Annotated in this window: 58 protein-coding genes, 10 pseudogenes and 2 other annotated features; of the genes and pseudogenes, 11 read left to right on the top strand and 57 right to left on the bottom strand. The window is 36.4% G+C overall.

The features are described 5' to 3' along the window. Positions 1–61: 61 nt before the first annotated feature. The 39 genes and pseudogenes from RBL01_RS13870 to RBL01_RS13680 all read right to left on the bottom strand — a co-directional run bounded on the left by RBL01_RS13870 (position 62) and on the right by RBL01_RS13680 (position 36,026). Entirely contained in the window at positions 62–1,354 is a 1,293-nt protein-coding gene (locus tag RBL01_RS13870) for a 5-methylcytosine restriction system specificity protein McrC (protein ID WP_002299142.1), read from the bottom strand. Next, entirely contained in the window at positions 1,329–3,101 is a 1,773-nt protein-coding gene (locus RBL01_RS13865) for an McrB family protein (protein ID WP_002334628.1), read from the bottom strand. The genes RBL01_RS13870 and RBL01_RS13865 overlap by 26 nt, the downstream gene beginning before the upstream one ends. Before the next feature lie 114 nt (positions 3,102–3,215). Then, positions 3,216–6,365 (bottom strand): type I restriction endonuclease subunit R, encoded by a 3,150-nt coding sequence (locus tag RBL01_RS13860; RefSeq protein ID WP_073460951.1) that lies wholly within the window; start codon positions 6,363–6,365, stop codon positions 3,216–3,218. 12 nt (positions 6,366–6,377) lie between these two features. Further along, on the bottom strand, positions 6,378–7,550 hold the full coding sequence (locus RBL01_RS13855) for a restriction endonuclease subunit S (RefSeq protein WP_200770348.1): 1,173 nt from the start codon (positions 7,548–7,550) through the stop codon (positions 6,378–6,380). Then, positions 7,540–9,135 (bottom strand): type I restriction-modification system subunit M, encoded by a 1,596-nt coding sequence (locus RBL01_RS13850; protein WP_061344013.1) that lies wholly within the window; start codon positions 9,133–9,135, stop codon positions 7,540–7,542. Before RBL01_RS13850 ends, RBL01_RS13855 begins: the two co-directional genes overlap by 11 nt. A 179-nt stretch (positions 9,136–9,314) precedes the next feature. Then, positions 9,315–9,644: pseudogene (locus tag RBL01_RS13845) on the bottom strand (recombinase family protein); the annotation flags it as partial. A gap of 106 nt (positions 9,645–9,750) precedes the next feature. Then, positions 9,751–10,683, bottom strand: coding sequence for a hypothetical protein (locus tag RBL01_RS13840; protein WP_200770350.1), 933 nt, complete (start codon positions 10,681–10,683; stop codon positions 9,751–9,753). 233 nt (positions 10,684–10,916) lie between these two features. Next, positions 10,917–12,078 (bottom strand): annotated as a pseudogene (locus RBL01_RS13835) (IS3 family transposase). Positions 12,079–12,534: 456 nt separating this feature from the next. Next, entirely contained in the window at positions 12,535–13,077 is a 543-nt protein-coding gene (locus RBL01_RS13830) for a PBECR4 domain-containing protein (protein WP_058128862.1), read from the bottom strand. A gap of 312 nt (positions 13,078–13,389) precedes the next feature. Further along, positions 13,390–13,941 (bottom strand): tyrosine-type recombinase/integrase, encoded by a 552-nt coding sequence (locus tag RBL01_RS13825; RefSeq protein WP_058128861.1) that lies wholly within the window; start codon positions 13,939–13,941, stop codon positions 13,390–13,392. 169 nt (positions 13,942–14,110) lie between these two features. Further along, positions 14,111–14,533 carry a hypothetical protein gene (locus RBL01_RS13820; protein ID WP_200771342.1) on the bottom strand — a complete coding sequence of 141 codons (423 nt, stop codon included), beginning with the start codon at positions 14,531–14,533 and terminating at the stop codon, positions 14,111–14,113. Next, positions 14,530–14,739, bottom strand: coding sequence for a helix-turn-helix transcriptional regulator (locus tag RBL01_RS13815; protein ID WP_034536275.1), 210 nt, complete (start codon positions 14,737–14,739; stop codon positions 14,530–14,532). The genes RBL01_RS13820 and RBL01_RS13815 overlap by 4 nt, the downstream gene beginning before the upstream one ends. 146 nt (positions 14,740–14,885) lie before the next feature. Then, positions 14,886–15,182, bottom strand: coding sequence for a hypothetical protein (locus RBL01_RS13810; protein ID WP_058128859.1), 297 nt, complete (start codon positions 15,180–15,182; stop codon positions 14,886–14,888). A gap of 2 nt (positions 15,183–15,184) precedes the next feature. Then, positions 15,185–15,466: a DUF2089 family protein gene (locus tag RBL01_RS13805; protein WP_058128858.1), complete on the bottom strand. Its 282-nt coding sequence runs from the start codon at positions 15,464–15,466 to the stop codon at positions 15,185–15,187. 186 nt (positions 15,467–15,652) lie between these two features. Further along, the gene (locus tag RBL01_RS13800) at positions 15,653–16,123 is read right to left on the bottom strand and encodes a helix-turn-helix transcriptional regulator (RefSeq protein ID WP_058128857.1); all 471 of its coding nucleotides are present in this window, start codon (positions 16,121–16,123) and stop codon (positions 15,653–15,655) included. 379 nt (positions 16,124–16,502) lie between these two features. Next, positions 16,503–18,407: a heavy metal translocating P-type ATPase gene (locus tag RBL01_RS13795; RefSeq protein WP_086275824.1), complete on the bottom strand. Its 1,905-nt coding sequence runs from the start codon at positions 18,405–18,407 to the stop codon at positions 16,503–16,505. Between the two features lie 197 nt (positions 18,408–18,604). Further along, on the bottom strand, positions 18,605–18,838 hold the full coding sequence (locus tag RBL01_RS13790) for a heavy-metal-associated domain-containing protein (RefSeq protein WP_002292161.1): 234 nt from the start codon (positions 18,836–18,838) through the stop codon (positions 18,605–18,607). A 143-nt stretch (positions 18,839–18,981) separates the two neighbouring features. Then, positions 18,982–19,836: pseudogene (lgt, locus tag RBL01_RS13785) on the bottom strand (prolipoprotein diacylglyceryl transferase). Next, on the bottom strand, positions 19,827–20,159 hold the full coding sequence (locus RBL01_RS13780) for a hypothetical protein (RefSeq protein ID WP_010829800.1): 333 nt from the start codon (positions 20,157–20,159) through the stop codon (positions 19,827–19,829). Before RBL01_RS13780 ends, lgt begins: the two are co-directional and overlap by 10 nt. 228 nt (positions 20,160–20,387) lie before the next feature. Next, positions 20,388–21,092, bottom strand: coding sequence for a Crp/Fnr family transcriptional regulator (locus RBL01_RS13775; RefSeq protein WP_002292156.1), 705 nt, complete (start codon positions 21,090–21,092; stop codon positions 20,388–20,390). A 143-nt stretch (positions 21,093–21,235) separates the two neighbouring features. Then, on the bottom strand, positions 21,236–21,808 hold the full coding sequence (locus tag RBL01_RS13770) for a Dps family protein (protein WP_010829801.1): 573 nt from the start codon (positions 21,806–21,808) through the stop codon (positions 21,236–21,238). 236 nt (positions 21,809–22,044) lie between these two features. Then, entirely contained in the window at positions 22,045–22,611 is a 567-nt protein-coding gene (locus RBL01_RS13765; RefSeq protein WP_038809140.1) for a recombinase family protein, read from the bottom strand. 435 nt (positions 22,612–23,046) lie between these two features. Next, positions 23,047–23,415 carry a plasmid mobilization protein gene (locus RBL01_RS13760; protein ID WP_306703146.1) on the bottom strand — a complete coding sequence of 123 codons (369 nt, stop codon included), beginning with the start codon at positions 23,413–23,415 and terminating at the stop codon, positions 23,047–23,049. Positions 23,416–23,932: 517 nt separating this feature from the next. Beyond that, positions 23,933–24,523 carry a recombinase family protein gene (locus RBL01_RS13755; RefSeq protein ID WP_002395662.1) on the bottom strand — a complete coding sequence of 197 codons (591 nt, stop codon included), beginning with the start codon at positions 24,521–24,523 and terminating at the stop codon, positions 23,933–23,935. 105 nt (positions 24,524–24,628) lie between these two features. Further along, positions 24,629–25,450, bottom strand: a complete 822-nt coding sequence (locus RBL01_RS13750; protein WP_115236521.1) for a hypothetical protein — start codon at positions 25,448–25,450, stop codon at positions 24,629–24,631. Further along, complete coding sequence (locus RBL01_RS13745; protein WP_002375364.1) at positions 25,440–25,784, bottom strand: PadR family transcriptional regulator; 345 nt, start codon at positions 25,782–25,784, stop codon at positions 25,440–25,442. The genes RBL01_RS13750 and RBL01_RS13745 overlap by 11 nt, the downstream gene beginning before the upstream one ends. A 143-nt stretch (positions 25,785–25,927) precedes the next feature. After that, positions 25,928–26,128 carry a hypothetical protein gene (locus RBL01_RS13740; RefSeq protein WP_167841691.1) on the bottom strand — a complete coding sequence of 67 codons (201 nt, stop codon included), beginning with the start codon at positions 26,126–26,128 and terminating at the stop codon, positions 25,928–25,930. Beyond that, positions 26,122–26,670, bottom strand: coding sequence for a hypothetical protein (locus tag RBL01_RS13735; protein WP_306703138.1), 549 nt, complete (start codon positions 26,668–26,670; stop codon positions 26,122–26,124). The genes RBL01_RS13740 and RBL01_RS13735 overlap by 7 nt, the downstream gene beginning before the upstream one ends. Further along, positions 26,667–26,876, bottom strand: a pseudogene (locus RBL01_RS13730) (RepB protein); the annotation flags it as partial. The pseudogene RBL01_RS13730 and the gene RBL01_RS13735, both read right to left, overlap by 4 nt. Positions 26,877–26,927: 51 nt before the next feature. Then, positions 26,928–27,611: an IS6-like element IS1216 family transposase gene (locus RBL01_RS13725; RefSeq protein ID WP_307780974.1), complete on the bottom strand. Its 684-nt coding sequence runs from the start codon at positions 27,609–27,611 to the stop codon at positions 26,928–26,930. A gap of 172 nt (positions 27,612–27,783) precedes the next feature. Beyond that, positions 27,784–28,112 (bottom strand): annotated as a pseudogene (tnpA, locus tag RBL01_RS13720) (IS200/IS605 family transposase); the annotation flags it as partial. Between the two features lie 233 nt (positions 28,113–28,345). After that, positions 28,346–29,209, bottom strand: coding sequence for a triphosphoribosyl-dephospho-CoA synthase CitG (gene citG, locus RBL01_RS13715; protein WP_002303163.1), 864 nt, complete (start codon positions 29,207–29,209; stop codon positions 28,346–28,348). Beyond that, positions 29,202–29,759, bottom strand: a complete 558-nt coding sequence (gene citX / locus RBL01_RS13710) for a citrate lyase holo-[acyl-carrier protein] synthase (protein WP_002305953.1) — start codon at positions 29,757–29,759, stop codon at positions 29,202–29,204. Before citX ends, citG begins: the two co-directional genes overlap by 8 nt. Next, a complete protein-coding gene (gene citF / locus RBL01_RS13705; protein WP_058128741.1) occupies positions 29,756–31,315 on the bottom strand; it encodes a citrate lyase subunit alpha in 1,560 nt (519 codons plus the stop codon). The genes citX and citF overlap by 4 nt, the downstream gene beginning before the upstream one ends. After that, positions 31,308–32,213 (bottom strand): citrate (pro-3S)-lyase subunit beta, encoded by a 906-nt coding sequence (gene citE, locus RBL01_RS13700; protein ID WP_002303160.1) that lies wholly within the window; start codon positions 32,211–32,213, stop codon positions 31,308–31,310. Before citE ends, citF begins: the two co-directional genes overlap by 8 nt. A 4-nt stretch (positions 32,214–32,217) precedes the next feature. Then, positions 32,218–32,511 carry a citrate lyase acyl carrier protein gene (gene citD / locus RBL01_RS13695; RefSeq protein ID WP_002303159.1) on the bottom strand — a complete coding sequence of 98 codons (294 nt, stop codon included), beginning with the start codon at positions 32,509–32,511 and terminating at the stop codon, positions 32,218–32,220. 3 nt (positions 32,512–32,514) lie between these two features. Then, positions 32,515–33,528: a [citrate (pro-3S)-lyase] ligase gene (gene citC, locus RBL01_RS13690; protein ID WP_002303158.1), complete on the bottom strand. Its 1,014-nt coding sequence runs from the start codon at positions 33,526–33,528 to the stop codon at positions 32,515–32,517. A gap of 25 nt (positions 33,529–33,553) precedes the next feature. Then, the gene (locus tag RBL01_RS13685) at positions 33,554–34,858 is read right to left on the bottom strand and encodes a 2-hydroxycarboxylate transporter family protein (protein WP_002303157.1); all 1,305 of its coding nucleotides are present in this window, start codon (positions 34,856–34,858) and stop codon (positions 33,554–33,556) included. After that, positions 34,839–36,026, bottom strand: coding sequence for an NADP-dependent malic enzyme (locus RBL01_RS13680; protein ID WP_058128740.1), 1,188 nt, complete (start codon positions 36,024–36,026; stop codon positions 34,839–34,841). Before RBL01_RS13680 ends, RBL01_RS13685 begins: the two co-directional genes overlap by 20 nt. Positions 36,027–36,213: 187 nt before the next feature. Between RBL01_RS13680 and RBL01_RS13675 the strand changes: the two genes are divergently transcribed. Then, entirely contained in the window at positions 36,214–37,161 is a 948-nt protein-coding gene (locus RBL01_RS13675; RefSeq protein ID WP_021109149.1) for a sugar-binding transcriptional regulator, read from the top strand. 296 nt (positions 37,162–37,457) lie between these two features. On the opposite strand, the gene RBL01_RS13670 is transcribed toward RBL01_RS13675, so the two are convergent. The 7 genes and pseudogenes from RBL01_RS13670 to RBL01_RS13640 form a co-directional block, all read right to left on the bottom strand. Further along, a complete protein-coding gene (locus RBL01_RS13670) occupies positions 37,458–38,006 on the bottom strand; it encodes a hypothetical protein (protein ID WP_002292681.1) in 549 nt (182 codons plus the stop codon). Continuing rightward, positions 38,007–38,864 (bottom strand): ParA family protein, encoded by an 858-nt coding sequence (locus tag RBL01_RS13665; RefSeq protein WP_002292680.1) that lies wholly within the window; start codon positions 38,862–38,864, stop codon positions 38,007–38,009. 285 nt (positions 38,865–39,149) lie between these two features. Next, positions 39,150–39,437, bottom strand: a complete 288-nt coding sequence (locus RBL01_RS13660) for a type II toxin-antitoxin system RelE/ParE family toxin (RefSeq protein ID WP_002345819.1) — start codon at positions 39,435–39,437, stop codon at positions 39,150–39,152. Further along, complete coding sequence (locus RBL01_RS13655) at positions 39,427–39,756, bottom strand: AbrB family transcriptional regulator (protein ID WP_002292678.1); 330 nt, start codon at positions 39,754–39,756, stop codon at positions 39,427–39,429. The genes RBL01_RS13660 and RBL01_RS13655 overlap by 11 nt, the downstream gene beginning before the upstream one ends. A gap of 76 nt (positions 39,757–39,832) precedes the next feature. Then, positions 39,833–39,946: pseudogene (locus RBL01_RS13650) on the bottom strand (Txe/YoeB family addiction module toxin); the annotation flags it as partial. Positions 39,947–39,999: 53 nt separating this feature from the next. Further along, positions 40,000–40,680: an IS6-like element IS1216 family transposase gene (locus RBL01_RS13645; protein ID WP_410779653.1), complete on the bottom strand. Its 681-nt coding sequence runs from the start codon at positions 40,678–40,680 to the stop codon at positions 40,000–40,002. 196 nt (positions 40,681–40,876) lie between these two features. Further along, the gene (locus RBL01_RS13640; protein WP_005876749.1) at positions 40,877–41,077 is read right to left on the bottom strand and encodes a hypothetical protein; all 201 of its coding nucleotides are present in this window, start codon (positions 41,075–41,077) and stop codon (positions 40,877–40,879) included. Between the two features lie 644 nt (positions 41,078–41,721). Here RBL01_RS13640 and RBL01_RS13635 point away from each other — a divergent pair. Beyond that, positions 41,722–42,102: a PH domain-containing protein gene (locus RBL01_RS13635; RefSeq protein WP_005876746.1), complete on the top strand. Its 381-nt coding sequence runs from the start codon at positions 41,722–41,724 to the stop codon at positions 42,100–42,102. Positions 42,103–42,294: 192 nt separating this feature from the next. Here the strand turns inward: RBL01_RS13635 and RBL01_RS13630 are convergent, their stop codons facing one another. The 4 genes from RBL01_RS13630 to RBL01_RS13615 form a co-directional block, all read right to left on the bottom strand. Then, a complete protein-coding gene (locus tag RBL01_RS13630) occupies positions 42,295–43,128 on the bottom strand; it encodes an energy-coupling factor transporter transmembrane component T family protein (protein WP_005876744.1) in 834 nt (277 codons plus the stop codon). Continuing rightward, entirely contained in the window at positions 43,115–44,806 is a 1,692-nt protein-coding gene (locus RBL01_RS13625; protein WP_021109053.1) for an ABC transporter ATP-binding protein, read from the bottom strand. Before RBL01_RS13625 ends, RBL01_RS13630 begins: the two co-directional genes overlap by 14 nt. Before the next feature lie 16 nt (positions 44,807–44,822). Then, complete coding sequence (locus tag RBL01_RS13620) at positions 44,823–45,374, bottom strand: ECF-type riboflavin transporter substrate-binding protein (protein ID WP_005876741.1); 552 nt, start codon at positions 45,372–45,374, stop codon at positions 44,823–44,825. 70 nt (positions 45,375–45,444) lie between these two features. Continuing rightward, a complete protein-coding gene (locus RBL01_RS13615) occupies positions 45,445–46,284 on the bottom strand; it encodes an S-adenosyl-l-methionine hydroxide adenosyltransferase family protein (RefSeq protein WP_058128738.1) in 840 nt (279 codons plus the stop codon). A 101-nt stretch (positions 46,285–46,385) separates the two neighbouring features. After that, positions 46,386–46,634: a binding site (T-box leader), on the bottom strand. 223 nt (positions 46,635–46,857) lie between these two features. Here RBL01_RS13615 and RBL01_RS13610 point away from each other — a divergent pair. Next, positions 46,858–47,061 carry a hypothetical protein gene (locus RBL01_RS13610; protein WP_058128901.1) on the top strand — a complete coding sequence of 68 codons (204 nt, stop codon included), beginning with the start codon at positions 46,858–46,860 and terminating at the stop codon, positions 47,059–47,061. 10 nt (positions 47,062–47,071) lie between these two features. Here the strand turns inward: RBL01_RS13610 and RBL01_RS13605 are convergent, their stop codons facing one another. Further along, positions 47,072–48,031 (bottom strand): IS30-like element IS1252 family transposase, encoded by a 960-nt coding sequence (locus RBL01_RS13605; RefSeq protein WP_000222577.1) that lies wholly within the window; start codon positions 48,029–48,031, stop codon positions 47,072–47,074. 126 nt (positions 48,032–48,157) lie between these two features. Beyond that, complete coding sequence (locus tag RBL01_RS13600; protein WP_002287920.1) at positions 48,158–48,838, bottom strand: IS6-like element IS1216 family transposase; 681 nt, start codon at positions 48,836–48,838, stop codon at positions 48,158–48,160. Positions 48,839–48,914: 76 nt separating this feature from the next. On the opposite strand from RBL01_RS13600, the pseudogene RBL01_RS13595 reads away from it, so the two are divergent. From RBL01_RS13595 to RBL01_RS13570, 6 genes and pseudogenes are all read left to right on the top strand, one after another. After that, a pseudogene (locus tag RBL01_RS13595) lies at positions 48,915–49,346 on the top strand (HAD-IC family P-type ATPase); the annotation flags it as partial. A 239-nt stretch (positions 49,347–49,585) separates the two neighbouring features. Next, the gene (locus RBL01_RS13590) at positions 49,586–50,020 is read left to right on the top strand and encodes a helix-turn-helix domain-containing protein (protein WP_038809353.1); all 435 of its coding nucleotides are present in this window, start codon (positions 49,586–49,588) and stop codon (positions 50,018–50,020) included. A 312-nt stretch (positions 50,021–50,332) separates the two neighbouring features. After that, positions 50,333–50,560 (top strand) — a binding site (T-box leader). A 52-nt stretch (positions 50,561–50,612) separates the two neighbouring features. Then, complete coding sequence (locus RBL01_RS13585; RefSeq protein ID WP_038809352.1) at positions 50,613–52,022, top strand: amino acid permease; 1,410 nt, start codon at positions 50,613–50,615, stop codon at positions 52,020–52,022. Beyond that, positions 52,012–52,932: a homocysteine S-methyltransferase gene (gene mmuM / locus RBL01_RS13580; protein ID WP_058128747.1), complete on the top strand. Its 921-nt coding sequence runs from the start codon at positions 52,012–52,014 to the stop codon at positions 52,930–52,932. Before RBL01_RS13585 ends, mmuM begins: the two co-directional genes overlap by 11 nt. Positions 52,933–52,947: 15 nt before the next feature. Continuing rightward, positions 52,948–53,115, top strand: a pseudogene (locus RBL01_RS13575) (methionine ABC transporter permease); the annotation flags it as partial. Between the two features lie 14 nt (positions 53,116–53,129). After that, positions 53,130–53,306, top strand: a complete 177-nt coding sequence (locus tag RBL01_RS13570; protein ID WP_002330366.1) for a hypothetical protein — start codon at positions 53,130–53,132, stop codon at positions 53,304–53,306. A 22-nt stretch (positions 53,307–53,328) separates the two neighbouring features. On the opposite strand, the gene RBL01_RS13565 is transcribed toward RBL01_RS13570, so the two are convergent. The 3 genes from RBL01_RS13565 to RBL01_RS13555 all read right to left on the bottom strand — a co-directional run bounded on the left by RBL01_RS13565 (position 53,329) and on the right by RBL01_RS13555 (position 54,975). Then, positions 53,329–54,012, bottom strand: coding sequence for an IS6 family transposase (locus tag RBL01_RS13565; RefSeq protein WP_410779652.1), 684 nt, complete (start codon positions 54,010–54,012; stop codon positions 53,329–53,331). 361 nt (positions 54,013–54,373) lie between these two features. Then, entirely contained in the window at positions 54,374–54,718 is a 345-nt protein-coding gene (locus RBL01_RS13560) for a type II toxin-antitoxin system PemK/MazF family toxin (protein WP_002330364.1), read from the bottom strand. After that, positions 54,712–54,975, bottom strand: coding sequence for an AbrB/MazE/SpoVT family DNA-binding domain-containing protein (locus RBL01_RS13555; protein WP_002318881.1), 264 nt, complete (start codon positions 54,973–54,975; stop codon positions 54,712–54,714). The genes RBL01_RS13560 and RBL01_RS13555 overlap by 7 nt, the downstream gene beginning before the upstream one ends. A 186-nt stretch (positions 54,976–55,161) precedes the next feature. On the opposite strand from RBL01_RS13555, the pseudogene RBL01_RS13550 reads away from it, so the two are divergent. Further along, positions 55,162–55,701, top strand: a pseudogene (locus RBL01_RS13550) (IS30 family transposase); the annotation flags it as partial. A gap of 286 nt (positions 55,702–55,987) precedes the next feature. Here the strand turns inward: RBL01_RS13550 and RBL01_RS13545 are convergent. Both RBL01_RS13545 and RBL01_RS13540 read right to left on the bottom strand, forming a co-directional pair. Further along, positions 55,988–56,163 (bottom strand): annotated as a pseudogene (locus RBL01_RS13545) (histidine kinase dimerization/phospho-acceptor domain-containing protein); the annotation flags it as partial. Continuing rightward, on the bottom strand, positions 56,123–56,272 hold the full coding sequence (locus tag RBL01_RS13540) for a hypothetical protein (RefSeq protein WP_233274229.1): 150 nt from the start codon (positions 56,270–56,272) through the stop codon (positions 56,123–56,125). The pseudogene RBL01_RS13545 and the gene RBL01_RS13540, both read right to left, overlap by 41 nt. Positions 56,273–56,469: 197 nt before the next feature. Between RBL01_RS13540 and RBL01_RS13535 the strand changes: the two genes are divergently transcribed. Beyond that, positions 56,470–57,149 (top strand): IS6-like element IS1216 family transposase gene (locus RBL01_RS13535; RefSeq protein ID WP_410779651.1). Its coding sequence is split into 2 segments (ribosomal slippage): positions 56,470–56,872 and positions 56,872–57,149, totalling 681 coding nucleotides; the frame shifts between segments, so codons are not numbered across the junction. The last annotated feature ends 522 nt before the right edge of the window (positions 57,150–57,671 follow it).

Raw genomic sequence — 57,671 nt, 5'->3', positions numbered from 1 at the left:
CAACTTATTTAGTCAGATTTTTTAATGAAGATTTTTTGAGTAAAATTTCTATAATTCCTACTTATTGAAAAGTAGTTTGTAGTGCTGCTTCTACCTCTCTCATCTGTTCTACAAATTCCAAATAACTTGACGCAGCTTGCGGAATGAAAAAATGATATGTGAATATTTCTCCTCCTAGCCCGCTTAATATGCCTATTTTTTTATACCCATGATTTGCAGGAAGGGGATCGGAAGTAGGTTGCAGAAAGCCGCCTTTCATTGTATCTGCTTGGTCTAAATTCATTATATGAATATATGTGACTAACTGATTATAGTCATTTCTAGTATCAAGATGTTTTTTGTATTTTGTATCAATTGGTATATTATTAAATGTAAAATCTGGATATCGTGGGGACCGGTTGGGCTCTTGAAATAAATGCATTGTTGCTAACCCTTTATCTCTGCCATAATGTTTCCAACCAGTGACTTTCCCAATGTATTCTTCCCATAGCCAAGACACATCGATAATGATTCCATGTATTTGATTTTTATCACTTCCAAATCCTGATTTTTCTTCCGATAAAATTTGGATACAGATTTGTTGAAGAGCCGAATACTCCTCGTAATAACTATGTTTGACTGGATGAAGGATATTCTCTTGAAGGATATTAAATTGATTTAATCTAGCATAACCAGGTGTTGTTTGTTTGATTAGAACCACGTTTTCTTTCGTATCCTCATCTCCACTAAGTAAGAAATCGTACTCATTTTGGATTTTTTCAATAGTATGACGAATAAGCTGGGTTAGGTGATTATTATAGCTAAACTCTCGTGTTCGATAAGCAACTTTTCCAACGAAAGGAACATTCGAACGGATGTGTTTTGCAACATCAACAGCTCCCTTGATATTGGCATTATTGTATTCTCGTTTGACATATTCTTTGTATATCCCTTTACGCATTGCTTCATTCAGATAATAAGGAAAGAGAAATACCAACAAATCGTAGTATGTCATCTTTTTAGATGCACTAAAATGATCATTAATCACGTTGTAATTCAAAACACGCTGAAGCATATAACGTAAAAAGAAATCTTCATGCTTCATTTGATTAGCGAATCTAGAATGAATTCTTAATTCATCTGTTGAATCGCTAAGGATACCTACGACATTACAAGTCCAAATTTTTCCATTTCTTGATTGAAATATCAAGTTATCTTCACTTAGATCCTTGGATTGATTTAACTGTTGCGGAAAGATAATAAAATTTTCTTTCTCTAAACTACTTAAGTCACGATTAACTAAGTTCGTAATGATTGGATGTTGCACAACTGAGTCATTGATTTCTTGATTATCGTGTAGAGGTTTCAGCTTCATCTAAATCACCGTCATTAGAGTATACCTTTTCTAGTATTTCTAATTTTTCTTTCGCCTTATGTTCACCACGAAAATAGTCTTTCAATAATGGATATAACTTAGTATCCCATAATTGTTCCATTGTCTCCTCACCATTATCGATACTTAAAAAGTAACTAGCACCAATTTGGTAATCAGTTGACAATCCACCTTTTTCTTTGGCAACGATCGCCTCATTTAAACGCGTCATAAGTTCTTTTGTTTTCTCTTGAGTCAGCATATTTTGTGCTGAATCTTCTGCCTTTATTTCTAAGAAAGTAAATCGCCGGCGCATAGCAAAATCAAAAGTGTCAACAGAACGGTCAATGTCGTTCATCGTCCCAATAATATAAACATTATTAGGAATATAGAATTTTTCTTCTGGATTTTCATGGAGGTTTGCATACTGAGTGTAAACACCTTCTTTATGCCCACGATATCCTGGATCAATTGAGAAAAATAATTCGCCAAAAATTTTGGAAATTTCGCCCCGATTAATTTCATCAATGATAAACACATAGTTTTGGTTATTCGTAGAATCTACCGTTGACGCCGTGTAGTTTTTTAAGCCAAATTCTTCTTTTAAATGTTTTACAATCGCTTTTCGATAAGCATCAAATCCACCTTTTGGCGTACCTGGCAATCCACGATAGACATTATAAATTTGGTCATGGTTTAGATAAGTATTGGTTTTAGCAGGATAAACACCTTGAATTTCATTTCTTTCATAGGCTAGAAGATTGCGTACTGGTTTACCTGTCAATGTTTTAAGTTTATTGTAGCCTTCTCCCTCTATACTAGCTTCCGTTACCGCATCGAAAAATTTAGCCCAAGCTTCTTCAAAATTATCTTGTCCATTTACTTTCTTTGTTTTCTTTGCTTTTTCAACAAAGCTCTTAAAGCTTCCATCTTTCAAGGTGAAACTAACAACGCCATCATCGGATGTAGTTGGACGTAAACCTTCGACAAAATCAGTATAATCATAGCTAGGATGAAACTGGACAAATCCAATTCGGCTCTTTTCATCTTCGCTCAATTCATTGATTTGTGTAGTTCTGCCATTTGAAACGACATCAGCTGCCATTTCATTTGCAAGGAATGTTTTCCCTGTTCCAGGAGCGCCACGTAGAATAAGGTTTTTAGATTTGAGTAAATGTGAAACATATGATTTCAGCAAATGATTGGTCATAGTCTGAGTCTCTCCTACTCGTATTTCCTTTTTCTCTTTCCCTTTATAAACAAGAATAAATTCATCCCCAGATGTTCCAAAACGTTTCAAACATTCTTGTACAAATAATAAAGTTGAAAAAATACTCCAACAATAGATGACTATCTGCTTGTCTTCATTATATTTATAAATCAAAAATTCAATGGACTTCCTTTTTTTTTTGAAACTGTCAACATCTGGAAAAATCCCTCGTATTATCTCATCTCCTGAGTGATATCGACACACAGGAAATGTTGCTCTTTCGCTTTCTGGTAGAGAAACAATCGATTGTTCAAACATTTGAATAGCTAATCGCGGTAATGTTTGATTTGAAATTTTCCGTTCATTTTTACCGTAGTTTCTTCTAGTTATTTCGCCTTCTGCCGTACGGAAGTAAGCATCTTTTGGTTGATAATTATCCCCTAAGCTTAGATTCTTCATAGTAAATGTTGGGTCTGTTGATTTAATCTCATCAGCAGTTATTCTTAGTTCATATGTTTTTTTTGTTTCATTGTTGTTCATATTTTCTTCTACTTTCAAATTTTATTTACCGTATCAATGTAAAAATAAAACCAAATTTTATTTCGAGCATCATTTATTAACATGTTTATCATACAATTTCTTCAATTTTCTCGTTTACCTCAATTCATTCTCAAGTGGAATCAACTCATCATCTAACATTTTACGCCAGGCTCGCTTCATTTCTTGTGGGTATTTAAATGGCTTGGCTTCTGGATGGTTGGCTTTATATCCTTCGTAATCCTTACTGTTGATAATTGCTTTCATATTAGGAATTGGATCTTCACCTGGCATATATTGCAGATTAGAAGCATGTAATTCTTTCTCAGAGACAAACCACTCATTGGAAAAGGCATGAATCAAATCATCACTTGCTTGTGTAAAATAGCGACGTTTAATGACAAAGATATCTTCATTACTATCTAAAGTCCCCACATCAAATGCATTTAAAATTTGTCGGTAAACTTCTTTGACTCCTTCTGTTTTATTCAATTTAGCCAAAGCTTTTTCAATTTCTTCTCGTGCATCTGAACTATTCGCAGCATAAGTTCCTAGTAATTGATCAATATAAGTAGAATCAATATCATACAACTTAGTGGTATTTTCACTATAAAATTCGATCGTTGAAAAATCTTCTCCCTCTTTTTCTAGTTCTTCCTCTATTAATGAACCCTTTACGGTCTCGTACACGCCAATTTGTTCTTCCAAAAGTTGAATTTGATTGTTCAAAGTTGGAGATTTCACCATGTCATCATTGTAATCGTCATAAGTCACTAACGATTCATACGCACGATTCAATTCTTGAAATGCTTTGACGTACTCGATACGGATTTCAAGTGGCGTATGTTCATCAATGGATTCCATGGATGAAACCTCTTTTAACTTACCATATGCCTGCTTGAATCTTTTTTTGGATTCCTGATAACTTGGATAAATCAAACCCGATTCTTCTTTTGCTTCTGAATAAAGTTTTGTCGCATCCTCGACATTCTTCTCCATTGTCGCTGGCTTACGAAACGTCACAATCAATCCTTTTTTCTTTTCAGGATACGTACGGTTCGTACGTGAAAAAGCTTGAATCAATCCTGCATACTCTAGATTACGATCCACAAATAGGGTTTGAATCGTAGGTGCGTCAAAACCTGTCAATAGACGATCCACTACAATCACTAAATCGATTTGTTTCCCAAATTGTTTGAATTCCGCTCTTTTTCGTGCCAAACGATTATTGATGTCTCCGTTATAACGCTCAATGTCTGCTAAAGACCAGGAAGTATCATAATACTGATTATATTCCTCAATAATTTTTTGCATTTCTTCTTGTTGGACACTTGAATCTCGGCTGTTTTCTTCTAATGAATAGGTAATAGCGATTCGTGGAAAATCAGGATCCTCCATCGTTCGTCCTTCACGAATGGGCTGATTGGGAAACTCTTTTGTTAACCATTCAGGTTCTTTTGTCATTTCTTTGATGGCCCGATAATACTTTTTGGCCATGTCAATGGAACTCGTGGTTAAGATCGCAGACTTCGTTGGACGGCCATTTCGAAAATCAAATTTTGTATAGGCATTATCTGGACGGAACATTTTATGAATGACTTTTTGGATATGTTCATCTGCTTCAAAAACAGCAGGGTCCAAATAACTTTCTTTTTTGATTGTCTCCATTTGATCGATCATACGATTGATCTGTTCTGATGAATACTCTGAATATGTTTCTACTTCTTTTAATTTCCGATAGATTTTATTCTCTAATGAAGTCGGCTCAACGGTGTTTTCATGCTCTACTTGAAATCCTAAAACAGAGCCATCTTCTAGCGCATTCTTGATGGTATAGGTATGCAAGACCTCTCCATACTGATCATGGGTCGTACGTGCCAATTGCCCTTTGGCTTGTTTCCGATTCTCAGGGAAAATTGGTGTACCTGTAAAGCCAAACCAAGTGGATTTCGGAAACATTTTTTTGATTTCTTCCATATTTTCAGCACTTAACGCTCGATGACACTCATCGACTATAAACACGATATGTTGTCCCATTAATTTTTGGAAGCGATTGGTTCCTTTTTTCTCTTCTTGTTTCTTTGCATATTTCAACGCCGCATCTAGTTTTTGACGGGTTGTAATGATTACAACATTTGCATTGGCATCTGCCAACAGAGTTTCACTTAACTCTTTGGCACTTCCTGTTCCAACAATCAAGCTATTCGCTTTGGCGTTCCCGGAAGAAATCCCAGTATTAAATTCCGAAGCAAATTTCGTAAACTCTGTGGTGGTCTGATTATCTAAATCTTTGCGGTCCACTAACATGATCGTTCGATCGATCCCCGATTTTCGTGCTAAAAGCTTAGTAGATACAAAACTAGTCAACGTCTTTCCTGAACCAGTCGCATGCCACACATACCCTGATTGATGTTTATTTGCGGCAATAAACAAGGCTTGAATCGCATGAACTTGATAAGGATGTAACACCATGAGGGTTTTATTGTCTTGATCTTCACTGACAATCGTATAATCCGCAATCAAGCGATGGGCATCCGGGATATTTAGCACTTGTTTGCAAAACTCATATAAGTTTTCTACCTTTTTATTATCTTTCGTTCGCCAACTAAATAAAAACTTAGGATGCAAATCCTTTGGTAAGGCATTTGCAAAATACCGAGTGGTTTGTTCATTGGAAACCACAAACAACTGTAAGGTCGAAAAGATATTGTTCCGAAACATACCTTCTTCTGCATATTTTTTGATTTGGTTAAACGCCTGATAAACACCATCTTTTGCGGTTACTTGTTTCAGCTCGATTTGGACAATCGGTAATCCATTGATCAATAAGGTGACATCAAAACGTCGATCCCGTGCTTCTATGTTACTTCCACGTTTTGCAATTTGATGGACCACTTCATAAGTAGAGATTCCTCCACCAATGTCTTGATTGGAATAAAGGATAAGTGAGACAGAACCCAATTGTGGATCTTCCCGTTCAATCGTGATCCGAGCCATCCCATTTTCACCTTTTAACCATTTCGCAGCATCAAATGGGGTTTTCGTTCGCAGCAGTAATTCCGTTTTGATCGTTTCAAATTCTTTATCGGTCAAAGGAGAATCATTCAGTTCTGCTTGATTATTTGAGATGATTTTTTGACGTAAATTGACCCAAAGATCTTCTTCTGATTTTAGATCCGGACGATACGTCCACTGATTATGCCCTTCCCCCAGTACACGAATCAACTGTTCTTCGACTTCCGCTTCCTCACGATGACTAATTTTCATTTATCTTCCCTCCTAAACAAACATCTTTTGCAAGAAGCCTTTTTTCGTTTCTTTTAGTAAATCCAACTTACGTTGATGAAGAGCGATCGTGTCGTCGAGTTGTTTGAAAAAAGCGCCGATTTTATTTTGTTCTTCAGAGCTTGGCATACTAACCATAAATTCATCGGTAAAGGTTTTTACTACATGTGGAATGTTTGGGGTACGGTAACGATCATAAATAATCTGTTGGTTTCGTTTTAATTGTTGATATAAAAAAGCACCTGATTCTTTGGCTCGGTATGCCTTTAAAGTTGAACCTAAAGCTCCAGAAAATCCGTAATAAACCGTTCCTGCTTGCGATCCATCCCACAAAATTAAAACATCGTCATTTTCCACATCCCTTGGAGAATCTACATAAGTGACAACTCCGCCATTTAAATAATTAGTATCAAGATATAGTGATTTTGTTCCAGACATTTCAGCTTTTGCTTTACCTTTAATACCTGAATTGATAACCTCCTTAAACTTCTTCTCCTCCCAATTTTCCGTAAATCCTGGGAAACGGATTTCTGGCACTTTTGCTCCGTTTTTAGGGAACATTTTTTGTAAGAAGCCTTTTTTCGTTTCCTTCAGCAAATCTAACTTACGTTGATGAAGAGCGATAGTGTCATCTAGTTGTTTGAAGAAGGTGCCGATTTTTTGTTGTTCATCCATTTTAGGGATAAATAGCGGTAATTTTTTCAACGAGTCAATGCCAATATTCTTTTGAGAATTCGGATTAATTTCAAATTCGATTTTCTGTTGCATCTTTTGTGTTTTCAATGTTGGATATAGAAATTGTCCATCAATATCCGAAAAAGGTTTTATGATCGCGCACGAATATGAAATTAAAAACTTTCTATGTGTTGATACATAGCGAACGGCACCCACAGATGCGTATCGAGCAAATAAAATATCTCCATATTCAGGCCTTATTTTTTTTGAAAGTTGAAGATAATCATCTTCACTGACTAACTTTGTATTTTCAAAATTTAATTCATTTTCCTCAATGAAGTCTCCAGTCATAAGATATGGGATACCATCATCTACTGATGGTGGCATTCGATGGTCAATGTCACCTATCTTAGATACTTCCCCCAACTTACGCTGTTTCCAAGCTTCCGTAAATCCTGGGAAACGAATTTCTGGTTGTGTATCATTGCTCATGTTTGAACACCTCCAGCGCACCTTGTAACCACGCTTCATTTTCAGGTGTTGTTTGCAGGGAAGAGATAGCTTCTAAAAGTTCTTTTTCTAGCACTTGCTGTTCTTGTCGTATCTTCTTGATGTCATTTCCGACATGAACCATATCAATTGGTTCTTCTTCTTCGAAAGTATCTACATAGCGTGGGATATTTAAGTTATAGTCATTTTCTTTGATTTCATCAAAGGTTGCCAAATGAGCGTATTTCTCGACATCTTTTCTTTCAGCGTAGGTTTCGAGGATTTTTTGAATGTTTTCTTCCGATAGTTTATTTTGATTTTTCCCTTTAACAAATTCACGACTAGCATCAATGAATAATACATCTCGAGTTTGACGATTCTTCTTCAACACAATCACCGTCGTTGGAATCGATGTACCAAAGAACAAGTTCGCAGGCATACCGATTACAGCATAAATACTGCCATCTTCTAGTAATTTTTGACGGATGACCCCTTCTGCAGCGCCACGGAATAAAACTCCGTGTGGTAAGACGATGGCCATGGTACCTGTTTCCTTCAAATGATAGAACCCATGAAGAAGAAACGCAAAATCTGCTTTGGATTTTGGCGCTAATTTCCCATAACGATTAAACCGAGAATCATCTAAGAAAGTCGTATCTGCTGACCAGTTAGCCGAATAGGGTGGATTCATCACTACTGCATCAAATGTGTAAGGTTCATCTGTTGGCCAGTCCTTATTCAACGTATCCCCATTGCGGAGATTCATTTCTTCGGCATCTACTCCATGTAAAATCAAGTTCATTTTTGCTAGATTGTATGTCGTTGTATTTAATTCTTGCCCATGATATTTAACGTTAGCTGGGTGAGTTAAGTAGTTACGTACGTTTAACATCAATGAACCTGAACCCATCGTTGGATCAAAAACACTAAAGAATCGTCGTTCTTTTTGATCCAACGTCACGATTTGTGCCATCATATCAGAAACCATATGAGGCGTGTAAAATTCTCCGGCTTTCTTCCCTGCTTCTGAAGCAAATTGACTGATCAAAAATTCATACGCATCCCCGATCACGTCTCCATCATGTCCTAAAACATCTACGTCGTTTAATTTCTTGATAACTTCGGTAATCGTGACATTTCGTTGTTGCTCATCTGTCCCAAGTTTTTTCGATTGGAGATCCACATCATCAAATAACCCATTGAATTGGTCATAGGTCGTTGAAAGTTGTACAAATGCTTTATTTAAATCATTCAATTGAAAAATTGCTTGTTTTGCTTGATCTGCTAACACATTGAAAAGATACTCTGGTGAGATCGAATACCCCAAAATATCAACGATTGTGGCAATCAGGTCTTCTTTTGATTCTTCATCTGAAAGTAATTCACGATATAAAATCGTTTGTTTGCTTACTGTGTCATATTCCTCTAAGGATTCATCTGCTAAAAGAACCACTTGTTCCAACAAACGGTCGGATAAATATTTATAGAAAATCAGCCCCAATAAATAATTTTTATATTCTGACGCATCCATTTTGCTACGGAGATTATCTGCCGCACTAAATAATTTTTGATTTAATTCTGCACCCAAAAAGATACACTCCTATCTCTTATTTAAAGTTGCTATATACCCTCTTATTTTAGCATACTCCCTTTTAGAAAAAGCAAAAAAAAAGAAAGAATCTTATTCTTGATAACAAGCTACGTGACGTATATCCCTAACACAAAAATAGCCATATCCTTTGGTTTGGATACGGCTATTTGATATTACTCATTCAATTATCAAATCACAGTAGGTGTGAATCTCATCGGGATCGGCAATATCTACTTCTGATTAGGATCAAAGGTGATTTTCTCAATAAAGGTGTGATACAAAGCTTTAACTTGCTTCTTCTCACTCTGGATAAGAAAGCAATCCAAACTAGTCAATATCTGTTGGACATCTTTGACTTGAATCGGTTCCCCTTGTTGTTGAAAGATCCCTAAGATTTCATTCTCTCGAATTTGTAACTGTCTTCGTTTTTCAGTCAATTCATTTAAACGATCTTTTAACATCGGAAACAATTCGGGACTATCTTCCAAAGCAGCTTCCTGTTTTTGCTCTAATAGTTAGATTTTGCGTACCATTTTCTTCGTTTATTTTCCTTCGATTGCTGATTTTAATATAGTCTAAAGGAAATTTATATTTATTGTATTCTTTATAACTTCAAGAGAACTTCGTTTGAGTATTACTGTATTTTTTTAATTCCATAAGAAAATTAGTTATTACCTGCCACCTAATCAGCAAATCTGAACCTGAGTCAATATAATTAATATTATTTTCCATCTCCAACATTGTAAGTACTGTTGGTGTTAATATAGGAACTTTGTACAATTGTATTTTTTTGATTTTGTCATCTGTACAAAGGAGATTTTTTAAATCTAATCCTTCTTTTATTTCAAAAGTTGAATTTTTTAAATCTATAAGAGTAAAACCAATTCCTTCATACTGAATTTCTGAAAATCGAATTTTTCTCCCAGTTGATAGATCAAGGGGCATAAAACCTTTTATTACATTGTGAGTGTCACCATCATTTACAATGTCATTAGGAAATTTGATTTTAGAATTCTGTGGAGCACCTATTGGACGGTAATAATTCATTATAATTTTGTAGTCTTCATGAGGAAATAAAGTACTTTTAGGATTGCTAAGATATTCTCGTACCGAATCTAAGAATGGCTTATCCATTGAATCTTCATCCCCATCTAAACTAAAAAACATTGCTACAATTGCTTTTGCAACTCTAAGTGAATTCATTTTCTTTATTGAATGTGTTAAATCAGACTTCCCATTCTTTAAACTTGTATTGTTATAAAGGAAATTTTTATTGTCTTCTGCAAATCTAATATATTCCTCAACATACTCACTACCAAAAAAACTATTACATTTACTACATAACGTATAATAAACATTTCCTTGAGGTTTCCTTTTAATCCCCTTCGGAAAATCACCTTTTGTAAAATCGCTCTTAAGGAAATCATCTAAATTACCAGTTCTGGTCTTTTTACCTCCAGTATTCCCTGATTTTTTAGGTGGTACATGTTCTTTAGTAAGTTCAGTGTATTTTTCACATAAAATACACTTACCCATCTTTTTCATATCTATCCCCACTCTTTTTAATTCTTATATACAATTATATTTCAAATATTCATTAATAAATATCCCTATTTATGATAAGGACCTCCCTAACTACTTCTCTAACGATGGAATGGCAACAGTTTTTTTGACAAATTTTATAAGGTGCAGAACTTCTTTCCGTATGCTATTCCGATTGTCCTTGACAATGAGCCTCCTCGGATGTGACGATCTTCGGCAGGAGCTAACAGTTAAAGTTAGACTGCCTCGCTAGCGTTAGCACATCCGAGCTCATTATCAAGGATTCGCTGCGCCAATCTCTGGTTACGGTAACCAACCGGTGTCTCGTAGCCAAGTGTACCGTGCAACCGAAGGTGGTTCCACCAATTGACATAGTCAAATAACTCCAAATCCAATTGTTGTAAGGTTTCAAATGTGTATTGATAGACAAATTCTACTTTCAACGACTTATAAGTTGATTCAGCTACGGCATTATCAAAAGGACAGCCTTTATGACTCAATGATCGATTGATGTCAAAAGTTGTTAATAATTCATCAATAGCTTGGTTATCAAACTCTTTTCCACGATCAGTATGAAAAATCTCAACCTCTGTCAGAGGTTGTTTGATACGGCTAAATGCTTTTTTTACTAGAACGGCATCTTTATGTTCTCCACAAGAATAGCCGAGAATTTCTCGATTGAACAGATCCAAAATGAAACAGACATAATTCCATTTTTCCCGACTCGTACATAAGTCAAGTCTGTTACGATCGCTTCTAATGGGTTGTCTCTTAAGAATTTACGATTCAATACGTTTGTCGTTTTGGCTTCATTGCAAGTAGAATGATGTACTTTAAAATAAGCAACAGTATAGCTCGATTTTAATCCTCTATTTTTCATGATTCTACTAATTTTTCGTCGGCTGATCTGAATGCCTCGTTTTGATAAGGCTTTTTTTATTTTTCTTGAGCCGTAGGCCTTTCGGCTGCGGATAAATTCTTCAGCGACTACTTCTTCAAGTTCTGATTCGTCTTTCTTTGGTTTTGATTGATAATAATAGGACTGACGTGATAGACCTAATATTCTGCACATCGCTGATATAGGGTAAAGATGCTTATTCGCATCGATTACTTGTCTCTTCGTCCGAATATCAGCGCTGCTTGCTTTAAAATATCATTCTCCATTTCTAATTGCTGGTTTCTTTTACGTAGTTCTAACAATTCTTTTTGTTCAGGCGTAAGATTATCTTTTTCTTTGAATGAACCACTCGTTTTAGATTGCTTTACCCATTTGTCAAATGCTGAAGCCGTTAGTTCATATTCTCGAATGATTTCTACACGTGGCTTTCCAGCTAAGTAAAGATTGACGATTTGTTGCTTGAATTCTTGTGAAAAAGTTCTTCGTGTTCTCTTAGACATAAAAATTCCTCCTGGTATGTTTTCTTCTAGTCTACACACCTTAATTTTTCTGTCTAGTTAATTGTAGCCTATCCAGACTATATCTTATATCCATAAGTCAACTCAGCCGGACTAAAAGGGCTAATCTTACTAGAACACAAGCTGCACTTGATATGCAAATTAACCCTGAATCGGAAGGGTGCTTAAATTGGATATTAACGGAGGGATAAAGTAAAATTTATCTCTAGGGAATGTTTAGAAAGGATCCAAGTTCCTTAACAAGTGACAATTAGTAATGTAGTAACAACGATAGATTGTATGCCGAACATTTCAATTTGATACGTATAAAAGACGATTTCAAGCTCATCCGTGATAAATAACCCACATGAATGATTTGAAATCGTCTTAAAATGCTTTATTTTATAACCCAAAATAGAATAATTACTTCAAAATAACGTCGCATATCACTATTAATGATTAATCGATGACTTCCATAATCATTTTAAGTTCCCCGGATGTTAAATCCTCGCTAAAAATGCCAGTAACTTTTTGTCCAGGTCCAATTTCCTTTGATGATAGGTTTAACAAAGAGATAGGGATATAAATTAATCCGTTTTGTTTCAAAGACAGAGCCAATATTTTTTTCCTTGTTCGAATAGCTGCATCATAGCGAAGAGAAGAGTAAACACCTCTGCCAACAATAGAAATATGCTTCCCCAATAATAAATCAAGGCTACCTATTACTTGTAATTTCTGAAAGGTCGTCCCATCCGTTTTGATTTGAATATCCTGTAAATTTATTTTCCTGTCTAAGGCATCTTGAAAAAACAAGTGTGTGCCTCTGCGATAATCAATGCCACAGAGGTGCATAAAATTAGTTGTCGAAAAAATAATCGCTACCGTTGAGACTTCTCCGACAAAGGATACTTTTTTATCTACAAAATGTTCTTGTAAGAGATGGGCAGCCTTATAAATCGCGTTTAACTTTCTGGTAATTTGGGTTGTCTCTTTTATAGACATGCGTTTGTATTCTTTTTTTGCCACGTGCGAAGAATGCTCCTTTTTCCCAATAAAAAAAGCTGCTCAAAAGAGCAGCCTTTTATACAGGTTTAGTTTTGGTGCTTGCCACCCGCCGGACCCTTACGTTCCGGATTTGTATCGAGTTTAGTTTTGGTGCTCGCCACCCGCCGGACCCTTATGTTCCGGATTTATATCAAGTTGACTATGAGCCTGCTCTCATTTGTATATATAATATACCAAAAAAAGGTTGATTTGTCCAATACTGTGGGTGATTATAACCGTCTTACTGTGCTTATCTATTATATAATACAATCAAAAACCTAACCGAAAATTTAATAACGTTTCACTGATTTCATCTTCATTAATTCCGATGTAGCGTTTGGTAATCTTCTCGCTGCTGTGACCAAAGATTTCCATTAAGGTGGCCACGTCTTTGGTTTTCTTGTAATAGTGGTAACCAAAGGTTTTTCGTAGGGTGTGGGTGCCGATATCGTCCCTTCCTAACAGCTTCGCGACCTTTTGAAACATATGGTAGACCGTATTGACTTCTAAATGGCCGCCCTTAGTACTGGGAAACAAGTAAACCTCCGGATCTAAGGGTGCGGTATAGCCGTGAATCAAGTCCTGTAAGCTGCTTAAGTATAAAATGCGTGTTTTCCCTGTCTTTTGCTCCACGATGCGCGGGTTTTTTGAGGTAATCACGTCTTTTTTCTTGAGTTTGACGATGTCGGACATGCGCAGACCGCTGTTAATTCCAATTAGAAACAAGAAAACGTCACGTTCCGCATTTTTATTCCGTCGCAGGCAAAATAAAAAATCATTAATCTCCTGTTGCGACCGTAGTGGCTGAATATTATAGCCCATGACAATCCCTCCTTTTTAATCTGTTCGAATACATGATTATAGTTATTATAACACGAAATCGTGTGTTTAGGGGGAGTAAAAAAAAGAACCCTATAGGGATAGGATTCTTGATACATGATTTTATACAATTTCATGTATCAATGAAAATTAATTATTATTTTAAACTCGACTACTTTCTTTTAATAATGAGTGCTCCTATTCCTGAAATCCAGATATAAGAGAAGAAAAGAATCCATAAATAAAAGATTGAAATAGACTCTTTACCTAAAAGTGTAAAAACACCTAGGGATATAAATAAAATACCTAAAAAAATATGTGACGCATATGCAAAAAAACGAGAAATATTTTTAATAACACGTTCGTCTGCTTCAGGGACATTATTTTTCTTTTTCTTTTGCTTTATTACTTCAATGACTGTCAAAAAGAGAGTTGCTACTAGGCCAGCAGTAAGAACTTCATATGGAAACTCACCTTGAAAGTAGTAAATAAGAAATGAACCCAAAACTGCACCTAGAAACGTACAGGTAATAAAATAATATGGTACCCATTTTGTTAATTGTTGCACACTTACTTCTCTGTCTTTTATGCTCATTTATTATCCTCCTCTAAAATAAATATTTCATCGATTGGCATATCAAAATATGCTATTAATTTTAGTGCTAACTCTAAACTAGGATTATACTTATTCTTTTCAATTGCATTTATAGTTTGCCGAGTAACTTGTAGATCCTCAGCCATTTTCATTTGAGTTATTCCTTTCTTTTGACGGATATCTCGTATATGGTTAATCACATTCATTAATTGAACCTCCTAATTTAAGTAAAGATATCTTTACATATATAATAACAAAACACCAAACGAGTGTAAAGATATCTTTACAATCGTTTGGTGTTTTTTACTATTCTCGATATATGAATCTATCTAATTTCATGTATTAGCACTGATTAAATTCTTTGTTGGTCTTTTGCTTTCATTTTATCTAGTTCTCTACGTAGTTCTTTTTGCTTTTTCTCATAACCCTTTTTCCAAAAAGAACTAAGAACCGCTAAACCGATAAAAGGCATAAATATATCGCTTATAGAAAATTCTAACGTTCCGTTCATTAGAAACCATATATTAAAACCAATAAAAACTATTGGGAAAATCCATCCTAAAGCTTTATATTCGTTATATCCAAAATAAGATTGTGTGATTCCTATAATTACTACAAAAATTAATCCAATGATATATATCCAATACATACTTACACCGCTTTCTTATAGTTGTTTATAATTTCATTAGCGCTATCTAAACTAATTTTATCCTCGATAACCATTTGCATAATTGAACTTACAAACGGATTATTTTGTTGCTCAGAATACAATTTAACCTTATTAATTACTCTGTCCAGTCTTAGTCTTACAGTTGGGTAGCTGACATCATATACTTTCGCTAGTTCTTTTAATGAACCCGAAGCTAATATAAGCTGTCTAATAAACTCTTTTTCTTCATTTTCTAAGTAATCAAACCAAGGATTACTTTCCATATAAAAACCTCCTTTTCAACTTTATTAATTATAAGTTTAACATAATAATAAGTAAAGTTAAAGTAGATATTAACTTTATTGATTATTTTAATTTAAAAAGAAGCAATCCTAATTTAGAATTGCTTCTTTTATGGATACACGACTTTATCTAATTTCATGTATCTTAAATAATTTTTTTAAACCTGGTTAATCTTCTGAATAATAAATAGTCATAAGATAATAGAAAAATAGTGTAACTGCTATAACAACAACAAGCGCTTTTAAGTTTAAAGTTCCAACGTATAGTAAAAACAGTAAAAGTAGAGCAGGTTTTACTAGGTATTTTAACACCTTAGAACCTTTATGCTGTTGATTTAACGTATATAGGAATCGAACGGGTAAAAATAATACTCCAAATAGTAGTGTGAAAAGAACATCTTTCAATGTCAATTTTTGATTCATTTCAAAAACTCCTTTCGAATGGTTTGTTCCTTTATCTTCAAGGTCAGATAAGTTGAATAGGTTATCTAAAAGTTTTAGGCTGATCAAATCAGGTTGGCTTTTTCCTAATTCCCATTTAGAAATAGTTTGCCTTGTAACAAATACTTTATCTGCGACTTGTTGTTGTGTAAGATTTAATTCTTTTCTTTTTAGTTTCAGTTTATTAGAAATATCCATAATGACCTCCTCAGATATAACGTATCATTTCTTTTCTTTTAAACAAAGCAACGATAACGCAACGTTCGTACTGTTGCTTTAAATGCTCCTATTAACGTAACCATTGCGTCTGATTAATAAAAAAAGAACCCTGTTTTAACAAGGTTCTAAACACACGACTTTATGTAATTTCATGTGTTACAACTTAATAGGAATTTAAATTTTATTATTAGATTTTTTAATCATTTACACGAAAATTAATTTTATAAAGAGCATACTTTATACTCTTATTTTTTTTTCAAGAACTCAAAAAAGCGGAAAATCCCAGATTTAAAAATCTGAGTTTCCGCTTTTGTCATTTCAAGGATGGACTATTGTCTCAGCCTCTTCTAATTTATTCTTAAGATATTTTTACTTTCTCTGCAGGTGCTGATACTTCTTTTTGTTCTTTCCGACCTTTCAACTTATACTTCATTAATCTCATGCCATTGAAAATTACCACCAAGATACTACCTTCATGAACCAACATTCCGATAGACATATTCATCCATTCGCTGAAGAAGACGCTGGTCAACAAGACCAACACTACTCCAATTGAAATCACGATATTTTGTTTCATATTATTTGCGGTGGCTTTTACTAATCCTAATGCGTGAGGCAAGTTGCTGAAGTTCGAGTTCATTAAAACGACATCGGATGTTTCAATCGCTACGTCCGTTCCGCTTCCCATTGCGATTCCAATGTCTGCTAAAGCTAAGGACGGACTATCGTTAACGCCATCTCCAACAAAGGCTACAATTTGACCACGTTGTTGAAGTTTTCCGATATAAGCCGATTTGTCTTCCGGCAACATGTGGCCGTGAGCTTCGGTCAAACCAAGTTCGCCGGCGACCACATCAACGGTTCCTTGGTTATCTCCTGAAAGAACGACTAGATTTTTCACGCCCAAGTCTTTTAATTCCTGCAAATTAGCTTTCACACCCGGACGGACTTGATCGCGAATGCCCATCAGTACTTTTAATTCACCGTCGACCGCTGTCAAAACGAGAGAGTTCCCTTGTTGTTCAAACCGTTTGACATCTTTTTGCACTTTTTTGCTGAGAGTGACATTTTCTTTTTCCATCAAGGCCACATTCCCAACAGCCACTCTATGTCCAGCTACACTTGAAACGATTCCGCCGCCTTTCACGACTTCAGTTCCTTCAACAGGATAAAAGTTTGTTTCTCCAATTTGATTTAAGACCGCTTTTGCTAATGGATGATCTGATTCCCGTTCCACACTGGCCAGATAGCCAAGCGTTTCAGCAGGATCTTTTTCATACAGTTCAGTCGCTGCAACGGTTGGGTTTCCGACAGTTAAAGTACCTGTCTTATCAAATACAATTGTATCCACATTGCTGAAGTCTTGAATGACTTCACTCCCTTTTAAAAGAACACCGTTACGAGCACCATTCCCAATACCGGCAACGTTTGAGACAGGCACTCCGATAACTAATGCGCCTGGGCAACCTAGAACCAAGATGGTGATTGCTAACTCAATATTTTGACTGAACGCCCATACAACAATTGCCAGAACCAAGACAGCTGGTGTGTAGTATTTAGAAAAGCGATCAATGAACCGTTCCGCTTCGGATTTAGAATCTTGTGCTTCTTCCACGAGTTCAATAATTTTTCCAAACGTGGTGTCCTCACCAACTCGGTCAGCTCTGATTTGAATCGTTCCGTTTTCTAAAATGGTTCCTGCAAAAACTTCTGCATCAGCTAGCTTGTTGACTGGAACAGCTTCACCTGTAATGCTAGCTTCATTGATATGCCCTTCACCCGTAAGGACTATGCCATCTACTGGAACTTTCGCACCCGTTTTAACGAGCAAGATATCCCCTTCATCTATATCATCCACTTCTACTTCTTCAAATTCGCCATTATCCATTTGTTTCAAGGCGCTTTCGGGTGCCATTTCAGTCAATTCTTTGATAGCAGATCGCGTTTGGTTCAATGTTCGTTGTTCCAAGTAGTGTCCGAATAAGAATAAGAACGTGACAATAGCCGATTCTTCATAATTTTGAATAAAAAGCGCACCAATCGCTGCAATACTGACTAAGACATCAATACTGATGACTTTGACTTTCATTGCTTGAAACGCTTGAATGGCAATTGGCGTAATCCCAAAGACAGAGGCGATGATCAAAGACCACTCTGAAAGTCCTACGTTTTCTAAAACAAAGTGACTGAAGAAACCGAGTACGATTAACAATCCACTGATGACGGTGATAACATTTTTCTTGCTTAATATATATTGTTGCATGCTTTTTCCCTCCAAAATTAATTTCTCTTTTATTGATAAACACAGTATAAGATAATTGCTTAAGTAATTAATTGACTGACATCAAGTTTAGAAAGTTCTCTTTTATCGTTTCTAAGCACCTCGAATCGGATTGCAACAAAAAAAGCAATCCTGGAAAAATAGCTTTTCTTCCAGAATTGCCTAGTTCATTTGATCTGTTAAGCGGCCTTGACTTTTGCTTTAAGGACCGGATAGCCTACGTTTTCGATAGCTTTTTGAATCTCTTCAATCGAAGTGACAGCTGAATCAAAATTGGCTTTGACTTTGCTGGAGTTGAATAATACTTTAATGCTGTCTTTATCAACACCGTTAACTGATTTTACGGCACCTTCAATTTTTTGCATACAACTTGGACAAGACAACGTTTCTAATTGCAATATAGCTTTTTCCATAATTCCTATCTCCTTTATGTGTTTTTATTTTATCGGCAGCAGATTAATGAACACTGCCTTTTCCTCTTTACAACTGTAGTATAGCTCACTTTTAGCAAACGAAAATTGACGCATATCAAGTTTTGCACTTTTTATCTTTTTGCTCAATTCACCATCTTAATAGTCTTTTTCTGCCCCTTATTGCCATCAGAATAATAAGAAATTGGTGGATAATCTTGTCTGCGTATAAACCATACTACAATCGCGCCAATAAACAGGGCCAGAGACAAGGCTTGCGAAACGCGGATCCACTCGCCAATCCATAAACTGTCCGTTCGCATACCTTCAATGAAGAACCGACCCACTGAGTACCACAAAACGTAACTCAAAGCGACTTCTCCTTGACGCAAAAGCTGTTTTCGGTTCCGTATAGTGACGATGAGGACAAAGCCCAACAAACTCCACAATGACTCGTATAAAAAAGTCGGATGGTAGTAGGTACCATTGATATTCATTTGTTCAATGATAAATTCAGGTAAATAAAGATTTTCCAAGAATTGACGAGTAACCGGTCCACCATAAGCTTCCTGATTCATAAAATTGCCCCAACGACCAATGGACTGGGCTAACAATACATTGGGCGCTAAAATATCAAGAACGAGTGCCAAAGAAGTACCTTTTTTCTTTGCATACCAATATAGCGTACCCCCTCCTGCAATCAATCCCCCATAAATCGCAATGCCGCCATTCTAAATCGCAAGGATTTGTCCTGGATTTTGCAGATAATAACCAAGTTCAAATAACACATAATAAAGCCGAGCGCCGAGGAGTCCAATCGGAATTGCCCATAAGGCCATATCGATAATGGTATCCTCTTCCAGTCCTTTTTTCTTTGCTTCCTTGGTGCTCAACTGGAGAGCCGCTAATATGCCCACTGCAATAATGACTCCATACCAATGAATCACAATAGAACCAATCTCCACCACATGAAGATTCAAAACGCCTAATACTAATCCCATTCTATTTGCTCCATTTCTTCAATTTTTCGCGTCATTCTAGTCATGGTGATGCTGAACAAGATTCCGGCTAAGCTCCATGGAAACCAAACAGTGAATACACTTTTATCTCCCTGGTCACTCGCTTCGTAATACGCCACTTTTCCGTGTCCGATTACGCCGGCTCCTTTTACAACTTCCTCTTCTTTTTCCATAGCTAACCTATCTGCCTCAACAACGTTAGACGTTTTTGCTTCGCCGCCAATCGTGTTCTTGGTGAAAGGGACGACAAAGAATGCACCCGCTGCTGACAACGTGATGGCAACTATCACCCAAAAACAATGCACATTCACCCCTACTTATTTTTACGTTTTGTTCGACAACCCTATCTTAAAGAAAAATAAAACAAAAAAACTTGAGGGTTATCATGTTTGTGCTTTTATTTTTCCAATGAATGAAGGTTGTTCTGTCTTAAAAAAGTCAAAAACGGACAGATGGAAGCAAAAGCACTGAGTTCTGTCCCGTTGTTAATGAAGAGCGACAGAACACCAACGTGTAGAAAAAAGTGTGTCCGATTATTCGCTGTAAAGCAATAAATCATCTAAATCCTGAATCTTGATCCTTTTCCCAGACAGCTGTTGAATCAATCCCTCGTCCTCCAATTCTCCAAATTTGCGACTGATGGTCTCAGGTGTCGTTCCTAAATAGGAAGCAATGTCCTTTTTTGCCATCGGCAGGGTGATGGTGGGAGAGTTGCCCATTTCAGGTTCCACATTTTCTGCCAAAAACAAAACTAAACGGGTAATGACACTCTCCACGGCTACTTGTGTCGTTTGACGTTCTGAACTTTCTAACCGTTTAGACATTTCCGCCAATAGTTTTAAAGAAATAGCTGGGTATTGTTCCAGAAAATCTTGGACATCTTTTTGCTGAATCATACAGACAACGGTATCTCGGGTTGCTTCGGCATATTCCTCGTGTACTGCATCCGGGTTGAACAAGGTCCATTCTCCGGTGAAATCACCAGGGTTCAAGATCCGCACTAGCTGCTCTTTGCCAGAGTCTGCCAATCGATAAATACGGATTTTCCCACGATTGATAATATATAAAGTATCCTCTTTTTCTTGTGAACGAAACAGAAACTCTCCTTTTTGATACTGTTTCGTGTGGGCTTTTTCAGCAATGTAATTCATCGCGCTATCCTCTAAGTGATTGAATATTGGAACCAAGCGGATACAGGCTGCGTGGTCACCAATTTCATGATGGGTATGTTTAGTCAATTCATTCTCCCCCTTTATTTATTTTGTTTATGTTCGCTGCTTTTATTATATAAGTCTCTTACTACAAAAAATTGATGCACATCAAGAAAATGGAAAAAGGACTGGAAAGAATTCCAATCCCTAAATCAGCTTCTATTTTTACCTTAATCTTCATCCTCATCAAGAGCGTCATCATCTTCTAATGCTTCTTTACCAATGAACGCTTGCAGCATCCAAATGTTCTTGTCTAAGTCATTTTTAAAAGCAATCAATGTATCTTCTAAAGCATCGTCACCCTCGTCTTGAGCTAAACGAATCGCGCGAATAGTTAGGTCACGAGTGCTTCTGAAGTCCTCGATAATATTTTCAACCATGTCTTCTGCTTTAACGTATTTATTAACTGCATCTTCCGAAAGCATCGAATATTTTTCAAATTCAACCGTTGTCGAAGCAGGTTTATGCCCAGAAGTAATTAGACGCTCCGCAAGTTTATCGAACCATTTTTCATTTTCGTTATACAACTCTTCAAATTTTTCATGCAACGTAAAGAAATTGGCTCCTTTTACATACCAGTGATATTGGTGCAGTTTCACATGTAATGTATGCATGTTGCCTAAAAGATGATCCGCAATGGCCGCTGCATTAATTTTCGTATGATGAACATGTTCCTTGTGTTCTTGTTCTTCTTGCAATCTTTCTTGGGGTGTTCTTTCTTGAGTAGCTTTATTTTCAGTCATGATTTATTCCTCCTATAATTTTGGTTTGTTTAAAACAGCTTTCTTTGATTCCTCCTTTTTCTTTACTGAATTTAGTATAGGATAGATTTCCGTTAAAAAAATTGACGCTCATCAAGAAAAGTATTTCTTAATAGACGCCAGGCTTCTCTATTAAAATAAGTTCTTTGAAGTTTATTTCTTTTTATTGGGTTTATTTCAAAGCTTACAGATTGTAAATCTCTTTCTTAGAATAGACTCTATACATCAGTACTTAATTGCAGTTTTCTCTTATTGCGCGTCAAAGTGCTCTTGCTTATGCCGGTCATTTTCTCTACTTCTTTATAGGAATGATTCTTCAGTAGATTCATGGCGAGATTGATTTGTTGCTGGCTGAATTTTTTCGGTCGCCCTTCCCGGAAGTCGGGTTTCTGTTTAGCCAACTCTTTCCCCTCTTGTGTACGTTCTACAATCAAATCACGTTCAAAATCCGCAAAAGCACTGAAAATTGTGAAGATCAATCTTCCAGTGGAAGTATTTTCAATAATTCCTAAATTCAGCACATTGATCCGCACACCCTTCTCAAATAAGAGCTTGATTGTGTTCAATGCGTCTTGTGTGCTGCGAGCGAAGCGGTCCAGCTTCGTCACAACCAAAGTATCCCCTGTCTCAATTTCCTGAAGCAGTTTTTGGAATTCGGGACGATCACTTTTTGTCCCGGTAATTTTCTCGAAGTAGACCCGGTCGCAGCGTTCCTCCTCTAGTTGACGCAGCTGCCCTTCCAAATCTTGCTGGCGGGTACTCACCCGTGCGTAGCCATATTTCATCTTTTTTTGCCCTCTCTTTTGACTATAAGTTATGACACCTTTGTATCCCTTGATTTTACTGGAGCAAGGAAGCATAGTCAATACTCTTAAGTTATGAACAAAAAGACTTGTTAAAGGTTTTTCTTGGCAAGTCTTTTTGTTCATGCTCGTTGGTCTGCTTGACGACAGAAGCAGTCCGCTTGCAAAGCGAAAATTCTTTTCTAAAGGGCTAAAGCATTCTACGATAGCTCTAGAAGCTCACATTTTAGCTTATAAGCGATTTTAAATTATTTCTAGTGTAATTCTTCCACTAACAGGTAATCGTTGCTTATAGGGCTTTATATTGGCTTATTTATAAACGTGGGGAATGTTGACTTTTATTTTTGGTGTGTTCTTGCTGGTAATCTTCGTAACGGTCAACGGCCTTGTCAATGATAAGCGTAAATTTCATTTTTTCTAGCCCTCCGAAATATAATGAACCACTTTTTGAATTTTATCTTCCAAATTTTCTAATTGATTTTGATAATCAGACATCAATTCTTTTGTCTGATTATTTTTATTTTCGTTTAAATGTTTAGCAATTTGATTGATATTATTTCCGATACGTTTTAGTTCAAATTTCGTCGAAGAAATTTCAGAAATAATATTTTTATATTCTGAAAAATCAATAGAAAAAATCTCTTTATTGCAACAAGCTCGCCTTGCAAAAATAGAAAAATTAGTGATGCCAGTTTCTCTCATCATCAATTTAATTCTTTCCGCTTCTTGTTCATTTACAAAGAATTTTTTTTGAATAATTCTCTCACGATTTTTGATTTTTTTCATCTTGTCAACCTTTCAAACTACTGTCAACTCTAAAATCCCAAAATAGGGGGTTAGTGTCTTTAGTGAACTTAGCAAGTGTGTACACACTTTCAGTAAAAAGTATACATCTTTCACTCACAAAAGCTAAAATTTCCAATTTTATTTTTGTTCGTTTCAGACGAATCTTTTTATTTTTGGTGGTGTCCCCCAATCCCCCTTTTTGAAAAAAATTAGAGCTTAATTTCAAATTCTTTTAAGACATCTTCGTATAAATCTTTGACTTCGCAACAGAACCCTTTTTACCGTAAGTGTATATCCACTTACTAAGCTCGCTATAATACTTTATAACGTTTTTATTTACATGAGCAAAGCGAGTTTTTCCTACACGTTTAATCTAAAATATTGGCATTTTATACCATGATTTTTCATGGTATGTAAGTGCGCCCTTAGGAAAATAATTTGAATATATTTCAGATTTTCAATCTGACTGCTCCTGTCATCGACCAGACCAATGAAGCCTTTTGGTTAGGGATTTTTTTTATTTTCTTTTAATACCATACTTTGTTAAATATCGTTTTAGTGTACTGACTGGAATTTTAGTATGATGTTCAATTTCTTTTAAAGTATATTCTTTTGATTGATATAGATTAAACGCTCTTTGTAGTAAAGGGTCGTCTTTTTGAAAGGTACTTTTTCTTCCAGTAAATCGTCCTTTTTTCTTTGCTAACTCAATCCCTTGTGCCTGCCTTTCCTTAATTCTTTTCCGTTCGCTTTCCGCTTGATATTTGTATAATTCAACGACTAAATTATTAATTAATCGTCTCAAATTTTCGTCTTCAATCCCATTCATTGACGGCAAGTTTAAGACTTCCAGCGTAGCTCCTTTTTGTTGAATGGCATTCATAATCTCTGTAAGGTCTTTATTGTTCCGCCCTAAACGGTCTAACTCCGTTACAATCACAATATCCCCCTCACGCAGATAGTCCAGCATGGCTTGTAATTGAGGACGTTCGGTGGATTGTCCGCTTGCTTTGTCTGAAAAGACCTTAGAAACGCTCTGTAACGCTTCTAATTGTCTATCTAGGTTTTGTTCTTTGCTACTCACTCGTGCATAACCAATTTTACTCATAAATCACACTCCCTATTTTGGCAAACTCTAATGAGCCTTTACAAATCTTATTATATCAGAAAAACAAAAAAGCCCACTAGAGTGTACTCCAATGGGCTTTTGCTTTTAATCGTTTTTCTTTAATTTTCTATATATAAACCACATCAACAAGTACTGTAGCAGTAATCCTATTATTAATACAATAGCTAAACCTATCCTTCCGTCAGAAGTGTTTATAATTGTTCTAAAGAAATTTATACGTATAATAATACCAGCTATTGCAGAGATTACTATAGGAGGTATAAGCGGAATCCATATTTGTTTTTCATTCGTTTTATTAAAAAGATAGGAAATGATTAAAAGAGCTAACAATATAAGAAATATCCCTAAATTATTTGATAATCTTACTTGTAATCCTGTGTTTAGTTGGAATGATAGTAAAAAGAAGACAACAAGTCCTAATCCAAAGAATAGTGACAATATTATATTCATAATCTTAGATTCATATCTATATAAACAATATCCCATAAATAATAATAAGGCGATAACAAGAAATACCAGATAAACACCTGAGATTAGGAAATTACCAATATCAATATATTCTTCAAATGAGGCTAAAATGGGTATAAGTTTCATTAAACATAATATCCCTAATGAACTAATAATAATTTTTATTGTATCTATCACGTTTATAGGCAATTCTTTAATAATATTGTCAGCTACTTGTTTAGGATTTTTGCCTAAATAATATTCTGCGGATTGTCCGTGTTCCTGTCCTTCCAATATATCTTCTAAAATTTCTAATAACATTTCTTCAGACTTTTTTTCATCTCTTATAAGAGACATTACTCTAATGTAAACTAAAAGATTGCCATAATATTTTTTATTTTCTTTTGTTAGGTGCTCTTGAAGTTCAGCATTACGTTCAATAATCTTATTAGTTTTCATATTCATCGACCCCTTTAATTAAATTTGTAAGACAGCTGTTGAGCTGATTCCACTCTTTAAAAAATTCTTGCTTTTCTTTGATTCCTTTTTCTGTTAATGAGTAATATTTTCTTCTGGGCCCGTATATTGATGGTTTTAAGTCACCTATTATTAGCCCCTTTTTTTCTAAAGATAACAATAATGGGTATATTGTGCCTTTAGATATATTTTTAAATCCATAAATATCTAGCTCTTCGCTTATCATGTATCCATACATCTCTTTTTTCGAAAGAAGAAGTAAAATACAACCATAAAGTATTCCTTTTAGCATTTGAGAATCAATTTTATTTGTCATTTTAATAATTCCTCCAGAGGTATTATGTTTTACATGATACCAAAATTATTGTAACTTGTAAAGCAATATAGTGAAGTATAAAAAAGAGCGGAATTTTCCACCCTTTAATAGTCGATTTTTAGCCCATTACAACAGCTTTCTATTTATTTAAATAAGTTTGCAATAGATATAGCTATTAAACAAATAAAGAGTGTAAAACCAGCATACCCTAAAACAATAATCCCTTTTTCAATTCGTATTTTTCTATGGTTTCTTCTTTCTCCTAGTATGGTATGGTAAAAGCCCTCATAAAAAAAATCTTCATTCTTTTTTTCACGCATAAATGCTACTAATTTTTTTACCATAACTTCCACCACTTTCTAGGTGCTTTCTTTGGTTCTTCTGCCACGCTTTCTACTTCCTGTGGTTGTTTGCTACTCACTTGCTCCACTTTTGTATCTTGTGTAGGCATTTTAAGGGCTTTTAAGCTATCATTCTCTGCCTTGTATTCTTCCAGTAATTTTTTATCCTGCAAGGCTAAACGCTGTTGCTGGTCTAGCAAATTTTGCATTTGTAATAGCTGTTTATCTTTGTTTTCTAATTGCTTATCTCTATTATTTTTCAAGTCTTTAATTTGTTCTAACAAAAGACTATTAACGCTTAATTCTTCATTTCTTTTTGTCGATTTTCGGTCGGTTTTTTGTCGATTTTCGGTCGGTTGAACTTTTTTTATTTTTGTTAGTCTTTTTTTGATAAACTTTTGTTCTTCAAGGTTTAGGACGATTGAACCACTATTGTTTTTTTGTCGATTTTCGGTCGGCAAAAACTTTATATGGTATTGAACGGTCTGTTTAGCTAGTCCTAGCTCGTCCGCCAACTCTTTTATCGTCTTTAAGTTCTCACTCATGATAAGTCCTGCCTTTTAACCGTAGGTAGATATTGTTCAATGGCTTTTTTGAGGTACTTAGCGATATTGTGCTTAGAATATTCTTCACGCTTGCTAGAGACATAACTTAGGTGGTCTTTGACACCATTCAACCCTCTTAATTCTTTCAATTCGTCATAAAGCGGATAAACGTTTTTCTGTAAGCCTGCCAATATCTTTTTGTCGGTTCTGTTGCAAAGTTTTAAATAAAGAATAAAACCCCTTACGGTATCTATGATTTAAGCTGGGATTCCCAATAATACCTTGATTTCAGTACAGACCGAAAACCCGAAGAGAGTGCCTTCTTTTCGGGTTTTCTTATATAATCCTCGAATGGCTTCCATGCCTTTAATCGTGGTAGAGGCAGTGCGTAAACTTCGATAGAATTTATTGCGTCTCTTTACTGGACGATGGTCTTGTTCAATCAAATTATTCAGGTATTTAATGGTACGATGTTCTGTCCCTTGATAAAAGCCGCCGTATTCTTTTAGTTCCTTAAAGGCACTTGTAATAGAGGGGGCTTTATCTGTGACTACAACCTTCGGTTCATCAAACTGCTTCACTAACCGCTTAAGAAAAGCATACGCTGCTTGTGTGTCCCGTTTTTTACGTAACCAAATATCCAAGGTTAAACCATCTGCATCGATGGCTCGATACAAATAATGCCATTTTCCTTTAATTTTGATGTACGTTTCATCCATTTTCCATGAATAAAAGGATTTTTTATTTTTCTTTTTCCAAATTTGATAGACTAGTTTGCCATATTCTTGCACCCAACGATAAATCGTTGTATGAGAAACGTTAATGCCACGATCATATAAGATTTCTTGAACTTCACGATAGCTAAGGTTATAACGAAGATAGTAGCCCACGGCTACAATAATCACATCCTGCTGAAATTGCTTTCCTTTAAAATGATTCATCGTCATTCCTCCTGCTATCTTTTTCTATTATTCTACCTTATTTGATAGTAGATTTAAAACTTTGCAACAGAACCCTTTTACTTATACTATCTCAAATGCGATCATCAGCTTCTTGTTCACGGATGTATTTTTCAATTGTCTTTTGATTCAATTCGACTGTACTCACATAATATTCCTCCGACCAAAATGATTTATTTCCGTATCTATATTTGTGATTTACGTGCTGCTCGTGGATTAGCACAGCACTACGATCTTTCAGATAACCATAAAACTGGATATACTTATTTTTGATGGTACTTGAACAAGCATGTGAATATGATCTGGCGTTGCATGTGCTTCTATAATTTCCACGTTTTTTATTTTGCACAACTTCCTAAGTATTTTTCCAATATCTTTTCGTAATTGCCTATAGATTACTTTTCGTCGATATTTTGGTGTAAATACACTATGATACTTAAAATTCCAACGAGTATGGGCTAAACTTTTATCGTCATTTGACATGAAAAAACTCCTTTCGATATGCTAGTTCTTCCACGTGTAGAAACGCATGGTTTTCTTGTTTCGCACGCTTTGCGCACGAAACTGACTGAAGTCATTAACAAAAAAATTGTAGACAAAGAAATTTTTCTTTGTCTACAATCTGAAAGGATAGGCACTACCATTTTTTATAAAATATTTGTATTGAACCATTTTTTAGTTATTAGCTTACTAATACAAAATACTGTATTATAGTATCAACATAACCATCCTTTGTCCATGATTTTATCTAAAAAGATTGTAAGGATCAATAAGTCTGCACTTCCACCAATACTCCAATTTTTCTTTTTAAATTGCTGATTTAGGTAATCCAAATATTTTTTACCTTGTATGGTTTTTACACCCCCTAATTCAAAATAAGGACGAATAAGTAATTGATACTCTTCAAAAACATGTCTATTATTACTTCGTTTGATCAAATTGGTATCTTCTACTTCCATTGATAGAAAAAGTAAAGTGTCTATCATCTTATCTTGTTGCGACCCTTGATATGCTTGATAATAAGGCAATCCTCGGTCAAAAACACAAGGATAACCTCTTTTGGCTTCCCCTCGTATCCCTGTCAATCCATGGTTAACAAATAGATATTCTCCCCAAGTCCATGCTTTTGGTTTTGTTTGATCAATCTTCCCAAAATCGTTAAGTAGATTTTTCGTCATTTTTTGAATTTCTTTTTGAAAGAAACTTTTTTTACAAGGAACTTTCCAAATAGTTAACCGGCCACAAATAGCAAGAAAAATCCCCAATGAAAAGATAGCACCTTTATGTGTATTTATACCATTTGTCACTGAGAACATCGCAGTTTCAGCCTCTAAACCAATCTGTCGAATCGCCATAAAGGTTTCTTCAATTGGTTGATGTTGTCGGTCCAATCCTGTTTGGATAAATTCTTCAAAATAGGGAGTCAAAACTACACTACTTTGTAGAAAAGTAAAAATGTCCATATCTTGATGAGAACCGGGGTCTACTGGATCAACCAATCCTGGTTTATTGATACATGTAACTTCATAAAGCATCGCTAATTGTGCTTCTTGTGCTATTTTTTGAATATTATCATGCATGTTTCAATGCTCCTTTTAAGGAATCGGCTACTATTTGTTCGATTTTCTTTTGCATTTCTTTCACAGTATGTGTACGATTACGTGCACATACCTTTGCTGATTTCCCACAAATAAAACAAGGACGTTCCCCATGATTAAGAGCTTGGCGACTGACAATTGTTATCTGCTCTCCTTTTTTAAACAAGACATCTAAATCAAAAAGTCTACCTAATGCGTCTTGCTCTTCTAACGTGACCAACCATTTTTTGAGATTCAAAGGTGCTTCTGTTACTATTACGTACCAGTCCAATCCACTTGGCAAATTGATTTCTTTTGTGTACGTCATTTCCACCTTTTTTTTTAAAAACATTTGCTGAATTGACTGCTGTCCCTGACGAAATACCTGCTCAATCATTGGATTATTTTTGATCGGCCCAGGAATATTCAATGTAAAGACCATCAATGAACTATTTGAATACTTGGAAAGCAGGTTGCTTTGCAAGTTAGCACGTTGTTCTTTATGGATCAAAATATCCTCGATTTCTTGAATTTCTCCAGTATCAAACATCATGATCTCTCTTCTTCAAATTCTTTCACCTGACGAACGACATCTAAAATTGAACCATCTCGGTATTCTACATAGGCAACTATCCGATCTGTGAATTGCAAAGGTTCCGGGATGCCTACTATTTTTTCTGCTCTTTGCTGTAATTCTTCTATTGTAAAAACAGGAATTTGTGGAATTCTTTCAAAAATAGCTATTAGATCTTTACGTTGGGGATTGATAGCAACCCCTACTTCTGTGACTAATACATCGATACTTTTCCCTGGTGTGATCAATGTAGTAACGTCATTTACTACTGTAGGTATTCGGCCACGTACTAACGGCGCTGAGATGATAGTAAGTTTAGCCGTTGCTGCATCTTGATGTCCACCAATCGCACCTCTTAGCACACCATCTGAACCAGTCATAACATTTACATTGAAGTTTGTGTCAATTTCTAATGCAGATAAAATAGCGACATCTAATTGGTTAACAACCGCTCCTTTATTACTTGGATCAGCATAAAAGGAAGCATCGATCTCCTGTTGGTTCTCAAGCCGCGCCATTCCTTCAGCTGCTCCTTTGTCAAAGTCTTGGACATCTAACACTTTTTCAACAAGACCTTTTTCCAATAAATCAACCGTTGGTTTAGTGATGCCACCTAATGCAAAAGAAGCTTTGATCTGTTTTTCTTCCATTTCACTAGCTAAGTAACGCGTTACTGCTAAAGCTGCACCACCCGTTCCTGTTTGAAAAGAAAAGCCATCTTTGAAATAAGGTGAGTGAACAATGACATCTTTGACCATTTCAGCAATTTTTAATTCTTTTGGGTTTTTAGTAAACCGTGTAGCACCAGCACCGATTTTATTCGGATCACCAATTGCTTCTACTTCCACGACATAGTCGACTTGTGTTTGCGGAATACTAATGGGCGTATTAGGGTAAGGAACTAAATGATCAGTTAGAAGAATGACTTTATCTGCATATTGTGCATCTACTTTTGCATACCCTAATGAACCAAAAACGGATTTTCCAACAGTCGCATTAGCATTTCCATAATCATCAGATGTTGGTACTCCTAGAAATGCAACATCGATTTTCAATTCACCACTTTCAATTGCACGTGGACGATTACCATGAGAACGTAAAATCACAGGATTGTCCATTCCTCCATGAGAAATAAATTCACCTAAGCTGCCGCGCATCCCACTGCTTGTGATATGAGTTACTGTACCGTCCTTGATGCATTCAATAACCATCTCATTCATAGTGTTCGTTAAAGAACTTGGTGCTAAGGTCAATTCTTTGATGCCCATTTCACGGATCACGGCCATCACTTGGTTAAAAACAAAATCACCTTCTCTTAAATGATGATGAAATGAAATCGTCATTCCATCTTTTAAGCCCGATTTTTCTATAGCTTCTTTGATCGAGTGCATCAATTTATTTGTCTGATTAGTTACAGTCGTTACTTTTGGTGCACAACGTTGAATCGTTTGTGGCGATAATGAAACACTTTGGAATTCTTTTTTATACTTTGTTAAAACACTTGATGGAATGCTACGTCTTTGTTTATTATGCATGGATATTTCCCTCCTCATCAATCAATCGTGATGCTTTTGCTAACATCAATGTCCGTTGTGCACGTTCTACAATTGGTTTATCGATCATTTTTCCATTTAAAGAAATTACGCCAGAACCTTTTTCTTTTGCTTCTTCGATTGCCGAGATGATGTCTAGTGATCGTTTGATTTCTTTGATTGACGGCTGATAAACAGTATTGACTACTGGAATTTGCCGTGGATTGATACAAGATTTTCCATCAAAACCTAATTGATGGATTAAACGTACTTCGTTTAAAAATCCTTCCATATCATCCACATCAGAGTAAACAGTGTCAAATGCGGAAATGCCTGCTGCACGTGCAGCATGAACGATCATACTGCGAGCAAAAAACAATTCGTTTCCATCTGGATATCGTTTGGTTTTCATATTTGTCACATAGTCTTCTGCCCCAATGGCGATTCCAATCAATCGATCAGATGCTTTGGCGATCGCAGGTGCGTTCAATACACCAGAAGCACCTTCAATGGCTGCCATCATCAATGTTCGCCCTATCGGAACATTATGATAGTTTTCTGCTTCTATAATCACTTTTTCTACTTCTGTTATATCTTCAGAGGTTTCTGTTTTAGGTAAACGTAATACATGCGCGCCGGCTTTAACCATTGCAAAAATGTCTGCACGTCCAAATTCTGAGTGCAGGTCATTTATTCGAACAATTAATTCTGTGTCACCATAATCCACTGTTTTCAATGCCTCAGCCACAAGCATTCTTGCGCTGTCTTTTTCTGCCATAGACACTGCATCTTCCAGGTCGAACATAATCGAGTCAGCACCATAAATACCTGCATCTTTGATCATCGCTGGATTATTTCCTGGAACAAACATCATTGTTCTTCTCAAACGTTCTTTCATCATCTAATTAAACCTCCCACGGTGTTTCTTGGTGTTGGATACCTAAGGAACGATGGATCGCTGTTTTTAATCGTGCAACAATAACGCAATCTAATGCCCCTTTATCTACTACCTTGAGTTTTACGTTTTTAATCTGATAAACTGCTAGTGTGTCATAGATAACTTTTTTGATTTGTTTTCCAAATTGCTCAATCACTTGACTGTCTAAATCGATTTCTATTCCTTCTGTATTCGGTGAAATCATGATTTGGACATCACTTGACTCTAATGTTCCAGCAATCGCTGATTTATTTATTTCCATTACTTAACGCTCCCTTTTATTTTTTAAGTATTGATAGGTTGTTTCTGGAACCATATATTTTATTTTTTCCAATTGCCCAGCAAGATACGCTTTACGAACTTGAGAAGCAGAAATAACTTGGTGTTGTTCCGTTTTCTTCCTTGCAAGGACATGAACTTTTATTTCAGGGGGTAAAATCGTTTCCAGTATGTCGTTATATGAACGAGTCATTGGGGAAAGTGGTTCTTCTCCCACATATCTAGCAGAGATATCTAAATAAGTGGCAATTCTTTCTTTGAATAAAGTAGCATCTACGACCATTTGCTCCTTTGCTATTTCATCATCTTCTCGTAAAAAATAGGTGGGAAACGTTGCAGGGCTAATAATATACTCGCCACCTGATAGAACAATGACATTTTTCAGTTTTTGTAATCCTTGTTGAACTAATTTGAGTCGGTCCTTCGTCGAAAAAAGATTTTGTTCTTTTTCGAGTACAAATACATATACCCAATCGTTGTTATTGGCAGCTTGTTTTACTAAATAATAATGCCCTTCTGTAAATGGGTTCGCATTCATGACAATTGCTGCTTTTTTTTCACCATTCACTTTAGGAATCCTCTCTAGGTACTGTTTTATAGAACTATCTCCCATTTCTAATACAGCTATTTTTGGGGTAGATACGATTGTTTCAAAACCTAAAAAGTTAAAACTTTTTTGATAGCGCGGTTTCGTGAAAACAATATAATGAAAAATCTCTTGTTGACTCATTGCCTGAATTATTGCAGAGACTAGTACATTAAATGTATGTCCACCATCTTTATATTTTTCAGACACGGCGATATATTTAATCACGTTGTTTTGATAAGATACTGTTCCTACTAACTTTTCTTTATGGTATATACCCAATGTTTGATCTAAATGTTGAAAATCTTCGATTTGCTTCTTTTGTATTCCTGAATCAAGCAAAAGATTTTCCCATTGGTCTTTGATATAGTTATTTTTTAAAAATAATCGTTGGATATCTGTTTGATCAAACACATGGTCACGTCCTTTCTTTATGTTCTTATGATAGCAGACCCATTAAAAAGATAGCGAACGTTACGGTCATAGCACCCCCTAGTCGAACAGCAACTTGTGCAAATGGCATTAATTCCATGCGATCACCCGCAGCTAAGATAGCTAAAGCACCTGTACCGCCTTGTCCGCTACAACATGAAACTGCGATGGCAGTATCAACTGGGTACATTTTTAAAAATTTTGCGGCGATAAAAGCTGTAGCGACAATAGCTACTACCGTCACAATGATTGTTACTATCGTTGCAGGATTTTTAAATACTTCGATCAGCTCTAACCAATCTGTTTTTGCAACCCCTACGCCAAAAAGTAAGGGAGGTGTGATCCCACGAACAGTGAATCCATACAACGAATTTCCACCTTCTTCGATATTTTTAGGGATAAAACCAAGCATTTTAGCCCCCATAAGAGAGACTAATAAGATCACAGGTGAAGGAATAGAAAAGCCAAGGAGTGATTTTAATAAGTGCTCAACATAGACAGCAACAAAATAAATCGTTATTGCTACCACGCCTGCTAACAATGTTTTTTCAATATTGACTGGTTTAGCTGAACCCTTCAAGTTCTCTAAATGTTCATCATCCCCATCGATCAAATTACCCTGACCATTTAATTGTGGGTATTTCTCTCCAATTTTTTTGAGCATACCAGACAGTAGAACTGCGACTAAACTTCCCAACATCACACACGGTAGAATCTTCCCAAAGATATCATTTTGTCCCATACCAGATAATATTGCTGCATAACCAATCGATAATGGCATCGCTCCTTCCCCAACACCACCAGCCATAATCGGCGCAACGATAAAGAAATACGCATTCCAAGCAGATAGCCCAAGGAGTATTCCCACACCTGTTCCTATCAAAGAACCAATCACATCGCATAAAATTAAAATAATGATAATACGTGAAGTTGCTTTAACCAATGTTTGCCGATTCATTGAAGCAATACTGCCGACAACTAGTAGTGTGATAAAGAACATCAAGAAATTGTTATTATTCATAAAATCAGAAACCACAGTTACAGTACTTTGAGGTAGCCAATGTTTATAGACTAGAAATGCAGGCAAAAATGTAACAACTAATACTTTACCACCTAAATCTTTTAAAATAGGAATAGTTTTACCAATTTCTTCTAATAAATAAGCAAAAACAGTCATAATACCCAAAGAAACTAACATATCATTTTCTGGAACGATATTGCTTATCGTCATTGCAAGATACGCGAGTACCAAAATGATATAAAGAGATAAAGGAATAAAACCAATTTTAATTCTATTTAATGTTTTCAGCATGTATATTATCCTCGTTTTCTTTTAGTTTTTGTAAATAATCCAAAACTGCCTGTGAAACGACGTTTGCGACTCCTTCATCAAAAACATTAGGGATGAATTTTTCTACCGTAGGCTCTGCGACCATAGCAGCTAATTGTTTGGCTACTTCAAGTTGTAATGAAAGATCGACTTTATTCGCTTTCGATAGTAATAGTCCCTTGAACAATCCGGGAAATACTAAAATATTGTTTACTTGGTTAGGATATTTCGAAGAACCTGTAGCGATTAGCTTTGCACCAGATTCTTTTGCTAAATCGGGTTTGATCTCTGGTACTGGATTGGCTAAAGCAAAAATAATCGGATTATCATTCATTTTTCCAATCATTTCAGGCGTTAAAACATTTCCTATTGAAAGACCGATAAAAACATCTTGTCCAACGATTGCATCTTCCAAAACGCTTGCATTATTATTTGTATCATGTATATGATCCAACAACTCTCTTTGATATTTATTTAATGTACTATCTTGCTTCTTTAATCTCCCTTGTTTATCCACCAATGTTAGATTTTTGATACCAGCAGCGATTAATAGTCTAGCTGTTGCAACCCCAGATGCTCCCATGCCGTTGATCAAAACTCGAAGTTCAGTTAATGTTTTCCTTTGGATCTTAGCAGCATTGATCAATCCAGCTAAAACGACTATCGCTGTTCCTTCTTGATCGTCATGATACACAGGAATAGAAAGTTTTTCTTGTAATTTTTCTTCAATCTCAAAACACTTCGGTGCTGCAATATCTTCTAAATGGATCCCTGCAAAACTATTTTGCAAATTGACAATTGTTTGTACAATCTCGTCTACTGATTTTTGTTCGATGGCTAATGGAATCGCATTGACACCTGCTAAATTTTTATAAAGCAGCGCTTTCCCTTCGACGATTGGTAATCCAGCTTGGTTTCCTACATTTCCAAGACCTAATACCGCCGACCCGTCTGTAATAACGGCCACTAATTTACCACTAATTGTTAATTCTCTTGCCAAAGCATGATTTTTCTCAATCATTAAACTTAGTTCTGCTACACCTGGGGTGTACATTTTTGCTAAATCTTGATCATCTTGCACGGCTTCTGTTGTTTCCATCCGTAAAACACCTACATTTTTTTTATGGATTTCTAAAACTTCATCAAGCATACCTTCACTCCTTTTTACATTTTTTAATTACAAAACCACTTTAACACTTTTTTTAAAATAAAAAAACCCTTTCATTTTAAATTTTAAAAAAATGATGCTTATTTTTAAAAAATTAAAAAAAGACTAAATTCAATTTTTTTGGTATAATGAAAAAAAATATCTATTTGAAAAAGTTAGGAGCTATACTATGCATCTGGAATTCTCTGACTATGAATCACTCCTTGTGAAAATTTGTGAAGACTATTATCTCGAGGATATCAATATTAGTGAAATTTCTAAAAAATATGGGATCACCAGATATAAAGCTTTAAAATATATTGAAGATGCACGTGAAAAACAATTAGTTAGTATTTCAATTAATTCTCCGTATGCTAGGAATTATGAGCTAGAAGAAATCTTCAAAAATTACTTTAAAACGAATATCTATATATTAAAAAGTAGTGAAGACTTATCACAACACGATTTATTATTTTCAAAATTTGCTGCCGATTACATTCAAGAATTAATTAAGAAAGCCAATGTGGTTGCACTATCTTGGGGAGATACCGTTTACAAAGTGATTGATCAGTTTAAAATGGTTGCTCGTGAAGAATTAATTTTTACTCAATTCATTGGCGAAATCGGAAAATATAATTCCTTAGCTGGCTCCACACGATTAGTTCAAAAAGCTGCTGAACGTTATGAGTCTTCTTATTTGACTCTCAGTATTCCTTTATATGTCATCAATGAAACTGCACGTGAACTAATGGCTCTAGAACCTTCTTTAGCTAATACCTTAGCAACCGCTTCGCATGCAGATATGTTAATTTCTGGAATTGGCACCTTATCCTCTATTGATTCTGTCGAACCCTGGAACAAGCATCGTAAAATCCTATTTCCAAGCATGACGGATACTGTTGGATTTCTTTACGGAAGACCCTTCAATATCAATGGTGAATTCATCAAAGCATCTGAGGATAAGACTTTTGGTCTTTCTTTAAAAGAAATTTTCGATATTCCAAAACGAATTGGTATTTGTAAAAGTAAGTTCAAAGCGGAGAGTTGTTTAGGCGCCTTGAATGGTAATTTTTTTACAGATTTATTTTTGGATGAAAAAACTGCTTGGAAAATACTTTCTTTGATAAAAAAAGAGTGAGTCATGTAAAATCCTCCAAAAAATTTAGATTTTTGGTACTACTTTTTTGGAGGGCAGTACAATGATTCACTCTTTTTATTGGATATCAAAATCCCTTTTTTTGAGAAGCTTGTCTTAATATTTTTTGAACTTTTCCAAGCCATACTCCATTACTTTTCAAGATTTAATTTCTTTGTATTCACTGAATAATTCCCACGTTTTTTCGTTAATGTTAATTCTTATTAATTTTATTGTACTTCTCATGCAATAGGATCATATATCCTTCTAAATCTTTTTTATGCTATAAAAAGGGGGTTCTATCTAACTTTATTATTCATTCCCCACCCTTTGCGCAGTGAGTCTTCGGTATCTTGTTTTATCTGACTGGTAGTTCTTATTATTTCTCCACGATCATCTAATTCTGGAACAATTGGATATTTTTCTCTGAACAAGTCTAGTTCTTTCACCACGTCATTAAACAAATCTTGCTTATCTTCTTGCGTAAGATTCTGTTTAATATACTCATCTAAAGCTTTTCTAAGCAATTCATCTCTTGTCATATTAGTCTCATACTTTTCTACTAAAACTCTGGAAGTCGCATTTAACAAAGTCGACAGTTTTAAAGGATGCTTGGTGGAATAAACCTTATCAAACTTTCTGATTGGTGCGCCAACTTTTTTTGTTCTTCCTCTACTCTGTCTTTCAACATTGGAGGAAGTTTTTATTTCTTGAACTTGGTGCACTTCTAATTGCTTATTTTCAGATGGTGTAATTGCTTGCTGCTTTTTCTTTGCTTCTGCTTCTTTTTTTATTTTGGCGAGTCCTTTGTTGTTCCCAAAAATATCAAGTCCTTTGATGTCAGCCAATTACTCCACCTCCGCATACCAATTCTCGTGTTCTTCCAATTCTTTCAAAATACTGATAAATAATTCGTGGCTTTTGCGATCCCATTGTTTTAAGAGACCTTTCTTTGTCTTCTCCATCGTAATACCTGATCCGTCGTATCGTTTTAAGCGCGCATTTTTGAGTACAACATTTTTAATCAAATGTTCCCCATAAATCTCTTGGGCTTGTTTATACATTTCCTGATCTACTGCGTCACCGCTTTCCAACATGAAAGGAATAACACCAGCAACATATAAATTTGTATCAAATTCTTTCACAAAAAAGTCCATATACTCAAGATATTGCATCGCATTTCTCATCGATTTTACTTGGGTCTGTAAGACGACGATTGCCCAGTCCGCAATGTACATCGCGGATTTACTATATACAGAAATAGAAGGTGGGACATCTAAATAGATGACGTCAAACTCATCAAATAATGGTTCTAGCTTTTCTTTCATATATTTGAATTGGGATAATGAATCATTATATTGGTCTTTGATCCAATCATCATACATTTCAAAGGACATGTCTGCTGGAAGTATATAGAGGTTATTGATTACTTTATAGACAGCCTCTTTAGGTGGAAGATTGTTTATCAACACGTCAGTCACAGTATTTTCGTAAACAATCGGTTCACCTTCTCCGCCTCCTTCTTCGTTAGTGAAGTTCATATGCGTTAAGTTCATCACATCAGAAGTATTTCCTTGCATATCCAAGTCAATTATCAAGGTTCTTTTTCCTTCATTAACTGCTGATTCAAACCCTAACATTTGCGCGCACGTACTTTTACCTACGCCACCTTTAAAATTACCGATTACATATTTCTTCGCTACCACGTTCCTACCTCTTTTCTTTTAGCAATATTCATTTGATACTATTATAACATATTTATTTTTAGTTACTACCGAAAAAAAGATATATATGTACTACCTTATAATTAATAAGTAAAAGGTAGTACATAAATAAGGAAAACCTGAAACATATTGATTTATAGCTTTCCTCAAAGTAAAGACGTTATTTAATTTATCGAGAAGCAGAGAATACTCGCGACTTTAGTCATGTAGACGAATCAGATTTTCGATAAAAAAGAAGCCGTCCTTCTTAAGAACGACAACAAATCACTAGATTAATTTTTTCAACTGTTCATAAAATTTTTCATGCGTTCCACATAACAATACTGGAATAACCTTGTTTTCTATAATCTCGTAAGCTACTCTATATGTTGTGCCCGCATATTTGAACCCACTAGACCAAATACCTGATAAATCCCCAGTTTTTTGTTCACCCTTATATGGATCAATCGCAATTTCATCATAAATTAAATTCAAAAATTTTTCTTTCAATGGCTTCTCTTTTAGCTTTTTTAAATACTTAATGACATGTTTTGAAGGAACGATTTCATAAGCCAATTTCTGTTGCCAACTCCTCTTTAGTCATTACTTTAGAATTAGTAAGTGTATCTTCAGCAATATCTCTAAAGGAAGAATGCATTTTGTTTTTTCTATTCTTAAATTCTACAAGAATCTCATCTTTATCGTAGCCTTCTGCAATTATATCAGACAAAATATCTTCGCTAAAATCATAAAATTCTTTTTGTGGTTCAACAAATTCATAAAGAATACCATTCTCTACCAACTTTGCTTCAACTTCGACTCCATTAGGAACATTAAAATCTTTAGGTACTGTCAACATGATTGAATTGCCTTGTTTTCTTGTTTTTGTAATCATTTAAATCCCTCATTTCTAACAGTATGTAATTACTTAGTAAATACATTATACCACGAGATAATGTATTTACAAGTAATTACTGTGACTCGTAATGCGTCCTTGCTGAATAAATTTCAACCACGTGTTCATCTTTATCTACCTTATAAACAACCCGGTGTTGTCTATTCAATCTTCTAAAATACCTACCTTGGTTCTGTTGCAAAGTTTTAAATAAAGAATAAAATCCCTTACGGTATCTATGATTTAAGCTGGGATTCCCAATAATACCTTGATTTCAGTACAGACCGAAAACCCGAAGAGAGTGCCTTCTTTTCGGGTTTTCTTATATAATCCTCGAATGGCTTCCATGCCTTTAATCGTGGTAGAGGCAGTGCGTAAACTTCGATAGAATTTATTGCGTCTCTTTACTGGACGATGGTCTTGTTCAATCAAATTATTCAGGTATTTAATGGTACGATGTTCTGTCCCTTGATAAAAGCCGTATTCTTTTAGTTTCTTAAAGGCACTTGTAATAGAGGGGGCTTTATCTGTGACTACAACCTTCGGTTCATCAAACTGCTTCACTAACTGCTTAAGAAAAGCATAGGCTGCTTGTGTGTCCCGTTTTTTACGTAACCAAATATCCAAGGTTAAACCATCTGCACCGATGGCTCGATACAAATAATGCCATTTTCCTTTAATTTTGATGTACGTTTCATCCATTTTCCATGAATAAAAGGATTTTTTATTTTTCTTTTTCCAAATTTGATAGAGTAGTTTGCCATATTCTTGCACCCAACGATAAATCGTTGTATGAGAAACGTTAATGTCACGATCATATAAGATTTCTTGAACTTCACGATAGCTAAGGTTATAACGAAGATAGTAGCCCACGGCTACAATAATCACATCCTGCTGAAATTGCTTTCCTTTAAAATGATTCATCGTCATTCCTCCTGCTATCTTTTTCTATTATTCTACCTTATTTGATAGTAGATTTAAAACTTTGCAACAGAACCGAAAAGGGAAATCCAAAGAGTTAATTTGTCGTATGGTCCCCAGATAAAATCTTTTGTAGTCTGGATTTTTAGATCTTCTTTTAGTTCGCATCAAAAAGCTTAATAATAGTTTGAAGTGAATGCTACTTTAAGAATTCTTGTTCATATTCTTGAATGATTTCTTCCGCTCTTAATTGCTCAGATCCACTCAACTGTTGCTTCACATCTTGATACTCTTCCCTCATATTTTCTAAAACTAACGGAGCCTGATACGCAAACCACTCTGACATAGAATTTTTTGGATACTTCTTTTTATATTCTGGATAATCCATAATCGTGATCATTACTCATCAACCTTCCAATAATTAAATTTATAAATCTAAATGTTTTTCTTGTTTGGCTTATCTGCTATTTTAGTTGTCGACTTTCTCGCTACATTACCACTATTCATTTGATAATATTATTATAAATATCATCATAATTGTATTCTTTAATAAATCCAATTTGCTCAGAAATTTATGTAACAAGTACTAGTCAGCAGTTTCAGTAACAACTAAAGTAATACGGATTTTTGTATTTATTTCGTTTTCTCCTAATGAATTCCTAAACTATTTTTCGACGGTTCTATTTGTAAACTAAAAATTGACTAACTCATTGACACACATCAGTTTTTAAGTCATCATAAATATATAGTTAAACATAGATATCGATTTGCTATTCCTATGCATTTGTGAATACATGATCATGAAGACCAAGTATACTCTTTAGTAAAAAACTAAAAAAGGACTTTTAGGAAGATATCTGGTCAAACTTACGAATATAAACTGAATTATTTGAAGACAAATGAATAGGTTCTGCTAGAAAGCCTTGTCGCTTTCTTTGATAAAAATTAACCCGAGGCTGGGACAGAAGTGTTTCTTACTTTGTCCCACACTCACTATCTTTTAAAAATGACAAATCTATTATATCAGAAATGAGGAATCAAGAAATGGGATTATTCGATGGACTAATGGGAAATGCTGCACAACATGATAATAAATCTGTAGAAAAAGAACTACAAGGGGTCTTAGTACCTAATGAAAACGTGGATTTAGCTTTTAAATTAGTAAGAGACTTAATTGTTTTTACAGACAAACGATTGATTATCGTTGACAAACAAGGTGTCACTGGTAAAAAAGTAGAATATAAGTCGATTCCTTATAAATCAATCTCACGTTTTTCTGTAGAAACAAGTGGTCATTTTGATTTGGATGCAGAGTTGAAAATTTGGATTTCTAGCGCTGAACTTCCAGCCGAGAGTCTACAATTCCGCAAGGACAAAAATATTGTAGCTATTCAACAAGCATTAGCTTCTGCTGTTTTATTCTAACTATTGAAAATCATTGAACCAATCTAACAATGATCCGTCCTTGTTTTTGACAGAAAATCCACCGAAAAATCAATTTTTTCGATAATGAGTAAGTCAATGAGGATTTCACTAACAAACAAAAACTGGAAGACTGAAAATCGTAAAAAAGATTTCCAGTCTTCCAATTTTTTGTCTTGATATATATCCAAAACTCTAGCGAAACGGGTTATAAAAGCGTCCGCCATTGATGAACAATAAAGATATCCCTGCAGCACACAATAAGATTACCAGTAATAATGCCAAATAATCATTGCGTTTCAAGGGTTTAGCTAACAACCAAGTGCGGCTTTTTTTCTTACCGAAACGACGAAGCTCCATCGCCGAAGAAATCGTTTCGATCCGTTCTAAACTGGAGAAAATCAAAGGAATCGCAATCGTTAAATTGCCACGTACTCGTTTCATCAACGAGGCTTTCTTGGATAGCTCATTTCCTCGAGCTTGCTGTGCTTTTGAAATCGTTCGAAAATCTTCTTGAATATCTGGGATATAACGCAATGCTAAAGAAAAAGCATAAGCGATCTTATATGATCCACCTACTCGATGAATACTTGATGCCAATTCACTAGGGTTCGTCGTCAAAATAAAGATCAACCCTGGTGGGATCGTGACGAAATATTTGATCAGCAGATTGAACTCATAAAAAAGTTGTTCTTGTGTGAGTGTATATCGGCCGATTCCTTCAAAAATCACATGTCTTGTCCCATAGATCGTCACGCCATATTCTGGTGCAAATAGATAAACCGTCAATAAATTCAAAATCGAAAAGAATGCGATGAATTTCAATACAAAGGAAATCTCACGATACGTAATTTTTGCTGTTCGAAAAAGAATAATAGAGAAAAGCGCAAGCACTAGCAAAAAACGTGTGTCATAAGAAATCATCCCAACTACTGAAATCATTAAAAAGCACAACAATTTAGTGAAGCCGCTAAGTTGATGGATCACCGTTTTTTTCGGCAAATAACCGATCAAATTATTGTCTGCCATCAGTAGGCACCTCCTCATGCTGGATGAATGCCGACACAAAATCGGTGGCATCTGCTAAATGATTGTTTTGTGCCAAACGATAGAGACTCGTTTCACGCAGACTTGCTGAGGCAACTAATTCTGCCGAAGATAAGACATTGGCAGGGGTCTCATCCGCGATGATCTGTCCTTGTTTCAATACCAACGTCCGTCGGATGTGTTCCAACATCAGGTGCATATCATGGGTGATCATCAAGATGGTAATCCCTTGCTGGTTCAACGTGCGTAAAAAGGTCATCATTTCATTATAATGGTAATAATCTTGCCCCGCTGTAGGTTCATCAAGGATCAGCAATTCAGGCTCGAGTACTAAAATAGCTGCAATTGCTACTCGGCGTTTTTGCCCATGGCTCAATGCAGAGATTGGCCAATTACGAAATTCGTAGAGTCCACAGACCTTCAATGTGTCAAAAACTTTTTCCTGGATCTCCTCAGGTTCGACACCCTGGTTCTCCAACCCTAATGCGACCTCTTCAAAAATCATATTCTTCGATAGCATTTGATTACTATTTTGCAACACGTAACCTATTTTATCGGCTCGTTCCTTGATACTTTCATTTGCAATGGATTGCCCTTTCCACAATAGTTCACCTGTTTGAAGAGGATAAAAACCTGTGATCAGGTTCGACAGCGTAGACTTTCCTGCCCCATTATGCCCAACAAGACTGACCATTTCTCCTTGATAGAGTGTCAAGTCAATTTTTTTGATGACTTGCTCATCCCCAAAGCCAAAGGAAATATTTTTCAGTGTCAGTAATGGCGTTTCTTTTAACGGAATTGCTTTGAATTCTCCCTGATCCTTGGCTAATGCCGTTGCTATTTCTGGGGAAACTAGTTGATCGACCTGTGTTAGATCAGAAAACTCTTCCAAAGAAATACCCGCACGTTTCAAAGCAGAGATATACAACGGTTCGCGTATACCATACATTGTCAAAAGGTCACTTTTTAGTAATTCTGTTGGCGTGCTATCTGCGATGATCGTTCCTTCGTTCATTAGAATAACACGATCGATTGGTGCTGCTAAAACTTCTTCCAAACGGTGTTCGATAATGATTGTTGTAAATTTTTGCGACTGATACAACTGGTCGATCATTTGAATCGCTTCGTACCCCGTTTGTGGATCGAGATTGGCTAAAGGTTCATCAAACAAAAGGATCGGCGTTTCATCGATCAAGACGCCAGCCATCGTTACACGTTGCTTCTGACCACCAGAGAGATCTTGTGGGCGTTTTTCTAATTGTTCCGATAGATTGGTTTTTTCAGACCAATAATTTACCGCCTTGCGCATCTCCGTTTGCTCAATCATCTCGTTTTCCAATGAAAATGCAATATCTTCTGCCACTGTCAAGCCAACAAATTGGCTATCCGTATCTTGCAATACTGTCCCCACATCTAACGAAAGGTCATAGATGGTGGATTCACCAAACAACTTCCCGTTGATGTTCAAACTCCCAGTATAACTACCTTTTTCATTTTGCGGGATGATACCATTCAAACATTTCCCTAAGGTAGATTTTCCTGAGCCACTAGGTCCCATGATCAAAATCTTTTCTCCTTGTTTGATGGACAAATTGATATTTTTCAGCGTGGGTTCGGCTTGGCTATCATATTGAAATGTAAAATCATGAAACTCGATCATTTTATATCCTCACGTTCTAATCTTCTTTATTTAAGCTACCTTTTTTCGTTTTCGTCTGTGCATAGGCTTTTAGCAAAATAACACCGATGACACCTGTTACAATCGCATTTGTGATCCCTGCAACGATACCTTGTGTAAAGACTTTGCTTGGTGCCTCCGCATAGATCAAGATATCTCCGATTGGTGCAATCACTACCCATGTAATCAAATTGGCGATCGTTTCACCAACAAGAAATGTCCCGATTTCTTTTTTCCCAAAAGTTCCTTGTTCGATTGGGATACGTTTAGCTAACAAGCCAAAGAAGACACCTAAAATACCTGAAGCAATGATCCATGACCACCATGCCCCATAGGTTGTCAAGTCACCAAGTGCATGGCCGATAAAGCCTGCCAACCCTGCAACGATAGGGCCATAAACAACGCCTAACAATGCCAAGAAAGGATACGCCGTTGCGATATCCGTATTAGGAATCCCTGTTGGAATAGTTACGAAACGTTTCAAAATGAAGAAGACCGCTGCGCCGATACCAATTGCTACAATGTGTTTTACCGTGAATTTTTTACTCATACTTTTTTACCCCTTTTTAATTAATACGTAATAAGTGCTTCTTTTCTTAGTTCTTTTCTTAGTTCTTTTCTTAGTTCTTTGTCAGTTCGATCGTCCAGTCATTGCCTGTTCCGATCTTATATACAGCTGAAAATGAATCCAGATTGATCCCTAAACCAACGTTCAATAATGAATTGATGTATAATACCGCTTTTTTTGGCGCTACTTGAGCAAACGAACGTCCAAAGACAACCTTATCTTGGTAACGGACTACACCTTGATAGTATATTTTTACTAGTAAGCTTTGTCCATATTCAATTTGCCAATTTTTGAAAAAATCCACCGGAATGTTCGTCCAAAGTGAGCCGAAACGAATATCGGTGATATCGATCGTACCTGTCGTTGTATGTTCATTTTGGACAGGAGCAATTAATGGGAATGTTACTAACTCGCTCGTTGGAATGACTGAACCTAGTTCGTCAAATCGTACATTTCCACTAGCTAGTCGAGCCCCATTGTATACATAGACATCGCGTCCATGGAATGTATGACTTTCTGATGAACCTGGCAAACGCTGTGTTTCTTCATCAATTTGACGGACTTCTTTGATTCCTACGTATTGTGCCAAATATGTCAATGTCCCATTGTCTGGCGTGATGACATATTGCCCATCTTTTAATTCTGCCATGACACTTCGACGCGTTGAACCAACCCCAGGATCAACAACCGAAACAAATACCGTGCCCGCTGGCCAATAACTTGCTGCTTGCAATAGACGGTAACTTGCATCATGAATATTGTATGGTTCAATCTCGTGAGTGAGATTATTGATGATCAAGTTGGGCTCAACTTGATAAGCCACTCCATACATTGCATTTACCGCGCCATCTTGCAACCCAAAATCGGTTTGTACTACTAAAAATCCTGCCATAATTCGTCCACCTTCCAATTCTTTATGTCCGATGAGTCTCTTTATGAGATAGTCATCCTTGCTTAAAAGCAAATACAAAAAATGCCCCTAGCAAAAAATTTGCTAAGGGCATTGGACATGCGTTACCACCTTTAATCATAAAATCCTCACAGATTTCATCTCGATCAGTACCCAAAAAGTTTGCATCTTGGAGACTGTGCCTTGTTAACGGGGACAACCGTACTTCCTTCATAAAGTCGGGAAATCCGCTCAAAAGCCATTTTCAAGTAATTGATGCGCATCCCCTCTCACCAAGCAGGAATTCTCTTTAGCGTACATGGTTACTCTACTTTGTTTTTCATCGCGTTTTAATGATTGGTAATAAAATAGCAGAGTTCATTTGATTTGTCAATCAAGAAAAAAATTTTTTCTTTTAGCTAGTCTAATGCTGACTTTCTGATTTTTGTGCTATCGATTTTACTAAGTATACTTTTTTCAAAAATAAAAATTAATTACAGCTAAAAAAACTGTTGTCCATTGTTGGAATTTTTACTTCATACTGTATAAAAAGTTATTCGAAAAGAGGCAGCTAGTATGAAACCAGAAGAAAAGAATAGTTTAAAACAGGAATTACTCCATTCTATATTTTCCTATCGCCAGCAACAAATAAATAACTATCAACAAAAGTATACAAAACAAGATATAATGGTGTGTCTTTCCCATTTAAAAAGCAAAAAGCCTGAGGATCAATTTTTTTTGATCAAACCATTTCCGGTTCTGTTGCAAAGTTTTAAATAAATTTGATTTGTCAAATTAAGCTAGACAAAATATCTTCATTCATGTAACTCATAAATACTTCCAGGGGTGTTTGATAATCCAAGGACTTTCGTGGAATATTGTTTCTCTTATTCGCCACTGAAGAGATAAAAGCTTGGTCGACTTGATTAAAATCCATGTTTTTTGGCAGACCATCTTTTCGCAGCAAGCCATTGGAATTTTCATTCAGTGCTCGTTGCGAAGGAGTCCCTGGATCAGCGAAATAAATAGCGATGTCATGTTGGTTACTTAAAGCCTTCCAATTAGAGAATTCTTTCCCACAATCAAAGGTAATGGATTTAAATAAATGTCTGGGAATCGATCCAAACCAGTGGTTCAGAGTATTCTCAATATCGATCGCCTTGCGCCCCTCGGGCTTCAAGGTGATGATGATTTTCGATAGACGTTCTACCAAAGTTATGACAGCACTCTTATGATGAATGCCTACAATGGTATCGCCTTCGATATGGCCGAACTCTTCTTTAAATGTCGGGTAATCAGTTTCTCTTTCAACGATATTCCGTTTAAAAGCCTGTTTTCCTCGGCGTTCTTGATGTCCATTTGGTTTCCGCTTACCCTTCATGGGCAAAGTCGATTCATCGAACACCTTTTCCTTGAACTGGCGATAAAGGGTTCTTACGGAACAGCTGATTGGTTTCTCTTTACGCCCAATGATAACGTCTGGCGTCCAGCCTTGGGCAATTTTTTCTTTAATGTAGGACTGTTGTTTCTTTGGCAAGACGATGTTTCGTCTGCCACACCGTTTCTTATTTTCTTTATACTGTTGGTAGTATTCAAGGGCCGTATGGCCTTCTTTCAAGAAATTAATGACGTTATAAATCGGTGTTCGAGATCGTTTCAGGTACTCAGCAATTTTCACAATTTTGATGTTTTGGTGGTAGTAAGACTCTATCATCACCAGTTCATCCGTGGTAAGATGGGTGTAGGTCATTCGTGATCACTCCTATGTTTTCTTTAGTCGGAATTACATTTTGAGTGTAGCACGAATGGCTTATTTATTTGTCTAGCTTAATTTTACAATCGGCGAAAGAATAAAATCCCTTACGGTATCTATGATTTAAGCTGGGATTCCCAATAATACCTTGATTTCAGTACAGACCGAAAACCCGAAGAGAGTGCCTTCTTTTCGGGTTTTCTTATATAATCCTCGAATGGCTTCCATGCCTTTAATCGTGGTAGAGGCAGTGCGTAAACTTCGATAGAATTTATTGCGTCTCTTTACTGGACGATGGTCTTGTTCAATCAAATTATTCAGGTATTTAATGGTACGATGTTCTGTCCCTTGATAAAAGCCGTATTCTTTTAGTTTCTTAAAGGCACTTGTAATAGAGGGGGCTTTATCTGTGACTACAACCTTCGGTTCATCAAACTGCTTTACTAACCGCTTAAGAAAAGCATAGGCTGCTTGTGTGTCCCGTTTTTTACGTAACCAAATATCCAAGGTTAAACCATCTGCACCGATGGCTCGATACAAATAATGCCATTTTCCTTTAATTTTGATGTACGTTTCATCCATTTTCCATGAATAAAAGGATTTTTTATTTTTCTTTTTCCAAATTTGATAGAGTAGTTTGCCATATTCTTGCACCCAACGATAAATCGTCGTATGAGAAACGTTAATGCCACGATCATATAAGATTTCTTGAACTTCACGATAGCTAAGGTTATAACGAAGATAGTAGCCCACGGCTACAATAATCACATCCTGCTGAAATTGCTTTCCTTTAAAATGATTCATCGTCATTCCTCCTGCTATCTTTTTCTATTATTCTACCTTATTTGATAGTAGATTTAAAACTTTGCAACAGAACCGTTTGACCGAAGCTCACGGCCACATGTTGCCGGAAGACAAATCGGCTTATATCGGAAAACTTCAACAACGTGGTCAAATTGTAGCCTTTGTTGGAGATGGCGTTAACGATAGTCCGTCCTTAGCTTTAGCAGACATTGGAATCGCAATGGGAAGCGGAACGGACGTAGCGATTGAAACATCCGATGTCGTTTTAATGAACTCGAACTTCAGCAACTTGCCTCACGCATTAGGATTAGTAAAAGCCACCGCAAATAATATGAAACAAAATATCGTGATTTCAGTTGGCGTAGTGTTGGTCTTGTTGACCAGCGTCTTCTTCAGCGAATGGATGAAAATGTCTATCGGAATGTTGGTTCATGAAGGTAGTATCTTGGTGGTAATTTTCAATGGCATGAGATTAATGAAGTATAAGTTGAAAGGTCGAAAAGAATAAAAAGAAGTATCAGCATCTGCAGAGAAAGTAAAAATATCTTAAGAATAAATTAGAAGAGGCTGAGACAATAGTCCATCCTTGAAATGACAAAAACGGAAACTCAGATTTTTAAATCTGGGATTTTCCGCTTTTTTGAGTTGGAAAATTGTAAAATGAAATGCATAAGGAAATAAACAAAAAAATCATGTAGATACGATATACTTGTTAGCAACCAAACCAAAAGTATAAGGGGTATCTACATGACCAAAAATAATTGTATCACAGAAAAGCGCACCTTCAAACAACTTACTGACATCCAACGCGGAATGCTGGAACAGATGGCGAAAAGCGGCACCTATAAACAAGCTGAAATGGCGCGAGAATTAGGGGTCAGCCAACCCACTGTTTCTCGTGAGTTGAAACGCGGTAGAACGCGCCAGCTTGACTATAAGCGCAATTATTACGAGCAGTATATTGCCGCCTCAGGCGCACGGGTTTATAAAGAAAATCGTGAGAACTCGCATGCGCGGGATCATAATAAATATTCTGCGGCTTTCCTTGCTGCCTTACCAGAAAATCTAGCACCCAAGAAGGGGTTGCGGATTCATAGTGTGGATACTTTTGTACACTCTTATAGAAAGTTGCACCCTGACGAACGCCTTCAGGAAGAACTGGCCGATTTACAAGCAGCTTAAGGTGTTTTGTTGGTTCTATAGGATAAGAGAATAGATTAGCTGAGTCAAGAGCCGCTTTGCTCCTTCTCTTGACTCAGCTAACCTATCCTCTTGGGTCAGAACCATCAACAACTCACCTGAAAAATGGTAAGGGATGAAACACTCCCTGCCGTCAATGGCTTCAAAGCATTGGTAATACTGGATTATTGAGTAATTCGCTGTCTATAAAGGTTTTTAAAATTTTTTATGCATTTGATATTGCAATTAAGCGAATGAAAGTAAGCACAAAATAATTGACAACCATCCATCATCCTTGTATATTTATTAAAAATATATGAAACTTTGATGAGATAAGTAGCTGGGAAAGAAACCATAGAGAGTCTGCGAATGGTGAAAGCAGATGTTTCGGAATCAGCAAAAATGGTCTTTGAGTTATCACGTGTGAGGGAAACTTAGCAAGTGACGGGTACGCCCGATAGCGCGTGAAGGGATGACAGTCCCTTGCTGAGATAATCTTTATGATTATGAACAAAGGTGGTAACGCGAGCATTCGCCCTTTCAATAGGGGGAGTGCTTTTTTTATATATTTTAATATATTTTTGGAGGGAAAAATATGGAGCAATCATTTGTAAGGGAAATGACATCAAAGCATCTAGTTATGCTTTCATTGGGTGGGGTAATCGGAACTGGAATCTTCTTGAGTTCGGGGTATCTCATTCAAACGGCGGGTTCGATCGGAACAATCATTGCGTATCTGATCGGAGCATTTTTGGTGACGCTGGTCATGATGTGCTTGGGCGAATTGTCGGTCCACGAGCCTAGTACGAGTTCGTTCCACAACTACGCTTCAAAATATATCCATCCCGGAGCAGGTTTCGTGGTGGCGTGGCTTTATTGGCTGACGTGGACAGTGGCATTGGGTTCGCAGTTCATCACCTTGGCGATTTTGTCACAACGCTGGTTCCCCGGCATTCCCACTTGGCTTTGGTGCATCTTTTTTATCGGCATTATTGTACTTTCAAACATTATTGATGTGCGTTGGTTTTCCGTCAGCGAATTTTGGATGTCGCTGATCAAAGTGCTCGCACTGGCAATTTTCCTTATCCTGGGTCTGGGTGGCATATTCGGATTTATACCGATCCAGGGAAATGAATCAGCACCACTTTTCAGCCATCTGACGGAAAACGGTTGGTTCCCGAAAGGCGCAGGCTCTGTTTTCTTGGCGATACTGTCTGCTAACTTCGCTTTTTCCGGTGCGGAATTGATCGGCGTAGCCGCTGGTGAAACGTCGGATCCTAAGAAAAATATCCCGAAAGCAATCTTGCAGACAATCGTCATTTTGGTGGTCCTTTTCATCGGGACGATTGTTGTGATCGGTGCGCTGCTTCCGGATTCTGCGGCTAATTTGGATGAAAGTCCGGTGACCGTCATCCTGAATTTGATGGGTATCCCATACGCAGCAGACATCATGAACCTCGTCCTGATCACTGTAGTCCTTTCCGGCGCAAACTCTGGGGTCTACGCAGCATCAAGAATGCTGTGGACATTGGCCAATGCAGGAACATTGCCGAAACGTCTCGCCAAATTATCCAAACGCGGGTTGCCGATTTACGGGTTGTTGCTGACCATTTTGGGTGGGCTTCTCTCCCTGTTTTCCAGCATCTATTCCGCGGACACCGTTTACCTGGCTTTGGTATCCATCTCCGCATTCGCGGTCGTGGCGGTTTGGTTGAGCATCGCTTGGGCACAACTGAATTTCCGCAAATACTATCTGAAATCGGGGCATAAACTGGATGAACTGGCTTACCAAACACCATTCTATCCAATCGTTCCGTGGCTCGTCATTATCCTTTGCTCCGTTTCGATCATCGGCATCGCGTTTGATCCGAACCAGCGGATTGCCTTGATCATCGGCATCCCATTCACGATCTTGTGCTTCTTTTATTACCAGTTATTCTTCAGTAAAAAGGCTTCTGTAGCAATCGAAAATCAAGAAGTGGGTGAGCTTTCCGATGAATTTTAAAGAGTGGCAAAAGAATCAAAAAGTGATCCTCATCGATGGTTCGATGTCCTTAGGTCTGGAGGAGCAAGGCTTGGACCTGAATGATGAGTTATGGACCGCGAAAGCATTAGTGAACGAACCGGATAAAATTGAAAAAGTCCATCAGAAATATTACGATGCCGGGGCAAGCATCGCCATCACAGCGAGCTATCAAGCGACGGTTGCCGGGTTCGAGCGTTTGGGCCATACAACCGAAGAAAGCCGGGCTCTGATCAAAAGAACGGTAGAACTAGCGAAACAGGCCCAAACGAAAAGCCAAGGCATGCAAGAAAAATGGGTGGCGGCTTCGGTCGGACCATACGGAGCCTATTTGGCGGACGGCTCTGAATATCGGGGCAATTACGGTCTGTCGCAAACCGAATTGGTCGATTTCCATCGCGAAAGGTTAGAGTTGCTGCTAGAATCCGGGGCTGATCTGCTGGCCATCGAAACCATTCCGGATCTAACGGAAATCCAGGCTGTGATTGAGTTGCTAGCCCAACATCCCAAGACGACAGCTTGGCTGACGGTGACTTTGAAGGACGATCACCATTTATGCGATGGGACCGATCTGCGTGTATTCCAGCTATTGGCAGAGTCGTCCGAGCAAATCATTGCCTACGGCGTCAATTGCGTGCAGCCGGATTTAGTTTTGCCGGCCTTGGAATATCTGAAGGAGATTGCGACAAAGCCATTAGTTGCTTATCCAAACTCGGGAGCGACCTACGATGCCACTACAAAAGTATGGACGCACAGTCATGCGGTTGATGAAGTATTCTCAAACGAAGCATTGAAATGGCATGGGTCAGGATGCAAATGGATCGGCGGCTGTTGCTGCACATCAGCCAAAGAAATCAGTTTGTTGAAGGAAACCTTTTCCGCAATTCTTTAGTTGGAATAAACATAAATGGCTGGTACAGTCGGTGCCGGCGGTGTTGGTAACATAGCCATTGTCTATGGTCATCAACGTTTTGATTCTTTTGCGATGTTCTCTACCGTAGTGATTTTAATTATTATAGTCCAAGTAATCCAATCTACTGGAAATAAACTTGCACGCATGATACGTCGTAATTAATGGAGGTCTATTTGATGACATGGAATAAACAAAAACGATTTGAAGCGTTATTAACAGGAACAAAAGCAGATCGGCCGATTGTGAGTGGTTGGCATCATTTTTTGGATAAAGAACAAACGTCTGCCGATCTAGCTGAAGCGACCGTTGAATTTGCTCAGAGGTTCTGTTGCAAAGTTTTAAATAAAGAATAAAATCCCTTACGGTATCTATGATTTAAGCTGGGATTCCCAATAATACCTTGATTTCAGTACAGACCGAAAACCCGAAGAGAGTGCCTTCTTTTCGGGTTTTCTTATATAATCCTCGAATGGCTTCCATGCCTTTAGTCGTGGTAGAGGCAGTGCGTAAACTTCGATAGAATTTATTGCGTCTCTTTACTGGACGATGGTCTTGTTCAATCAAATTATTCAGGTATTTAATGGTACGATGTTCTGTCTCTTGATAAAAGCCGCCGTATTCTTTTAGTTTATTAAAGGCACTTGTAATAGAGAGGGCTTTATCTGTGACTACAACCTTCGGTTCATCAAACTGCTTCACTAACCGCTTAAGAAAAGCATAGGCTGCTTGTGTGTCCCGTTTTTTACGTAACCAAATATCCAAGGTTAAACCATCTGCATCGATGGATCGATACAAATAATGCCATTTTCCTTTAATTTTGATGTACGTTTCATCCATTTTCCATGAATAAAAGGATTTTTTATTTTTCTTTTTCCAAATTTGATAGAGTAGTTTGCCATATTCTTGCACCCAACGATAAATCGTTGTATGAGAAACGTTAATGCCACGATCATATAAGATTTCTTGAACTTCACGATAGCTAAGGTTATAACGAAGATAGTAGCCCGCGGCTACAATAATCACATCCTGCTGAAATTGCTTTCCTTTAAAATGATTCATCGTCATTCCTCCTGCTATCTTTTTCTATTATTCTACCTTATTTGATAGTAGATTTAAAACTTTGTAACAGAACCAACAATAAAATTCCTGATTTATTTCAATCGTTCGGTTTCATAAATGTTTTGATACAAATAAATTTGCGTGCCAACTTCTGAAGCTATGCTATGACCTCTGTGTATTGACTTATTGATTTCATTTCAGTAACAATAAATGAATGGAAATATCACAAAATTATTATTTCATTCGCGATAATAGTTTTGTGTGTTTTTGGGGTACCGGCAGGATTCTGAAAGTATGAAACGACCCCAAGAATTAGATTTTTTTTCTAATTTTTGGGGTCGACTTTTTATGAAAAAATAATTTATACTTTTTGAAATACAGCTCGTATTTTTGTTAATAATTCTTCTATTAATTTTTCAGAAGCTTTTTCTAGAAATTTGCAGTTCCTGGCTTCATAATCAATTGTTGTGATTTGATCTAACATAACTTTTCCGCGTGTTTTCATTTTATGATTTTCTGTTATTTCAATGTATAGTGGGTAATTTCTACTAGTTGTAGTTATCGGTGCAACAATAACCACATTACTAGTATCTGCAATAATATCGTGACTAAGAACAATATAAGGTCTTCTTCCAGTCTGTTCATGGCCAGATCTGGGAGCTGTGTTCAATAAAAGAATATCACCTTGTCTTGGAACATCTACCATAGTTCTCTCCCTACTGGGCTTCCTAAATCCTGAATTTTAATATTTACTTTGCCCTCTGTGTAATCTTTGAAAAGCTCTTCAATAGTTACTTCTTCTTTTGAAATTGCTGGTTCGATAATTAATCGTCTTTTTCCATTAACATCTTCGCTTTTGATTGATACTCGATCATCAGTCTTTAATTCCAGAAATTCCATTAAATTTTTTGGCAATCTAAGTCCGTTGCTATTTCCCCATTTTTTGATTGGTATCATTTCCATGTTATTCACCTCTTTAATTGTATATACAAAGTATAACATATATCTCGATTTTCGTATATACATAATTATCCATTAATATCTTTTTTATAACGCGAATTGTAAAATTAAGTTAGAAAAATAAAAAGGCATTTATGGTACACTCAAATTGTATTTCCGACGAAAGAAAACAAAGGAGTGTAACCATAAATGACCTACAAACATCTTGCCATAGACGAACTGACAATGATAGAATCATATTATCTTCAACATAATAAGCCGGTTGAAATCGCTAACCGAATGGGACGTACTATACAAACTATTTATAATGTAGTCAATAAGTTCAAGCAAGGCAAGACTGCTCTTGATTATTGGCACCAGTATAAAGAAAATAAGAAAAAATGTGGTAGAAAAGTCATTCAATTACCTGCTCATGAAGTAGATTACATTAAAGAGAAAGTCACTCTTGGTTGGACGCCTGACGTCATTATGGGTCGACAAGAAAGGCCTGTTTCATGCGGTATGAGAACACTTTATCGTTTATTTTCTAAAGGAATATTTGATATTGACACACTACCGATGAAAGGTGAAAGAAAACCCAATGGCCGTCAGGAAAAACGGGGAAAACAACAGTATCAGCGCTCAATCCATGATCGACCTGATAATTATCCTGATTTCAATTCTGAGTTTGGTCACCTTGAAGGTGATACGATCGTTGGCATTCATCATAAAAGTGCCGTCATTACTTTAGATTTAGGAATAGATGTATAATTTATCTGTAAGATATCGCACAAGTGTTAGAAATTACGAACCAATAATTGTTTATATATAATTATATCGATAAATAAGAATTAGAAGTAAAAGTATAAAGAGAATAAACGAAGGTGATGTAATGACTTTGCAAAAGTTAAAATAACGAAAAAACACTTTTCATAGCAGTTTAATAACTACCATGAAAAGTGTTCAAATTTTTTAATTAAATAAGGGACTAAAATTGTCCACCCAAGTTAACATAGAACCGATATTTCTATCTGATTTTCTCTAAGTTTACTTTTATAACTGTTAAGTATCTATGCAATTTTTCATTGTCATCAATATTAGATTCTAGTATTGCCTCGAAATATCCTCTTATAATGGAAAGAGGGGTTTTTCTAAATCATGAGCTAATGATTCAACCATTTCCACTTGTTCTTGTTCCATCTTCCACTGGGCGAATATTTTTTTCAGCTTTCAATTCTCTACGCTGCTCATAGACTAGAGTAATGATGAAAGCAATGATGAATGTTAGAATATAAGATATGAGTCGATGCCATACATTCATGGTAATTTCTCCGCTATCAGGTATATAACTTGCTAGACTGAAAATACCAAGCCCACCCATACGATATGGAACAACATCAAAATAACCTGAATAGCCCCCGCCAATCCCACTTGCAATTAATGCGGTTCTGTTGCAAAGTTTTAAATCTACTATCAAATAAGGTAGAATAATAGAAAAAGATAGCAGGAGGAATGACGATGAATCATTTTAAAGGAAAGCAATTTCAGCAGGATGTGATTATTGTAGCCGTGGGCTACTATCTTCGTTATAACCTTAGCTATCGTGAAGTTCAAGAAATCTTATATGATCGTGGCATTAACGTTTCTCATACGACGATTTATCGTTGGGTGCAAGAATATGGCAAACTACTCTATCAAATTTGGAAAAAGAAAAATAAAAAATCCTTTTATTCATGGAAAATGGATGAAACGTACATCAAAATTAAAGGAAAATGGCATTATTTGTATCAAGCCATCGATGCAGATGGTTTAACCTTGGATATTTGGTTACGTAAAAAACGGGACACACAAGCAGCCTATGCTTTTCTTAAGCGGTTAGTGAAGCAGTTTGATGAACCGAAGGTTGTAGTCACAGATAAAGCCCCTCTATTACAAGTGCCTTTAAGAAACTAAAAGAATACGGCTTTTATCAAGGGACAGAACATCGTACCATTAAATACCTGAATAATTTGATTGAACAAGACCATCGTCCAGTAAAGAGACGCAATAAATTCTATCGAAGTTTACGCACTGCCTCTACCACGATTAAAGGCATGGAAGCCATTCGAGGATTATATAAGAAAACCCGAAAAGAAGGCACTCTCTTCGGGTTTTCGGTCTGTACTGAAATCAAGGTATTATTGGGAATCCCAGCTTAAATCATAGATACCGTAAGGGATTTTATTCTTTATTTAAAACTTTGCAACAGAACCCTCACTTCCAAAATTTCCGCCATTTTTTTGTTCTTCTTTGGGTTTTGTTATTGCTTGTTCCTTTAGCTGTTCCTGCAAAGCTTCGACTTCCTCTTGTGGTTAATTGTCTGTCTACTCTTCCGCTTGTAGCAAGGGTTTCATCTGTTATTTTTTTGAAAACAACTTTTTAATCGCTCCCAATTTACGATAAGAAAACAAACAGGGATAAAAATGAACATGATTGCTAGTAAAAGCATGCCTACCATCCCAAATAATCCCTCCATCTTTGGTTCTATTATATCAAAAAACATAAAAATAACCCCTATTACCTGTCCAATAGATAACGGGGGTTATTTTAATAGCGTTGTATAGGGGTTATTATCTAATTATAGACCCCATTGGTAGGAGCAAAGCTGCTAAAGTGTATAAAAAATGCCATCACCTCAAGCCAAGATAATAGTCTTCATGAGCAACTACCTACCCCAAAAA

This window comes from Enterococcus sp. SB12, assembly GCF_030910025.2.
Lineage (GTDB): Bacteria > Bacillota > Bacilli > Lactobacillales > Enterococcaceae > Enterococcus_B > Enterococcus_B faecium.
This window is presented reverse-complemented; position numbering and strand designations above follow the sequence as displayed.

What these genes read in the sequence shown, in the direction of transcription:
- RBL01_RS13805 (WP_058128858.1), bottom strand. Translation starts at nt 15,466, where the DNA reads ATGGAAAGTAATCCTTGGTTTGATTACTTAGAAAATGAAGAAAAAGAG.
- RBL01_RS13590 (WP_038809353.1), top strand. Translation starts at nt 49,586, where the DNA reads ATGACCAAAAATAATTGTATCACAGAAAAGCGCACCTTCAAACAACTT.
- RBL01_RS13685 (WP_002303157.1), bottom strand. Translation starts at nt 34,858, where the DNA reads ATGCTGAAAACATTAAATAGAATTAAAATTGGTTTTATTCCTTTATCT.
- RBL01_RS13600 (WP_002287920.1), bottom strand. Translation starts at nt 48,838, where the DNA reads ATGAATCATTTTAAAGGAAAGCAATTTCAGCAGGATGTGATTATTGTA.
- RBL01_RS13620 (WP_005876741.1), bottom strand. Translation starts at nt 45,374, where the DNA reads ATGAGTAAAAAATTCACGGTAAAACACATTGTAGCAATTGGTATCGGC.
- RBL01_RS13810 (WP_058128859.1), bottom strand. Translation starts at nt 15,182, where the DNA reads ATGTATTGGATATATATCATTGGATTAATTTTTGTAGTAATTATAGGA.
- RBL01_RS13735 (WP_306703138.1), bottom strand. Translation starts at nt 26,670, where the DNA reads ATGAGTGAGAACTTAAAGACGATAAAAGAGTTGGCGGACGAGCTAGGA.
- RBL01_RS13640 (WP_005876749.1), bottom strand. Translation starts at nt 41,077, where the DNA reads ATGATCACGATTATGGATTATCCAGAATATAAAAAGAAGTATCCAAAA.
- RBL01_RS13645 (WP_410779653.1), bottom strand. Translation starts at nt 40,680, where the DNA reads ATGAATCATTTTAAAGGAAAGCAATTTCAGCAGGATGTGATTATTGTA.
- RBL01_RS13625 (WP_021109053.1), bottom strand. Translation starts at nt 44,806, where the DNA reads ATGATCGAGTTTCATGATTTTACATTTCAATATGATAGCCAAGCCGAA.
- mmuM (WP_058128747.1), top strand. Translation starts at nt 52,012, where the DNA reads ATGAATTTTAAAGAGTGGCAAAAGAATCAAAAAGTGATCCTCATCGAT.
- citE (WP_002303160.1), bottom strand. Translation starts at nt 32,213, where the DNA reads ATGATGAAAGAACGTTTGAGAAGAACAATGATGTTTGTTCCAGGAAAT.
- RBL01_RS13555 (WP_002318881.1), bottom strand. Translation starts at nt 54,975, where the DNA reads ATGGAAATGATACCAATCAAAAAATGGGGAAATAGCAACGGACTTAGA.
- RBL01_RS13815 (WP_034536275.1), bottom strand. Translation starts at nt 14,739, where the DNA reads ATGAATGTGATTAACCATATACGAGATATCCGTCAAAAGAAAGGAATA.
- citF (WP_058128741.1), bottom strand. Translation starts at nt 31,315, where the DNA reads ATGCATAATAAACAAAGACGTAGCATTCCATCAAGTGTTTTAACAAAG.
- RBL01_RS13585 (WP_038809352.1), top strand. Translation starts at nt 50,613, where the DNA reads ATGGAGCAATCATTTGTAAGGGAAATGACATCAAAGCATCTAGTTATG.
- RBL01_RS13840 (WP_200770350.1), bottom strand. Translation starts at nt 10,683, where the DNA reads ATGAAAAAGATGGGTAAGTGTATTTTATGTGAAAAATACACTGAACTT.
- RBL01_RS13570 (WP_002330366.1), top strand. Translation starts at nt 53,130, where the DNA reads ATGACATGGAATAAACAAAAACGATTTGAAGCGTTATTAACAGGAACA.
- RBL01_RS13790 (WP_002292161.1), bottom strand. Translation starts at nt 18,838, where the DNA reads ATGGAAAAAGCTATATTGCAATTAGAAACGTTGTCTTGTCCAAGTTGT.
- RBL01_RS13605 (WP_000222577.1), bottom strand. Translation starts at nt 48,031, where the DNA reads ATGACCTACACCCATCTTACCACGGATGAACTGGTGATGATAGAGTCT.
- citG (WP_002303163.1), bottom strand. Translation starts at nt 29,209, where the DNA reads ATGCATGATAATATTCAAAAAATAGCACAAGAAGCACAATTAGCGATG.
- RBL01_RS13795 (WP_086275824.1), bottom strand. Translation starts at nt 18,407, where the DNA reads ATGCAACAATATATATTAAGCAAGAAAAATGTTATCACCGTCATCAGT.
- RBL01_RS13680 (WP_058128740.1), bottom strand. Translation starts at nt 36,026, where the DNA reads ATGCTTGATGAAGTTTTAGAAATCCATAAAAAAAATGTAGGTGTTTTA.
- RBL01_RS13630 (WP_005876744.1), bottom strand. Translation starts at nt 43,128, where the DNA reads ATGGCAGACAATAATTTGATCGGTTATTTGCCGAAAAAAACGGTGATC.
- RBL01_RS13745 (WP_002375364.1), bottom strand. Translation starts at nt 25,784, where the DNA reads ATGACAAATAAAATTGATTCTCAAATGCTAAAAGGAATACTTTATGGT.
- RBL01_RS13750 (WP_115236521.1), bottom strand. Translation starts at nt 25,450, where the DNA reads ATGAAAACTAATAAGATTATTGAACGTAATGCTGAACTTCAAGAGCAC.
- RBL01_RS13565 (WP_410779652.1), bottom strand. Translation starts at nt 54,012, where the DNA reads ATGAATCATTTTAAAGGAAAGCAATTTCAGCAGGATGTGATTATTGTA.
- RBL01_RS13655 (WP_002292678.1), bottom strand. Translation starts at nt 39,756, where the DNA reads ATGATTACAAAAACAAGAAAACAAGGCAATTCAATCATGTTGACAGTA.
- RBL01_RS13855 (WP_200770348.1), bottom strand. Translation starts at nt 7,550, where the DNA reads ATGAGCAATGATACACAACCAGAAATTCGTTTCCCAGGATTTACGGAA.
- RBL01_RS13865 (WP_002334628.1), bottom strand. Translation starts at nt 3,101, where the DNA reads ATGAACAACAATGAAACAAAAAAAACATATGAACTAAGAATAACTGCT.
- RBL01_RS13740 (WP_167841691.1), bottom strand. Translation starts at nt 26,128, where the DNA reads ATGGTAAAAAAATTAGTAGCATTTATGCGTGAAAAAAAGAATGAAGAT.
- RBL01_RS13860 (WP_073460951.1), bottom strand. Translation starts at nt 6,365, where the DNA reads ATGAAAATTAGTCATCGTGAGGAAGCGGAAGTCGAAGAACAGTTGATT.
- RBL01_RS13610 (WP_058128901.1), top strand. Translation starts at nt 46,858, where the DNA reads ATGAAACCAGAAGAAAAGAATAGTTTAAAACAGGAATTACTCCATTCT.
- RBL01_RS13870 (WP_002299142.1), bottom strand. Translation starts at nt 1,354, where the DNA reads ATGAAGCTGAAACCTCTACACGATAATCAAGAAATCAATGACTCAGTT.
- RBL01_RS13820 (WP_200771342.1), bottom strand. Translation starts at nt 14,533, where the DNA reads ATGAGCATAAAAGACAGAGAAGTAAGTGTGCAACAATTAACAAAATGG.
- RBL01_RS13635 (WP_005876746.1), top strand. Translation starts at nt 41,722, where the DNA reads ATGGGATTATTCGATGGACTAATGGGAAATGCTGCACAACATGATAAT.
- RBL01_RS13755 (WP_002395662.1), bottom strand. Translation starts at nt 24,523, where the DNA reads ATGAGTAAAATTGGTTATGCACGAGTGAGTAGCAAAGAACAAAACCTA.
- RBL01_RS13540 (WP_233274229.1), bottom strand. Translation starts at nt 56,272, where the DNA reads ATGAATGTATGGCATCGACTCATATCTTATATTCTAACATTCATCATT.
- RBL01_RS13770 (WP_010829801.1), bottom strand. Translation starts at nt 21,808, where the DNA reads ATGACTGAAAATAAAGCTACTCAAGAAAGAACACCCCAAGAAAGATTG.
- RBL01_RS13825 (WP_058128861.1), bottom strand. Translation starts at nt 13,941, where the DNA reads ATGGGCTATAATATTCAGCCACTACGGTCGCAACAGGAGATTAATGAT.
- citX (WP_002305953.1), bottom strand. Translation starts at nt 29,759, where the DNA reads ATGATGTTTGATACTGGAGAAATTCAAGAAATCGAGGATATTTTGATC.
- RBL01_RS13725 (WP_307780974.1), bottom strand. Translation starts at nt 27,611, where the DNA reads ATGAATCATTTTAAAGGAAAGCAATTTCAGCAGGATGTGATTATTGTA.
- citD (WP_002303159.1), bottom strand. Translation starts at nt 32,511, where the DNA reads ATGGAAATAAATAAATCAGCGATTGCTGGAACATTAGAGTCAAGTGAT.
- RBL01_RS13830 (WP_058128862.1), bottom strand. Translation starts at nt 13,077, where the DNA reads ATGTCTATAAAAGAGACAACCCAAATTACCAGAAAGTTAAACGCGATT.
- RBL01_RS13675 (WP_021109149.1), top strand. Translation starts at nt 36,214, where the DNA reads ATGCATCTGGAATTCTCTGACTATGAATCACTCCTTGTGAAAATTTGT.
- RBL01_RS13615 (WP_058128738.1), bottom strand. Translation starts at nt 46,284, where the DNA reads ATGGCAGGATTTTTAGTAGTACAAACCGATTTTGGGTTGCAAGATGGC.
- RBL01_RS13800 (WP_058128857.1), bottom strand. Translation starts at nt 16,123, where the DNA reads ATGGATATTTCTAATAAACTGAAACTAAAAAGAAAAGAATTAAATCTT.
- RBL01_RS13560 (WP_002330364.1), bottom strand. Translation starts at nt 54,718, where the DNA reads ATGGTAGATGTTCCAAGACAAGGTGATATTCTTTTATTGAACACAGCT.
- RBL01_RS13765 (WP_038809140.1), bottom strand. Translation starts at nt 22,611, where the DNA reads ATGAAATATGGCTACGCACGGGTGAGTACCCGCCAGCAAGATTTGGAA.
- RBL01_RS13760 (WP_306703146.1), bottom strand. Translation starts at nt 23,415, where the DNA reads ATGAAAAAAATCAAAAATCGTGAGAGAATTATTCAAAAAAAATTCTTT.